The 57,671-nt window shown below is 57.0% G+C and carries 36 protein-coding genes (1 of these 36 running past the window's edge); 16 read left to right on the top strand and 20 right to left on the bottom strand.

All coding sequences use genetic code 11. The features are described from left to right. From atpH to E1J53_RS20175, 7 genes are all read right to left on the bottom strand, one after another. Nucleotides 1-71, bottom strand: partial view of an ATP synthase F1 subunit delta gene (atpH, locus tag E1J53_RS20205; protein ID WP_134274303.1) — the start only. 511 nt of this gene lie to the left of the window's left edge; only the first 71 of its 582 coding nucleotides appear in the window; it begins with the start codon at nucleotides 69-71; its stop codon lies beyond the left edge, outside the window. 8 nt (nucleotides 72-79) lie between these two features. Beyond that, on the bottom strand, nucleotides 80-589 hold the full coding sequence (gene atpF, locus E1J53_RS20200; RefSeq protein ID WP_134274304.1) for a F0F1 ATP synthase subunit B: 510 nt from the start codon (nucleotides 587-589) through the stop codon (nucleotides 80-82). 90 nt (nucleotides 590-679) lie between these two features. Further along, nucleotides 680-886 (bottom strand): ATP synthase F0 subunit C, encoded by a 207-nt coding sequence (atpE, locus tag E1J53_RS20195; RefSeq protein ID WP_134274305.1) that lies wholly within the window; start codon nucleotides 884-886, stop codon nucleotides 680-682. Nucleotides 887-978: 92 nt separating this feature from the next. Continuing rightward, entirely contained in the window at nucleotides 979-2,361 is a 1,383-nt protein-coding gene (gene atpB, locus E1J53_RS20190; RefSeq protein ID WP_134274306.1) for a F0F1 ATP synthase subunit A, read from the bottom strand. A gap of 332 nt (nucleotides 2,362-2,693) precedes the next feature. Then, nucleotides 2,694-3,731: a glycoside hydrolase family 43 protein gene (locus E1J53_RS20185; RefSeq protein WP_134274307.1), complete on the bottom strand. Its 1,038-nt coding sequence runs from the start codon at nucleotides 3,729-3,731 to the stop codon at nucleotides 2,694-2,696. A gap of 320 nt (nucleotides 3,732-4,051) precedes the next feature. Beyond that, nucleotides 4,052-5,257 (bottom strand): saccharopine dehydrogenase family protein, encoded by a 1,206-nt coding sequence (locus tag E1J53_RS20180; protein ID WP_134274308.1) that lies wholly within the window; start codon nucleotides 5,255-5,257, stop codon nucleotides 4,052-4,054. Between the two features lie 24 nt (nucleotides 5,258-5,281). Then, nucleotides 5,282-5,776: a hypothetical protein gene (locus E1J53_RS20175; protein ID WP_134274309.1), complete on the bottom strand. Its 495-nt coding sequence runs from the start codon at nucleotides 5,774-5,776 to the stop codon at nucleotides 5,282-5,284. Between the two features lie 219 nt (nucleotides 5,777-5,995). On the opposite strand from E1J53_RS20175, the gene E1J53_RS20170 reads away from it, so the two are divergent. From E1J53_RS20170 to E1J53_RS20160, 3 genes are all read left to right on the top strand, one after another. After that, nucleotides 5,996-6,442 (top strand): DMT family transporter, encoded by a 447-nt coding sequence (locus E1J53_RS20170; protein WP_134274310.1) that lies wholly within the window; start codon nucleotides 5,996-5,998, stop codon nucleotides 6,440-6,442. A gap of 549 nt (nucleotides 6,443-6,991) precedes the next feature. Further along, nucleotides 6,992-7,900 carry a DUF72 domain-containing protein gene (locus tag E1J53_RS20165; RefSeq protein ID WP_134274311.1) on the top strand — a complete coding sequence of 303 codons (909 nt, stop codon included), beginning with the start codon at nucleotides 6,992-6,994 and terminating at the stop codon, nucleotides 7,898-7,900. Between the two features lie 33 nt (nucleotides 7,901-7,933). Beyond that, entirely contained in the window at nucleotides 7,934-9,115 is a 1,182-nt protein-coding gene (locus tag E1J53_RS20160) for an MFS transporter (protein ID WP_134274312.1), read from the top strand. Between the two features lie 135 nt (nucleotides 9,116-9,250). On the opposite strand, the gene E1J53_RS20155 is transcribed toward E1J53_RS20160, so the two are convergent. Further along, nucleotides 9,251-9,469: a hypothetical protein gene (locus E1J53_RS20155; protein WP_134274313.1), complete on the bottom strand. Its 219-nt coding sequence runs from the start codon at nucleotides 9,467-9,469 to the stop codon at nucleotides 9,251-9,253. A gap of 230 nt (nucleotides 9,470-9,699) precedes the next feature. On the opposite strand from E1J53_RS20155, the gene E1J53_RS20150 reads away from it, so the two are divergent. From E1J53_RS20150 to E1J53_RS20135, 4 genes are all read left to right on the top strand, one after another. Further along, on the top strand, nucleotides 9,700-10,059 hold the full coding sequence (locus tag E1J53_RS20150; RefSeq protein WP_134274314.1) for a hypothetical protein: 360 nt from the start codon (nucleotides 9,700-9,702) through the stop codon (nucleotides 10,057-10,059). 106 nt (nucleotides 10,060-10,165) lie between these two features. Then, a complete protein-coding gene (gene nhaA / locus E1J53_RS20145) occupies nucleotides 10,166-11,491 on the top strand; it encodes a Na+/H+ antiporter NhaA (protein ID WP_134274315.1) in 1,326 nt (441 codons plus the stop codon). A 153-nt stretch (nucleotides 11,492-11,644) separates the two neighbouring features. After that, nucleotides 11,645-13,744 (top strand): polyphosphate kinase 1, encoded by a 2,100-nt coding sequence (gene ppk1 / locus E1J53_RS20140; protein WP_134274316.1) that lies wholly within the window; start codon nucleotides 11,645-11,647, stop codon nucleotides 13,742-13,744. 61 nt (nucleotides 13,745-13,805) lie between these two features. Then, a complete protein-coding gene (locus E1J53_RS20135; RefSeq protein ID WP_134274317.1) occupies nucleotides 13,806-14,429 on the top strand; it encodes a hypothetical protein in 624 nt (207 codons plus the stop codon). Between the two features lie 79 nt (nucleotides 14,430-14,508). On the opposite strand, the gene E1J53_RS20130 is transcribed toward E1J53_RS20135, so the two are convergent. The 3 genes from E1J53_RS20130 to E1J53_RS20120 all read right to left on the bottom strand — a co-directional run bounded on the left by E1J53_RS20130 (nucleotide 14,509) and on the right by E1J53_RS20120 (nucleotide 19,204). Beyond that, a complete protein-coding gene (locus E1J53_RS20130; protein WP_134274318.1) occupies nucleotides 14,509-15,900 on the bottom strand; it encodes a TolC family protein in 1,392 nt (463 codons plus the stop codon). Beyond that, nucleotides 15,897-17,273, bottom strand: a complete 1,377-nt coding sequence (locus tag E1J53_RS20125) for an HlyD family secretion protein (RefSeq protein ID WP_253932133.1) — start codon at nucleotides 17,271-17,273, stop codon at nucleotides 15,897-15,899. Before E1J53_RS20125 ends, E1J53_RS20130 begins: the two co-directional genes overlap by 4 nt. 197 nt (nucleotides 17,274-17,470) lie before the next feature. Next, the gene (locus E1J53_RS20120) at nucleotides 17,471-19,204 is read right to left on the bottom strand and encodes a peptidase domain-containing ABC transporter (RefSeq protein WP_134274319.1); all 1,734 of its coding nucleotides are present in this window, start codon (nucleotides 19,202-19,204) and stop codon (nucleotides 17,471-17,473) included. A gap of 73 nt (nucleotides 19,205-19,277) precedes the next feature. Between E1J53_RS20120 and E1J53_RS20115 the strand changes: the two genes are divergently transcribed. Together E1J53_RS20115 and E1J53_RS20110 are read left to right on the top strand one after the other, a co-directional pair. Beyond that, the gene (locus tag E1J53_RS20115; protein ID WP_134274320.1) at nucleotides 19,278-20,015 is read left to right on the top strand and encodes a TetR/AcrR family transcriptional regulator; all 738 of its coding nucleotides are present in this window, start codon (nucleotides 19,278-19,280) and stop codon (nucleotides 20,013-20,015) included. Beyond that, nucleotides 20,012-20,389, top strand: coding sequence for a RidA family protein (locus E1J53_RS20110; RefSeq protein WP_134274321.1), 378 nt, complete (start codon nucleotides 20,012-20,014; stop codon nucleotides 20,387-20,389). Before E1J53_RS20115 ends, E1J53_RS20110 begins: the two co-directional genes overlap by 4 nt. A 16-nt stretch (nucleotides 20,390-20,405) precedes the next feature. Here E1J53_RS20110 and E1J53_RS20105 read toward each other — a convergent pair whose 3' ends face one another. Both E1J53_RS20105 and E1J53_RS20100 read right to left on the bottom strand, forming a co-directional pair. After that, nucleotides 20,406-21,878 carry an alpha/beta hydrolase gene (locus E1J53_RS20105; protein ID WP_134274322.1) on the bottom strand — a complete coding sequence of 491 codons (1,473 nt, stop codon included), beginning with the start codon at nucleotides 21,876-21,878 and terminating at the stop codon, nucleotides 20,406-20,408. A gap of 73 nt (nucleotides 21,879-21,951) precedes the next feature. Continuing rightward, nucleotides 21,952-23,082 (bottom strand): helix-turn-helix domain-containing protein, encoded by a 1,131-nt coding sequence (locus tag E1J53_RS20100; protein WP_134274323.1) that lies wholly within the window; start codon nucleotides 23,080-23,082, stop codon nucleotides 21,952-21,954. A 148-nt stretch (nucleotides 23,083-23,230) separates the two neighbouring features. On the opposite strand from E1J53_RS20100, the gene E1J53_RS20095 reads away from it, so the two are divergent. After that, on the top strand, nucleotides 23,231-24,583 hold the full coding sequence (locus E1J53_RS20095; protein ID WP_134274324.1) for a DEAD/DEAH box helicase: 1,353 nt from the start codon (nucleotides 23,231-23,233) through the stop codon (nucleotides 24,581-24,583). Nucleotides 24,584-24,598: 15 nt separating this feature from the next. On the opposite strand, the gene E1J53_RS20090 is transcribed toward E1J53_RS20095, so the two are convergent. Together E1J53_RS20090 and pgi are read right to left on the bottom strand one after the other, a co-directional pair. Continuing rightward, the gene (locus E1J53_RS20090) at nucleotides 24,599-26,836 is read right to left on the bottom strand and encodes a T9SS type A sorting domain-containing protein (RefSeq protein ID WP_134274325.1); all 2,238 of its coding nucleotides are present in this window, start codon (nucleotides 26,834-26,836) and stop codon (nucleotides 24,599-24,601) included. 112 nt (nucleotides 26,837-26,948) lie between these two features. Beyond that, nucleotides 26,949-28,598 (bottom strand): glucose-6-phosphate isomerase, encoded by a 1,650-nt coding sequence (gene pgi, locus E1J53_RS20085; RefSeq protein WP_134274326.1) that lies wholly within the window; start codon nucleotides 28,596-28,598, stop codon nucleotides 26,949-26,951. A 210-nt stretch (nucleotides 28,599-28,808) separates the two neighbouring features. Here pgi and E1J53_RS20080 point away from each other — a divergent pair, with 210 nt between their 5' ends. From E1J53_RS20080 to E1J53_RS20060, 5 genes are all read left to right on the top strand, one after another. Further along, the gene (locus E1J53_RS20080) at nucleotides 28,809-29,864 is read left to right on the top strand and encodes a fasciclin domain-containing protein (protein WP_145913065.1); all 1,056 of its coding nucleotides are present in this window, start codon (nucleotides 28,809-28,811) and stop codon (nucleotides 29,862-29,864) included. 1,033 nt (nucleotides 29,865-30,897) lie between these two features. Next, complete coding sequence (gene gldA, locus E1J53_RS20075; RefSeq protein WP_134274327.1) at nucleotides 30,898-31,806, top strand: gliding motility-associated ABC transporter ATP-binding subunit GldA; 909 nt, start codon at nucleotides 30,898-30,900, stop codon at nucleotides 31,804-31,806. A gap of 1 nt (nucleotide 31,807) precedes the next feature. Beyond that, complete coding sequence (locus E1J53_RS20070) at nucleotides 31,808-32,488, top strand: hypothetical protein (RefSeq protein WP_134274328.1); 681 nt, start codon at nucleotides 31,808-31,810, stop codon at nucleotides 32,486-32,488. Nucleotides 32,489-32,492: 4 nt separating this feature from the next. Beyond that, nucleotides 32,493-33,224, top strand: coding sequence for a gliding motility-associated ABC transporter permease subunit GldF (gene gldF / locus E1J53_RS20065; protein WP_134274329.1), 732 nt, complete (start codon nucleotides 32,493-32,495; stop codon nucleotides 33,222-33,224). A 90-nt stretch (nucleotides 33,225-33,314) separates the two neighbouring features. After that, the gene (locus E1J53_RS20060) at nucleotides 33,315-34,481 is read left to right on the top strand and encodes a glycosidase (protein ID WP_134274330.1); all 1,167 of its coding nucleotides are present in this window, start codon (nucleotides 33,315-33,317) and stop codon (nucleotides 34,479-34,481) included. Nucleotides 34,482-34,490: 9 nt separating this feature from the next. Here the strand turns inward: E1J53_RS20060 and E1J53_RS20055 are convergent, their stop codons facing one another. The 3 genes from E1J53_RS20055 to E1J53_RS20045 form a co-directional block, all read right to left on the bottom strand. Further along, the gene (locus tag E1J53_RS20055) at nucleotides 34,491-36,452 is read right to left on the bottom strand and encodes a glycosyltransferase family 2 protein (RefSeq protein ID WP_134274331.1); all 1,962 of its coding nucleotides are present in this window, start codon (nucleotides 36,450-36,452) and stop codon (nucleotides 34,491-34,493) included. Nucleotides 36,453-36,575: 123 nt separating this feature from the next. Further along, complete coding sequence (locus E1J53_RS20050; RefSeq protein ID WP_134274332.1) at nucleotides 36,576-45,062, bottom strand: gliding motility-associated C-terminal domain-containing protein; 8,487 nt, start codon at nucleotides 45,060-45,062, stop codon at nucleotides 36,576-36,578. Nucleotides 45,063-45,333: 271 nt separating this feature from the next. Then, nucleotides 45,334-53,829: a PKD domain-containing protein gene (locus tag E1J53_RS20045; RefSeq protein WP_134274333.1), complete on the bottom strand. Its 8,496-nt coding sequence runs from the start codon at nucleotides 53,827-53,829 to the stop codon at nucleotides 45,334-45,336. Nucleotides 53,830-54,073: 244 nt separating this feature from the next. Between E1J53_RS20045 and E1J53_RS20040 the strand changes: the two genes are divergently transcribed. Continuing rightward, nucleotides 54,074-55,003: a CPBP family intramembrane glutamic endopeptidase gene (locus E1J53_RS20040; protein ID WP_134274334.1), complete on the top strand. Its 930-nt coding sequence runs from the start codon at nucleotides 54,074-54,076 to the stop codon at nucleotides 55,001-55,003. Between the two features lie 28 nt (nucleotides 55,004-55,031). Here E1J53_RS20040 and E1J53_RS20035 read toward each other — a convergent pair whose 3' ends face one another. Beyond that, complete coding sequence (locus E1J53_RS20035) at nucleotides 55,032-56,231, bottom strand: GlmU family protein (RefSeq protein WP_134274335.1); 1,200 nt, start codon at nucleotides 56,229-56,231, stop codon at nucleotides 55,032-55,034. A gap of 141 nt (nucleotides 56,232-56,372) precedes the next feature. After that, nucleotides 56,373-56,657: a type B 50S ribosomal protein L31 gene (locus E1J53_RS20030; RefSeq protein WP_134274336.1), complete on the bottom strand. Its 285-nt coding sequence runs from the start codon at nucleotides 56,655-56,657 to the stop codon at nucleotides 56,373-56,375. Nucleotides 56,658-57,671: the final 1,014 nt, after the last annotated feature.

Here is a 57,671-nt window from a genome sequence, read left to right as displayed (position 1 = left end):
AGCTGCTTGCGCTCCTGGGCCAGTTCGATGAGTGACTTTGCGTACCGTGCGGCTACTCTGTGATTAGTCATGGGTGTGCTTAGTTAAGGTTGTTCACCAGTTCCTTGACGTAGGCGGTCTGGTTGGCGTCGCTTTTGAGTTCCTTCTGCAGGACCTTCTCGGCGATCTCAATGGCCATCGTACCAACTTCCTTCTTCAGGTCTACCATGGCGGACTTACGCATGTTCTCGATGTCACGCTTGGCGTCGGCGGCAACTTTCTGAGCGGCAGCTTTGGCTTCGTTTTTGGCCTCTTCCACCATTTGCTTGGCCTGCTTTTCGGCCTCACTCACAATGCGGGTACGCTCTTCGCGGGCTTCGGCCAGCAGCTGCTGGTTGTCCGCCTTCAGCTGGGCCATTTCGGCCTGTACGCGCTTGGCTTCGTCAATGGAGTCCTGGATTTCCTCGTTACGCTTACGCAGAGCCGTCTGAATGGGCTTGAACGCAGAGCGGCCAACGAAGAAGTAGACCAACAGAAAGATGATCGTGGTCCAGACCAACAAACCCGGATCGGGCTTGATTACGTCAAAAGCAAGGGGGAGTAAATACATGAGGTATAAATTCTTGTCGCTTAAAATTGGCACCGGTGCCGCCGCCAATCGCGGTTCGGCCACCGGTGCCGTTCGGTTTGGTTTGCTGGCTTAAAGACCGGCGTTCGTAGCGATCAGACCGACAACGATGGCGAAGAGGGCAGCACCCTCTACCAGTGCGGCAGTAATGATCATGGCGGTACGAATGTCACCGGCGGCTTCCGGCTGGCGGGCGATACCTTCGGTAGACTTAGCACCGATCATACCTACACCAATACCGGCACCAAGTGCCGCAATACCTGCTCCAATAGCTCCCATAATTATGGAAATTTAAGCGATGAAAAATTCAAGTTAGTGGGCGAACGGGCCGTCCGGAAAATCGGGCCGACCGTTCAATATCTTTAAGTTGACTACCCGTTGGTAGCAACGCTGGGTTGATCAATGGGCTGATGCTGAACGGCAGCAGCGTAGCCGTGCGTCTCCTCGGCGTGATGATCGTCGTGGCCGTGGTCGTGTTCTTCCACCGCCGCGCCAATGTAGCTGGCTGCCAGGATGGAGAAGATGAAGGCCTGCAGGAAGGCCACCAGCAACTCGATGAGGTTCATGAAGGCGGTAAACAGTCCGCCAACCAGTACCCCAACGGCCGCGCCGCCAACGTTCTGACCACTTTCGCCGAAGACGAAGATCAGTCCGATCAGACTCAGAATGATGATGTGCCCGGCCGAGATGTTCGCAAAAAGACGAATCATCAGGGAGAAGGGCTTGATGAACAGACCGAGGATTTCTACCGGGGTAAGGATGATGAGAACAAACTTGGGTACGCCGGGCATCGCGAAGATGTGGCCCCAGTAGTGGCGGTTGCCGTTCAGGTTCGTAACGATGAACACGATCACCGCCAGCACGAGCGTCACGGCAATGTTCCCCGTTACGTTGGCGCTACCGGGGAAGAAGGGAATCAGGCCCAGCAGGTTACAGAACAGAATGAAGAAGAACAGACACATAATGAAGGGCTGGAAGCGCGCGTAGTGCTTCTCACCGATCATCGGCTTGGATACTTCTTCCTGGACGAAAACGAAGAGCGGCTCCATCAGCGACTGCAGGCCGGAGGGAGCCTTGCCTTCGTTCTTCTGGTAGCGGTTCTTGACGCTCGTCCAGACGACGATCAGCAGGATCATGGCCAGGATCATGGTGGCCACGTTCTTCGTGATGCTGAAATCGTAGAAGCTGGTAATGCCACCGCCAACGAGTCCCCCGTCGAGGGTAGAGGGCGGGTCCAGCAGGTATTCTTTTCCTTCGTAGGTGATGTAGGCGACTTCTTTTTCTTTGCCGTCAACCTCCATCATCTTGTGGTGCACCAGGTGGTGCGCGTCGTGGGCGGCTTCTTCTTCGTGACCAGCTTCTTCGGCGTGCTCATCGCCAGCGTGATCGTCTCCATGATCGTCGTGGCCGCCGTGGTCACCACCGGCCAGGGCCACGTGGCCCATGGGGAAGGAGGCGTCAGCGATGCGGTTTACGCGGCCGTGATTGAGCACGTAACCGTCAACGGCCTCGGTGCCGTGGTGGAACATATTGCTCATGCCAAACGTCCAGCCGTGACCGGGTGCGTAGAGGATAACGGGCAGGGGAATAGAAAAATCCCCCACAATATGAAATTCGTTGGCGTCGGCAATGTGGTGCATGGCGGTACCGACGAGGTCGTATTCCTCGCCTTCCTCACCGCCACCAGCTGCTGACAACTGGCCTAGAAACAGCCCAAAAACCAGCAAAAACAGGATCCGCAGAGACAATTTCATAAAGTCTGAATTTTGGGCCGTACCCAATTGAGCCGCAAAGGTACATAGGATTACCTTATTATACTAGTCCGCAAAAGCCTTTTTTCTCCACAAGTTTCGGGTGCCGAAATTGCCAAAAATCAGGGCACGGCGTGCGGGTGCCGGGTCCACTCCAGGGGGCCAGACATCGTGGCATCTCCATTTACCTATACCGGGACCTACGAGCAGAAATCCGGGCCACCGGCCCAGAAAATACCGCTCGGAGAACCGGCTTTACTACCCTCCCTAAAGCGCTCCTCGGAGTTGTCGAGTGTAACGAGCTGCTCCCAGGGGTCGCGAATAGAAGGTGCGACCTACTTCCCAATCGGCCTCGCCTCCACCCCGCTATTGGTCATTTTTACCGGATTGATCAACCCCTCCTCGGTGAAGGTCAGTCGGTCCAGGCACACGACCCGGTGATCCCGGTCTTCGTTGGGAATGGGTCGGCGGTGGTACACGATGATCCACTCGTCGGTTTCGGGGACGTTGATCACGGAATGATGGCCGGCGCCGGTGGCGATGGCCTCATCGGATTCCAGGATGGTGCCAATCCGGGTGTAGGGGCCGGTAACGGCGGGGGCCGTGGCGTAGGCGACCTTGTAGGTACCGTTCGTCCATCCCCCTTCAGACCACATAAAATAGTAGGTGCCCTGCCGCTTGAACATAAAGGGACCTTCCACGTAGCCCTCCTGGGTGATTTCGTGGAAGAGTTCGCCGTCCTCCCAGGGAAGGAAACCGGTAAAATCTTCGTTGAGCCGTCCCAGGTTGCACCGCCCCCAACCGCCGTAAAAGAAGTACACGGTACCGTCGTCATCGCGGAAGACGAACTGGTCGATGGGTTGCGCCATGTTGTAAAATTCACTCAGCAGGGGCTTCCCGAGCAGATCACGGTAGGGGCCGCCCGGCGCATCGGCCACGGCTACGCCGATGCCACCCTCCCGGTATTTATCGTATTCCGGGCGGTAACCCGGGCGGTCGGGGTTCTGGATGTCGTTCCCAGCGAAAAACAGGTAATACCGGCCCCGATGCTCGAGCACGGAGGGCGCCCACATGGCCTGCTTGACCCAGGGCACGATGCTGGTGTCCAGTACGCTTTCGTGCTTGGTCCAGTGCACCAGATCCGGGGAGGAAAAGGCGTCAAGGTGAAGCTGCCGGTCAAAATCGTCGGAATAGGTGGGAAATATCCAGTATTCGTCTCCGAAGACAATCCCTTCGGGATCGGCGTACCAACCGTCAATGATGGGGTTACCGGAGGTTTCGGGTCGCGGTGAGGAGGCGTTGTCCGGGTTTGATCGCCCGCAACACGTCAGGCAAACCACCACAAGAAGTAAGGAAAAGGTACGTAGAAGCATACAGTAGGCGGTATTGCGCGTCCATGATTGACGCTCGGGTCCAGAAGTTTTTCCGGTAAAGGGATCGGCTTGCTTGGACAATGCCGGCATAAGGTACCCCGCTTGCGGTGATGCCGCAGCCCGGGGCAGGAGTGGCAAGGTAGTCAGGAGCGGAGAAATCCCTAGTATTCCCACCGCACGGCCCTACCCTTCTCCCTGGCACCCGTGCTCCGCACCCAAAATCGGCGGCGGTATTTCCGGCATCAACCACGACTTCAGTAAATCAGCAATGGCCACGGGTTTCCCCATAGCCATTATGCTTATCCGGTAGTATTTCAGGATTAAAGTCCGAGGTCGCCACCGATTTCTTCGTGCCATTCCAGTCCGTGGGCACCAAGTACCTTCAGGAAGGGGTCGGGGTTGAATTGCTCCACGTTGAAAACGCCGGCACCGCCCCACTTGCCCTGCAGGAGCATCATGGCTCCCGTCATGGCGGGTACCCCGGTGGTGTAGCTCACTCCCTGGGCGCGGGTTTCGCGGAAGGCTTTCTCGTGCTGGCAGTTGTTCCAGATGTAGTACGTCTGGGGTTTGCCGTTCTTGATGCCGCTGATCCGGCAGCCGATGCTCGTCTGGCCGGTGTAGTTCTCGCCGAGTTCACCGGGATCGGGCAGTACCGTCTTGAGGAATTCCAGGGGAATGATCTCCATTCCCTGATGATTTACCGGCTCGATGCCCGCCATGCCGATGTTCTGAATCACGCGCAGGTGGGTCAGGTATTCATCGCCGAAGGTCATCCAGAAGCGCGCACGCTTGATGGTGGGGAAATGCTTGACGAGGCTTTCAAGTTCCTCGTGGTAGATCAGGTAGCTGGGCTTGGGACCGATTTCGGGGTAGACCAGATCCTTGCGGATGCTGTGCGCCGGCACTTCTACCCATTCCCCGTTTTCGTAGTAACGGCCGGGCTGGGTGATTTCCCGGATGTTGATTTCCGGATTGAAGTTGGTCGCGAAGGCCTTACCGTGGTCACCGGCGTTGGCGTCAACGATATCCAGGTAGTGGATTTCGTCAAAGATGTGCTTGGCCGCCCGGGCGGTGAAGATGCTGGTTACGCCGGGATCAAAGCCACAGCCCAGAATGGCCGTCAGGCCGGCTTCCTCGAAGCGTTCCTGGTAGGCCCACTGATGGCTGTATTCGAACTTGGCTTCGTCCTTGGGCTCGTAGTTGGCTGTGTCCAGGTAGTGGACCCCCGCGTTCAGGCAGGCCTCCATGATGGTCAGGTCCTGGTAGGGCAAGGCCACGTGGATTACCAATTCGGGTTGGTAGTTCTTCAGCAGGGTCGTCAGGGCGGGAATGTCTTCCGCATCGACGGCAGCCGTAGAAATGTTCTCGTAGCCCAGATCCGCTTTGATGTCGGCGGCAATTTCCCGGCACTTGCTAACCGTGCGGCTGGCGATCATAAACTCGCTGAACACCTCCGGGTGTTCGGCGCACTTGTAGGCAACTACCCTGGCGACGCCTCCGGCGCCGATAATCATAATTCTGCTCATGGTCGACTGGCTTGGCGTAGGTGATTAAAGCAGGTTGGGGAAATCCCGTTCGTCGGGCTTCTCCACGGGGTGAACCATCGGCAGGTTAACCACCTCCGCTTCTTCGGGACTAACCGTCATGAAACGCATGAACCCTCCGCTACTCTTGGCGATGTGGTTGGCGAAGCTGCGGAAGCTGCTGTAGTAGAGGTAATTCAGCGGTTGGCGCAACTTAGGCAGGATGACGTTGAGTCCGGACAAACGTTCGGAAATGACCCGCTGGCGCTCGGCCACCTCATTCGGCAGTTCCTGAGAAAGGGCTACGATACGCCCGGCCAGGGGCTCTTCCAGTAGTTCGTAGTAATCGTGCAGCTGACCGCTGGTATCAAAGCTACGGATGTCGACAAGCCGTTCGGCTTCGGAAAGTTCTACCTCGTCCATTTCACCATCGGCGCCCGCCACCAGAATGGTCACCAGGGGAATGGCATCCATCATCAGGGCAGTTTCTTCGGGCGTTAGGTCCTTAAATTCTTTCAGCATATGGTAATCGATTTGGCCGCAAAAGTAATCATGATTCGGCGCTTTAGGTACAGTTGTACCCTAAACTTATGAATAAGACACCCACCGATGATAAAGTGTTTTTATCGGGACGGAAGGTAATTTTATCGGGTAGCGGTATATTATCGGTACCGCAAGCAAACCACAAGGTTGTTCCTTGCGATTTAAAGTGATAGCCCCAAGATTCCCGACCTTTATCCCATGCAGCAATCCCTCTTCATTTTACTGGCGGTCGTGGCCGGCGTAGTTTTACCCATTCAGGCCGGATTCAACACCGAATTGGGCAAGGCGGTCAAGAGTCCGATCTACGCTACCCTACTGTCCTTCGTCGTAGGCATGGTAGGACTGTTTCTCTATTGCCTGGTGGCCAAAGTGCCGCTGGGGACCGTTAAGCAGGGCCTCCAAATGCCCTGGTATTACTGGACGGGAGGCCTCCTGGGGGCCTTTTACGTCTTTTCCATCATCCTGCTCACGCCCCGTCTTGGGGTCACCCTGGCCTTCGGCCTCACCATTGCCGGCCAAATGGTCTTCAGCCTCATCATGGACCACTATGGGTGGCTGGGCGTTCCGGAAGCCCCGATTAACTGGGCCCGGAGTCTGGGGGTGGCACTCATCATTGCGGGGGTAGTGCTGATCCGGGCCAATTGACCTTCCCTAACTGATGGTGGCCGTGTGTCGCGGCACCGAAATACATTTACATTTTACATATTTATTTATTACTTAACTGTGCCCGGGTTACGGAACGGTACCAAAAAATCTTTTGGTGGTTCGCTGCTTAGTAGTGCGCCCATATATCTTTGCCCCTGCGCTACTCTCTAAACTTTTACTAGGGAGCTTCCGGAACATCCCGGCCCACGGGAAGAAGCACGTCAGGCGCGGCGGCTTTTTCAGTACCAGTGGGATCTACTTACCACAGTCAAGTAAACCGTTGCACTGCGGGCGGCTCACCATCGAGTCGCCTGTCGTCTCCGGTTTTTGAGCTTGTTTGGCCTTTGAGTCCCGACCTCCATACCAGACAGAAAAAAAATGAACAAGCTTCTGGTCGTGCCGCTCCAATCCTGCGTCGCGAATACTAAGCCGGTATCGTAAGGCTGGCCTGCGGTCGCCAGCTTGATTTTCCCCTTCCCGCCAAACATTTGCGATTTCTGACTGTCTTGGGGATAAGGCCTTCCTGCACCCTCCACATCCATTCATTACATGAAATTTGGAAAAGTAGCCGATCCTTCCCGGGTTGAATTTCATCTGCCCGTTGAGCCCCTGGCCAACGCCCGGCGGCTGGAACGCTATGAGATTGACCCCTCGGAGGGATTGCCCCGCATCTACGTGGGCGCCACCGGCTGGAGTATGAAGGAATGGGTGGGTAAGTGGTACCCGGAAAAAACCAAAGCCTCCGATTATCTTCGGCATTACGGCAAGCAGTTCAATACCATTGAACTAAATACGACCCACTACCGCATTCCGGACCTGGACCTCGTGGACCGATGGTGTGCGGCCGTTCCTGACGACTTTCGCTTCTGTCCGAAGGTCCCGCAGTCCATCAGTCACCGCAATGACCTGGGGCAACACCAGGACGCACTGCCCCGCTTCGTCCGCTCGCTGGATCGGTTTGGGGAAAAGCTTGGCTGTGCCTTCGTCCAACTGCCCCCCTACTTCGACGCGGCTCGCCTGGAAGTACTGGAAGCCTTTCTTGATCGGTGGCCAGGACTACTTCCCCTGGCGGTGGAGGTCCGTCACCCCTCCTGGTTTCAGGATCCCTTCACTACCGAACGCCTCATGGATCTCCTGGCGGCCAACGGCGTGGCGGCGGTCATTACCGACGTGGCGGGTCGCCGGGATGTCCTTCATGGCTACGTTACCGCTCCCCGTAGCATGGTCCGCTTCGTCGGCAATGGTTTGATTAACTCCGACTACCGGCGCCTGGAAGACTGGGCCCATAAACTCAGCGAGTGGAATCTGCCCGAAAATTACTTCTTCCCCCATCAGCCCGATAATATCCTCGCGCCGGAGGCCGCCGCCTGGTTTGTAGACCACCTGCACGCCCAGGGCCAGTCGGAGACGCGCGGACCACAACCTGACGCCGGCCCGCCACAGATGAGTTTGTTCTAGGGCAATTTTCCGGAAGCGCCCTACCTTTTGGCCATGCGCAGCCCCTCCACCGCCCGTCGGATCCTCCCCATCATCATCTTCTCCCAGTTCTGCTGTACCTCGCTGTGGTTTGCGGGCAACGGCGTCATGGAGGCGCTCGTGACGACCTTCCAGCTCCCCGCGGCCAGTACCGGCCACCTGACGGCAGCCGTACAGTTCGGCTTTATTCTGGGTACCTTGTTCTACGCCCTCCTGTCGATTGCGGACCGCTTCTCTCCCTCCCGGGTGTTTTTTGTCAGCGCCGTCCTGGCCGCCGGCTTTAATGGCCTGACCGTGTGGGATAACCATAGCCTGTTCAGCCTGCTCCTGCTGCGGTTCGGCACGGGCTTTTTCCTGGCGGGTATCTATCCCGTGGGTATGAAGATCGCGGCGGACTATTATGACCGGGGACTGGGAAAATCTCTGGGATACCTCGTCGGTGCTCTCGTATTGGGCACCGCCTTCCCGCATTTACTGCGGGGAGCCGGAGAATCGCTCCCCTGGAAGAGTGTACTGCTGGTCACTTCCGGACTGGCCATCCTTGGGGGCCTGCTGCTGCAATTACTGGTGCCCGACGGCCCCTTCCGAAAAGCGGCGCAAAAAATTGATCTGACCAACGTAGTCACGGTATTCCGCGACCGCAAGTTTCGGGGCGCCGCCTTCGGTTACTTCGGTCACATGTGGGAGCTTTACACCTTCTGGGCCTTCATTCCCCTCGTGCTCCTCGAATATTTTGGTCAGCGGGGCCTGGAGGTTAACATCTCGCTCTGGAGCTTTGCCATCATTGCGGTGGGAGGACCGGCCTGCGTGATCGGCGGATACTGGTCGCTACGGGCTGGCCCCGCCCGGGTAGCGGGCCTGGCCTTATCCGCCTCCATGCTCTGCTGCCTCCTCTCTCCCCTCTTTCTCTGGTTGGCACCGCCGATGCTTCTCCTGCTTTTCCTCCTGTTCTGGGGTATGGTGGTCGTGGCGGACTCCCCCCTATTCTCCACCCTCGTGGCGCGGCATGCACCCACGGAAATTCGGGGAACGGCCCTGACGGTGGTGAACTGCATCGGCTTTGGCATCACCATTTTCAGTATCCAGCTCCTGAATTACCTGAGCGTCTCCTCTCCCTACCATTATCTTCTCCCCCTACTCGCCCTCGGACCGGTACTGGGACTGGCGGCCTTGAGGAAGTTATTGAGATCAGCCTGACGAGGAGAGGCCTATTCGTTGTTGGATGAATTATTTTTTGTGCGGAGCACAGGTGCCAAACAAGTTGGTGGTACCGCCTTGTTTCGCTGTCTTGAAGACAGAGGAGTTCTGTCCGCTGGCCCCTGAAATTCACCTTTATTCTATGGCCTCAAGAATTTCCTTCATCTGCTTATGAGCTTCTTTAAATGTGTCTGCGCATACGGTAATCGTGGTGTTGGTGCCGTTAACCACGGTGGAGACCGTTATGCAGGAAGAACCCATTTGTGCCTGAAGCGTAGCTCCGGCAGTATTGATGGTGGAGCTGGTGAACACTCCACAGAATAGAAACGCAAGGGTAAGTAGGGTTGCCTTCATGGATATACTAATTAATAAATTAATAAACATAAATATACATTATTCCCCCATTTAATTGGTAATGGCATTATTCTCCTTGTTCATTAGTTCGGTCGCGTGTTTTCGTCTCCATAAATATTTACCAGCACCAATTTTTTCAATCATGGTGACGAATGTTATTTTCAGCAAGCGTATTCCTGTCGCACTACGAAAAAGTTTGGTCCTTCCTACATCATTTCCATCGTTACCCTATGTCGAACGACCGTAAAAAGCGCTTTGCCCGCCTTGCCTTTGGCCTGAACGGTGCACTGTTCCTACTCGCCAGCTTTAGCGCCCTGCAGGACGACAAGCCGCTCCTCTTCGCCGTTCAGCTTATCGCCGGAGTCGTCAACCTCCTCGTGCTGGCCTTCAGTCGAAAACCCGGCGCCGTTCGCCGACTCAACTACCTCACCTTTATCATGAACTTCGTCGTGGCCCTGGCCGTGGCCCAGGACTACCGAAGCGGCGGAACGGACTACCTGCATTATGTTTGGTACCTGGTGGCCCTGTTCTCGATCGTGGCCCTCGTCGTCGTTCTTCGCAAGGAACGGAAAACCGCTGCCCAAAACTGAGGGGATTCCCCAAAAAATGCCTCCGTTTTTGGTACATAAACACAACGACACCAAACAAAAGAGGTAATACCATCATTACTCGATCGTATTCCAGCCCTGCACACCTATGGTAAAAAAGTTACTCACCCACGGCATTCAGAAATTCATCCAGGTTGAAAGCTTTAGTGGTCTCCTCCTGTTTGGGGCCACCATACTGGCCATCGTCTGGGCCAACTCCCCCTGGGGCTACCTGTACGAATCGCTGTGGGGCTATGAGCTGGGCGTACAGGTCACCAAATTTGAGCTCATCAAACCACTCATCCTGTGGGTGAACGATGGCCTGATGGCCATTTTCTTTTTCCTCATCGGGCTGGAAATCAAACGGGAACTCATGGTGGGAGAACTCAATTCCGCCAAGAAGGCCGTGTTCCCCGTGCTGGCCGCCATCGGCGGCATCGCCCTCCCCGGACTGATCTTCGTGTTCCTGAACGGCAATCCCGAAACCCTGAAGGGCTGGGCCATTCCGATGGCTACCGACATCGCTTTTTCCCTGGCCATCATTAAATTACTGGGAGACCGCGTTCCCCTTAACGCCAAAATCTTCCTGACGGCCCTGGCCATTGTGGATGACCTGGGTGCCGTGATGATCATCGCCATCTTCTACAGTACGGGGATCAAGTGGACCCTCATCCTCATCGCGATGGGTTTACTGGCCGTGCTGTACGTATTGAGTTATCGGGACCTGTTCTCCAAACACCTGCTGCTCCTGGTGGGCATTGCCGTCTGGACGCTTTTCCTCAAGGCCGGCATCCACCCCACCATCGCCGGGGTACTGCTGGCTTTTGCCGTTCCCATCCGGCAAAAAATGCGTTTCTCGGACTTCGCCGCTTCCCTGGATGACATCACTAATCGACTACGGCTAACCAATGACCCGGATTCCTCAGTCCTCACGGACCAGCAAATCGGCTACATCGATGAATTGGACGAATGGACCAACGAGGTGCAGTCTCCCCTACAGTATCTGGAACACAAGTTACACGATTGGGTAGCCTACCTCATCATGCCCATTTTTGCCCTGGCCAACGCTGGCGTCACCCTCTCCGCCGGAAGCAGCCTCAACCTCAACCTGGTCCTGACCATCGCCGCTGCGCTCGTCATTGGTAAGTCCCTGGGTATTTTCGGCATGTCAAAGGTCGCGCTGGCCACCGGCGTGTCCACGCTCCCGGAAGGCGTTTCTCAACGTCAGATTTGGGGGGTTTCTCTGCTGGCGGGCGTTGGGTTCACCATGGCCATCTTCATCGCCAACCTCGCCTTCCGCGATAATCCCACCATGCTCGACTCGGCTAAAATTGGCATCCTCATCGGATCTCTCCTCGCCGGATTCCTGGGCTACCTCATTCTACGTGCCAGTGCCCACCGGGGTAATCCGGATGAGTCATCCGTCACCTCCTAGGATCAGCCAGCGTTAGTTGGTCGTAAAAAAGTTATGCTGTATTTAGCATTGCCCCCCTGGCTTCCTACCTTGCACCTGCCTCTGGCAAAAATTCGGATGCTAACCGCTGTTCGTATCCGTCGTCCTTAAACTGACCACCAAAAGCAGTGCGAAATGAAAGAATACCCGCTTATTCCGCGTGACATCAGCTGGCTGTCCTTCAACCACCGCGTGCTCCAGGAGGCCAAGGACGAAAGCCTCCCCCTGTTTGAACGGATTAAATTCCTGGCCATCTACAGCTCTAACCTGGATGAATTTTTCCGGGTCCGGATGGCCAACCACCGCAACCTGCTCAGGGTAGGCAAAAAGACCAAAAAGGAACTGGACATCAGCCCCAAGCAGACCGTCCGGACCATCCAACGCATCGTCAACCGCCAGCAGGAAGAATTCAGCCGGATTTTCGAGAAGAAAATCATCCCCGAGTTGGCCCGCCACGGAATCTTTCTCAAGCGTCGACTCGACCTGAATGAGGAAGAACTTGAATTTGCGGAAAGTTATTTTCGGGAGAATATGTTGCCCTACGTGCAACCCGTACTCCTCATCAAGGACATGGTTCGTCCTTTCTTGAATAACGCCCAGATTTACCTGTCCATCCTCATGAAGGAAAAGGATAGTGGGAAATCTGCCACGGCCATCGTCAAAATCCCCAGTGATTACCTTCCCCGGTTCATTGAGCTTCCCAGTCGGGACGGCACGCGCAACCTGATCATGTTGGACGACATGGTCCGCCACTCCGTCTCCTGGATGTTCCCGGGCTACGAAATTGAAGATACTTACAGCATCAAACTCACCCGGGACGCCGAACTGTACATCGACGACGAATTCAGTGGCGACCTGCTGTCCAAAATTAAGGCCAGCCTCAACCGCAGAAGTATCGGGCCCGCCAGCCGCTTCGTCTACGACCGGACCATGCCCGAAAACCTCCTGGAATACCTGCAGGAAACCTTCGAGTTGGAGCGGCTGGACATCCTGGCGGAAGGACGCTACCACAACAATTTTGATTTCTTCAAATTCCCGGATTTCGGGAGAACCAAGCTACAGAATCCTCCCCAGCCCCCCCTGGTCTACCCCGCCCTGGAAGAAACGGAAGATTTCTGGGGGGCGATCCGGGAACGCGATCACCTGATCCACTTCCCCTACCATAGTTACGAATCGGTCGTCCGCTTCTTTGAGGAAGCCTCCGTCGACCCCTCCGTGACCCACATCAAGATCGTACAGTACCGGGTGGCCAAAAAGTCCCGGATCATGCAGGCCCTCATGCGGGCCGTGGAAGCGGGCAAACAGGTAAGCGTATTCATCGAGGTCAAAGCACGCTTTGACGAAGAAGCGAACCTCAAGTGGGGCGAACGCCTCGAACAGGCGGGCGTCCACGTACACTACAGCTTCCCCGGCGTCAAGGTCCACTCCAAGCTCGCCCTGGTCCGCCGCATCGAAGACGGGAAGGAAGCCATTTACAATTACCTCAGCACGGGTAATTTCCACGAGGATACCGCAAAAATCTATTCCGATTTCGGCGTCTTCACGGCAGATGAACGGTTAACGAGCGAGGTGTCCCGCGTTTTCAGCTTTCTGGAAAACGTGAAGGTTCCCGAAGCTCCCTTCGAGCACCTTTTGGTGGGCCAGTTCAACCTGCGGGAGGGGCTGGTCCGACTCATCGACTTTGAAATTGCCGAGGCCAAAGCCGGTCGAACCGCCCAGATGACCCTGAAGATGAACAGTCTGCAGGATCCGGAAATGATCAACAAGTTATACGAAGCTTCCCGGGCCGGTGTTAGAATCAATCTGATCGTGCGCGGCATTTGCTGCCTGGTCCCGGGCCAGAAAGGCGTCAGTGAAAACATCCACGGTATCAGCATCGTCGATCGTTACCTGGAACACGCCCGGGTATTCCATTTCCATCACGCCGGAGACGACCTGGTCTACTTCAGTTCCGCCGACTTTATGACCAGAAACCTCAGTCACCGGATTGAAACGACCTTCCCCATCTACGATCCGGACCTGAAGCAGAAGGTCATTACCTTCATGGATATCCAGCTCAGCGACAACACCAAGGCGCGCCTGCTGAGTGATCAGCAGGGAAATTCCTATTTCCGGGGAGGAAGTGACCTTTCCATTCGCAGCCAGGAAGAGACCTACCACCTCATCAAACGCGAACTCGTCCAGGAAAAGCTGGAAGCCGAGGAAGCAGCCGACAGCCCGGAAAACCAGGGGTAGGTATCCCCGTTTGTGCTGGACAATCCCATTCCCCATGGCCACCTCTCCAAAAAGACCGGTAATGCAATGGCTAAAGGAAGCCCTTTCCCCCCAGCTCGAGGAAAGAGCATTCGCCTGGCTGCCGGACTGGAAACAATTTCGACGCTCCCACGAGCGGGGGTTTAGCTGCATCATCCTTTCGGTAAGTGACTACCCCGACCTGAGTCTCGCGGAGGTCCACCTGGGCGTAAGAATTACCGACTGCGAACAGCTGGTTTTCCCCTACCTCAACGGAGCCCCCGGCTTCCGCAATGAAAGCATGAGCATGGTGACTCCGCTGGGAAAACTGGCCAACATTCATCCCCTGCGGCTAAGCATTACCGACCAAAAATCCGCCCACGCCGCCGCCAAAGAATTTTACACCCAACTTCAGTTAAGGGGTTTTGATCACCTGGAAGTTTTTCAATCCGTCCGGGCCCTCCACCGATTGTACAACACCCATCCGGAAGAACCTCTACCACTGGTGAACAATCAAATCCATCGGTGCTTCCGGGGTGCAGCCCTCGCCTACCTCCGCCAAAGCCCCGATTTCGCCGAACTCTGTAATCAGTACCGTCGGGTGCTCCGCGAACTGTTCGCACCAGAAGATACCCGCCTTCGTTTCGAACGCATGGTAGAAAACCTCAACAGTGCATCCCTAAACTAACCAACCAACAGACCAACAGACCAAAAGACTAACAGACTAACAGACTAACAGACTAAATTACCAACAGACCAATCCCCCCCTACTCCCACTGCGCGGTCACGTACCGATAGGTAAGTACGGCTTTGATCTGAGAGAAGGCCAATTTAGCGACGGTCAACCTCGCCTTCTGGAGGGACTGTTCCCGACTATTGAGCAGAAACTGGGTGCTCTCCCCGAGGGAAAAAAGTCTGCGCTCGGCCTGCAACAATGCCTCCGCCTGCCGGCCCAAATCCTGTCCCGCCGCCAGCTGGCTATCGTACTGCCGGACGGCGTCCCGGTAAGCGTCGGCCTTGGTAATCAAAGCCTGTTGCTTGGCGTCGATTTTGGCCGTGCTTTCCGTTATTTTGAGTTGGCCGAGTTGGACGTCTCCCCGCGCTTTGCGGTTAAAGATTGGATAGCTGAACTTGGCGTCAAGTTTGTAGGCGCGGGTGAAAAACCCGCCGTTTTCTCCGCCAACCGGAACCGGGGAAATGTCAAAACCATCACCAAGCAGATAGTAGCCTACGTCCAGTTTTGGTTTGAGCTTTTCCCGTTTCAGCCTTTGTTCCAACTGGGTCTGGGCCAGCGCAATTTGCTTTTCCAGCAGGTCCGGGTGCTGCATAAGCCAGCCGCCGGCTTCGGGGATGCTCGTCCAACGATCGTCCAGGGTGAGGGGCCGGGTATTTTCGTCCATGGGCCAGTACAACTCATTGAAGGCCTGCCGCGCCAGGCGGGCGTCCACTTCGGCCTGCTGGACGGTCAACCGCTGGGTACCCAGTGACACGTAGACCTCCAGGGTATCCACTGCCGGTTTGTCTCCCTGTTCAAAAAGCCCCTGGGTGTCGCGAAACCGCTGTTCGATCAACCGCAACGTCTCCCGGTTGATTTCCAGGATGCGTTCCGTGTAGGCCCAGTCGGCAAACCGCAGCGCCAGGTCGTAGCGGAGTTCGTTTCGGATGATGTTGGCGTCCGCGCGGTTGCGGTCCACTTCCAGGTCACCCTGCCGCAAATCCGTTCGGGTTTCGTCCACCAGCAAGCCCTGCAGCAGGGGCAGCTTGACGGCCAGGTAGGCCTGGCCGGCGCTGGGCACCACCAACTCGTCGTTCAGGTAGGTTCCGTCGGCGAACTGGTAGCCAGCACTGAATTTCAGGGCCGCCGGACTCTGCCATTCAACGCCCGCTTCGCCGTAGTCAAAGTATTCCGTTCCCTGGAATTGCTTTCGGTCATAGGTGGAAAACAGCTTGGGGTCCAGGTTTCCCCGGGAACGCATCAGGGCTGCCGGACCGCGCTCTTCCACGGCATTGGCCATGATCCCGAGCGGGTGGTTCTCCAGGGCCCAGTTGACGGCCTGGTCCAGGCTCAACTGTAGCGGAGCACTCTGGGCCACCATTGGTGCCTTCGGCGCAAACAGGATTACGACCGAAAACAATAAGCATTTCCAGACTCTCATCATTTTACCACACGCGTTTTTGGTGCCTTGGTTTTTACCTCCTCACTTTCTCCGGCATCCTGGTAGTAATCCGGCGGGAAGGCATTCAGTTGCCGCCAGAGTTCGTACCATACCGGTACGGTTTCGAGGAGAGCAACGCCCTCTGCTCCGGAGCCCGGCCGCAATGCGGCGGGCCAGTCTCTTCCGTCGTCGGAAGGCCCCACCAATACCCGATAGCGTCCTTTGCTATCAATAATGTTGTCTACCGCAACTACCTCCCCAACGAAAGTACCGTAACTAAGGCCGGGCCAGCCACTGAAAAAGACGGCCGGCCAGCCATCGAACAGGAAACGGACTTGCTGCCCCTGTCGTACCAGGGGCAGGTTAAAGGGCTCCACGAAAATTTCTACCGCCGCCGTAAACTGTGACGGTAAAATACTTACCACGGCGTCTCCTTCCTTGACCGTCTCCCCAATCCCGGGGGTGAGTACCTTGGCGACGATTCCGTCCTGGGGCGCCAGGATGTAGTTATATCCTTGCCGGATGCTGTAATTGGATTCCTGAATCTGAAGTTTAGCCACGTCCCCAACACTATTGTAATAAGAGGTCAAAGCACTGGCCCGATCACTCATCGCCTTGGCAATTTTCCCCTGGTAGGTGGGCCCAACGTTGTTAATTTCAATTTGGGCCTGTTCTACGTCGGTTCTGGCCTGGTCCAGCTCGTTGGCAATTTTTACGTACTTGGCGTTAGCTTCCTGCTCCTTGAGCCGCTTGGCTTCCAGGTCGGTGAGTGGCTTAAGGCCCTCAGTGACCAGCGTGTCTGACCGCCTCCGCTGATACTCCGCAATACTCACCTGCACCTCCTGTTGGGCCAGATCGGCCTGCAGGGTATTGACCTTCAGTTTACTCTGCGCAAGTTTATTTCTCGCCAGTTCGAGTTTGTTCTGTTGTTCCCGACGGAAGTTTCTGATCTGTTCATCTAGCGCGGCCACCTTTTCCAGGTACCCTCCGGCACTGTTGGATTTTGCCTGCCGCATCTCAGCGGTACGGGGGACGATCTCCGGGTCCAGGTATTCCGGTTTGATTTCACTCAGGCGGGCAATGGTGTCACCGAAGCTGACCGTATCCCCCTCAAAAACGCGCCACTCCTCGATCCTGCCGGGAATCGTGGCGTGCACCGTCTGGGGACGGAAGGCCGGATCGAGTGCCGTCACGGTACCCTTAGCCCGGAAGTTCTGCACCCAGGGGAGGAACATCATGATGATCCCGATGATCGCGAGGGCAACGATCCAGCGGCGGAAGAGCTTTTGCCCGTCGGGCAGGTCGACCCGTTCCAGTGCCGTGAGCCCCATGCCCTTGACGTTATTTAATACCCGTTGATTCGATAAATTCAACATAGTCAATTACCTGTTTCGTGAGCAATCGATAGGATTAGTTCATTTATTCTGGCCTGCGGCAGGTGCCGTGCTGGTTCCTCAAAAGCCAGCTGCCGGGAAGGATGCTGTTCAACATTGCTCCCTGCTGATGGCCCCGGCACCCGCGTAGCCAAAAAGAAAATCGCAACGTTTTCCAATTTCCTCCTGGCCCCGGGAATTTAGATCGCCTCCGCATCCCAGATGGGTTTAAAGGCCGGCTCGGCCAGTACGGCCTCCGGCTTATCGTGGGCCAACAAACGACCACGGCGCAAGACCGCCACCCGATTACACTTGCGCACCACGTAAGGATCATTGCTGACGATGACCAGCGTCCAGTTTTGTCGCGGATCGGTCAGGTCATCAATGATGCTGTTCCGGATGCCCGGCTCGATGCGCTCCAGAACGTTCCCCAGCACCAACAGCCGCGGCTTGCGGACAATGGCCCGGGCTACCAGCAGGCGGGTGCGCACCGACCGGGGAACGTTGAGTCCCTCGGCCACCAGTTCGGTTTCGTAACCATCGGGTTGCTCGGAAACCCACTCCGACAGGCGAGATATTTGCAAGGCCCACTGGATGTCGCTGAAATCGACGTCCGGATGCCCCAGACAAATATTATCAATCAGGCTCCCGGGGATAATGTCTTCCTGCGGGCTGTAATCACCGATGGCCCGCCGCAATTCATCCAGATTCAGGTTGCCGAAGGGGATATTATTGAAGGTAAGCCGCCCCTCAAAGTCAAATCGCAATCCCGCCAGGATTTGTACCAACGTACTGCGTCCGGAGCGATTGAATCCGGCAATGCAGACATTCTCGTTGGCCTCGACGTCAAGGGAGATGTTGTTCAGTGCCTTGTCGCCACTTTGTCCGTACTCAAAGGTGAGGTTGCTCACGGTGACGGCCATGCCCTTACCCGTATCGACGGTACTGAAGAGAAGCTCTCCAGAATCTTCCAGGGGAAGATCCGTCACCACACTGATTTTCTCGACGCCCGTAAGGGTGTCATAAATCACGTCCAGGGTAAAGATCAGTTTCTCGGCGTTGCTCACGATGGCCAGGATGACGATCTCCGCCGCCACGAACTGACCGATATTGATTTGGTTGTCAATCACCAGGATTCCTCCCAGTAGCAAAAAGCTCGCCGTAACCAGGGCCTGAAAGACCACCAGTCCACCGTAGTGGAAGAGTAGCACCCGGAAGTGCGCCCCACGGGCGTCCAGGTAACCCCCCAGCAGGTCATTGGTGCGGCGCATCGTCAAACGCTCCCCTCCCGCCAGCTTGAAGGTGTTGTTCGCCCGGGCAATATCTTCCAGCCAGCTGGCCACCTTATACTTGAATTTGCTCTCCTTCAGGCTGGTCTGCAGCCCCGTGGGAGCCACGGCCCGCATCAGAAAGAAAAGTAACAGGGCCAGGGCCAGGCCAAAGGCCGCGAAGAAGGGATGATACAGGGATACCAGCACCAAACCAAAAATGATCTGCATTACGGCACCGCTGAAATCCATGAGGATTTTGGGTAACCCCTTTTGAATGGTCAGGGTATCAAAGAAGCGGTTGACCAGTTCCGGGGGGTAGTGGTTGGCCAATTCCTGCAACTTGATGCGCGGCAACCGGTAGGCAAACTCAAAGGAGGCCCGGGAAAATAAGCGGCGTTGCAAAGTCTCCGCAACCACGTACTGCATAACCTTGAGTACCCCCACAAAAACGGTACCCAGGGTTACGACCAATACCAGAATTACCAAAGATGCGTTAAATTCACCCCCGGCGATGAGGTTGATAATGGCCTGAACCCCCAGGGGGCCCACCAGCGCAATCAAACCCACCAGGATCGCATACAGGTAGATATAGGATATCTCTTTACGATCCTGACTGAACAGCCGAATGAGTCGGCGCAGCGGAGTAAGTGGTGTGGTGGTCATGAATTATTCAATTAAAAAGAACATCGATAGTAATGCTATCAAACAAAAATAGTTTTACTTCGTTGAAGAAATTATGGCAATCGAAGTACGCATACTTCCTTCTGAGGAACTGTCTTTACGTGATCCCCAACAAACGGACCTGGGGAAGAGGATCATCTGTCAATCCATTGAGCTGCTTGATGAGATTGGATTAGAGGCCTTCACCTTTCGTAAACTAGCCGAACGGCTGGGTAGTGCGGAAGCCAGTATTTACCGCTATTTCAGCAGTAAACATCAGCTCTTGCTTTACCTGGTGAACTGGTACTGGGACTGGGTCCATTACCTCGTTAACCAGGCCGTGGCCCAGGAGCATTCTCCCTACGCCAAAGTGCGGGCGGCCATCGGTGCACTGACCAAGCCCTTTGTCTCCAACCCCGCCGTAGATTACATTGACGAGCACTTATTGCACCGGGTTGTCATCAACGAGGGGTCAAAAGCTTATCACACCAAGTCAGTAGATAAGGAAAACAGCAAAGGATTGTTCTTGGGATACAAAACTTTATCCGAAGACATTGCGGATATTTTCCTGGAAATCAACCCGGATTTCCCCTATCCCCGCACCCTGGCCACCTCCCTTTTTGAGATGGCCCACAACAATCCCTACTTCGCCGAGCATCTCCCCCGCCTCACCGACCTGAAGGCCGACGATAACCTGAGTGAGAAGATGGAAGCCATGCTTTTCTTCTGGGTAGAACGGCTGGTGGGTGCAGAAAAAGAAGTTGCTGCGCCCTCCGAAAACGCCGTCACCCCCAAAGTCTCCACTTCCTTATGAAGATTATCCAGCACCCGGACATTCCGAAGCCGGCCGGCCACTACAGTCCCGTGATCGAGCACCAGGGCGTGCTTTACGTATCCGGACAACTGCCCCGCCACCCCGACGGCAGCATGCCGGAAGACATCGAAGCCCAGACCCGGCTGGCGATGGACAAAATCCGCAGCCTACTGCGGGCCGCCAACAGTGATCTGGACCACTTACTGCAGGTGAGAATCTATATCCCCGACGTATCGCTGTGGGGCGACGTGAATACCGTATACGCCGACATCATGGGAGGTCATCGCCCCGCTCGCTGCGTTGTCCCCAGCCGGGAGCTGCACCACGGTTGCCTGATCGAAATTGAAGCGGTAGCGGCCGTCCGTCCCGCTTAATCAAGGGCCTTTCCCTTTACTCAAACGCCACCGGTTGGGGTAAGTCTGCATAGCAGGGCAGGTCAGGTTTTTTAGTCGGCGCGTTAAAGAAGGCATTGGCCGCTTCCATGGCGCAGGGATTAGACCAGTTGGTAATGGGGCCGTGGGTCCAACCCGGAAAGTTAAGTTGATGGCTATTGGGTAGGGTTTTGCTCATTTCCTCGGCCCACTTCGGGGGGGTAATCGCGTCGTAGGTCCCGGTGATGAACAGTACCGGTACGTCGCTCTTCACCGGCACGTTTTCCCGGGCCGCGGCGGCATCTACGCCCCAACTGCGGCATACTTCATAGGAAAAGACCAGGGGGGAGCGGTCACGGAGTAAATCATGCTTGTTGCGTTCTTCCTTCACGGCGGCGGGAGTGGTAAAGGCCGTTTCCTCCGCGCACCATACCGAAAGGCGCATCCCCATCCCTTCACCCGTCGAACCGCCGCCGGCCAGTTGTCGGGCCTGGTCTTCCAACAAGGATATATCGCCGGCCATCAGGGCCGCCATTTGTCGCGGAATGCCGGGCACTTCCCCCGTCGAGATCCCACTCAGCAACTCAATGACCTCAACGGCCGAAAAGGTGAATGTTTTCTGAGGTTCCCGGTCCCCTACCCGGACCACCACGGGACGTTCGTTCAGGGTCTTCAGGTAATCCGTAAACCGTTCCTCCAGATCGGGATAGGCGGCCGCGCAGTCGGGGTTATCGGCGCAATCACGAAAGATTTGCCCCAGCAATTCCATGAGGTTAGTGGAGCTTGAAGCGCCCCAACTGGCCGCCAACGGCAGCGCGGAATCCATCACCACGCTACGGAGTCCATCGGGGAACTCACGCATCATCACCTGGGCGATCTTGGTGCTGTAAGAAGTTGTCAGGAGGTTAATTTTTTCCAGCTTCAGGGCTTTCCTGAGGTCTTCAATGTCCTGCGCGATGGCCAACGTCCGGTAGGCGTTGAGGTCAACCCCGGTCTTTTCGAGGCGGTCCCGGCACGCGGTGGCCGCCGCGACGTAGGCGGCATTCCATTCCTCCGCACTGGCCTGGGTGCCCGCAAGCTGATCACTCACTTGTCCCCATTCCGGGCAGGCCAGGTGCGGCCTGGCGTAGCGGGTACCCCGCTGCTCGAAGAGGATGAGGTCCCGGTCGTCCAGATATCGATAATACTTCATGTAAGCCGCCGCCGAAAGGGAACTACTCCCGGGACCACCAAACGTGAGCACCACCGGATCGGGAGCTGGGTTTGCGGAGCGGCTTTGGAAGCGGTAGACGGGTAGCTTCAATTGCCGGCCATTTGCCCGATCCCGGCTTTCCGGAACCGTCAGGTACCCGAAAGTATAGGGCGTTTCCTTGTTGGGCATGACGGGGGGTTTGCGGGCAATTTCAAAGCGGGGAACGGCCCCTTGCTCGGTAACCGGGCGGGTACAAGCACCAAAAACAGACAGGATAAAAAGACAAAGGAGTAAGCGCATGAAGCAGTTGGTTTTGGCCAAACCTAGCGGGATTCTGGTCGGATAAAACCTCAATTGGCTAATTGAGACCAATTCAGTCGCGCAAATTTTCCAAAAGTTGCTGCTTCACCTTGCCCGGCGTCGTTCCGGTGAATTTCTGCACCGCCCGGTGAAAACTGGCTTTGGAGTTAAAGCCCGCCGAATAGGCCAGACTCACCATGGTATAGCGCTCCAGGTTATCCGGGGTAAGGGCTTGTTTCCAGGCCCGTAGTCGCCACTGGTTAATGTAATCATTGAAGCGGTTGCCCACCACCTCATTGAGGCATTTACTCACCAGATAGGGCTTAACCTCCAACCGTTCGGCCAGCGCCGCAAGGGTAAGCTCCGGGTCCCGAAACGGCTCCTCCTCCCGCATAAGTTGGTCGAGCCGACCGGCCAGGGCCAGTACCGTATCGTCCGCTGCCCCGGGTACCCGCTCCCGGCCCGGTCGAGCGGCGATTCGCCCCAGGGCCTCAATCCCCAACCAGTAAGTCAGCACCGCAATGCCCACCAGAAAGGGATAATAGTAGTACTTGGTAAAAAAGTAGTAGAAGGTCTCAAAACTGCTGTCAAAATCCACCAGAAAATCTCCGAGCATCACCACCAGGACCACCGTAAAGTACCACCGGAAGATCCGGACTACCCGCCAGATCCAGGCCACCTCCGGCTCCGCCCGCCGTGCCGTCAGGAGCTTTTCCGACCGTAGGCAATAGTAGATAATCAAACCACTCGCGATCAGGTACTTCGTGGGATAGTTCATCCAGATGACGTAACCCCAGAACCCCGCCCAGGAAAGGCTTTCGCGGGTACCGTCCCAGTAAAAGTTTTGGGTGCGCACAAAATTACTGATGACAAACTCCACGGCAACGGGCAACAGCACCGGCCAATGCCTCCACGAAAGCCGAAAATCCGGCTTCATCCATCCGCTGACGAACAGGAATAGCAGGGGGCCATAAATCCAGTTGCAGTCGTTGAGGACATGATACCAAAAGTCATACCGCCCCAGTCCGAACAGTTGGAGAATCTCAACGCCCAACCGGTAAGACAGCATCAACAACAGGGCAACCAGGAACAGGGGAGCCTGATCTCCGGCTTTGCGCCGCCAGAAGATCAGGGCTGCGTAGACGATGCCCTGGATGGCTCCCAGGGAAAGGACAACTAACAGTATTATGGTTGAAGGGGCCACAAACGAATATTCCTCCACAAGGTACCGAATCCCCCTTTTCTTTTTGAGATCAGGGCGTGGCCGCAGGTGCCATAAATTTTGGTGGTGCCATCACCTTTGGTGCGCGACGGCTTTCTCCTTCCCGTGCTCCCCACCCTATCTTTGCCGCATGAAATTTTCGGACCTCAACCTGAACTCCTCCCTCCTCAACGCCCTGGACGACCTGGGGCTGGAGCACCCGACGGCCATCCAGGCCAAAGTGTTCTCCCCCATCATGGCGGGAAAGGACGTGGTGGGCATTGCCCAAACCGGAACGGGCAAAACCTTCGCCTACCTGCTCCCCAGTTTACGGTTGTGGAAGTTCACCAAGTCCCCTCACCCCCAGATTCTCATTGTCGTCCCTACCCGCGAGCTGGTGATGCAGGTAGTGGAGGAAGTGAAAAAGCTGACCACCTACATGAGCGTTGAGGTGGTGGGCGTTTACGGCGGAGCCAACATCAAGACCCAGAAGGCGGAGGTCGAAGTTGGTGTGGACGTCATCGTAGGCACCCCGGGGAGGCTGGGCGACCTCCTCAAAGACGGCGTGCTGAAGCTCAAACAAATCAAACGCGTCATCCTCGACGAAGTAGACGAAATGCTCGACCGGGGCTTCCGGGCTCAACTCAACGACATCATCGACTTCCTGCCCCCGAAGCGCCAGCACCTCATGTTTTCGGCCACCATGACGGAAGAGGTCATGGGTATCATTGAACAGTTCACGGATTATTACGACGAAATTGAAACGGCGCCCTCCGGCGCGCCCCTCGAAAACATCGAGCAGTACTACTTCGAAGTCCCAAATTTCAACTCCAAAGCCAACCTCCTGGAGCATTTACTCCGGAACCACCCCGAGATGAAAAAGAACCTCGTCTTCGCGGGCACCAAACGCATGGCCGACGCGCTCTACGAACGCCTCTACCCCGTGTTTGAAGAGCGCCTCGGGGTCATCCACGCCGATAAGTCTCAGAATTACCGCTTCAATACTGTCGGGGCTTTTGATGAGGGGACCATCCAGACCCTCATCGCCACCGACCTGGTGGCCCGCGGACTCGACGTATCCTCCGTCACCCACGTGGTCAATTTTGACGTATCCGAATCGCCGGAGAAACACGTTCACCGCATCGGGCGTACGGGCCGCGCCGCGGAGCGCGGCGTAGCCATCAGCTTCGTCTCCGGAGAGGAGCAGGCGGCCTTCGCCGCCATCGAGGAACTGATGGGCCAAAGTATTCCGCAGCACTCCCTCCCCGAAGGCGTCGTCATCACGGATGAACTGATCGACCTGGAACGGGATCCCTTCTTCGTCCCCGACGACGGTCCCGCCCTCGAAGTCGACCCGGAACGCGCGGCCTTTCACGAGAAGAAGGAGAAAAACCAGAAGGTCAATAACAAGCTGCGCCGGCGGGATAAAATGGCCCTGAAATACAAGAAACCCCAAACCCGCGGGCAAAAGCCCCGGGGTAAGAAAAAGAAGCGGAGGAAGTAGGCTTTTGAATCAGGCCTACCGCTTCACAAACCTCCTGGCCACCACTTCGCCATTCTCTTCCCAACGCAGTAGGTAGATCCCCGCCGGGAGTTCCGCAACGGAAACCCGCTGAACATCATCGTTAAGCACCACCCGCTTTACCAACCTTCCCCGCGCGTCCAGCACCTGTACTTGATCGGTAAGTTGATCGGCCGGGGGTAATCCGGAGATGATCAGTTCCTCCGCTACCGGATTGGGAAAAAGCCGAACCTCATCGGGTTGGTCAATTCCGGCCGTAGCCAGAGGGGAATACGTGAAGGTACCGTCGAAATCCGTCTGCCGGACCCGATAGACGTTGAGGGTGCTTCCGGGTGCGGTATCCGTAAACCGGTAGGTTTGATTCCCCTCTGCGGTGCCGGCACCGGCCAGAGTGCCTAATGCCCGGAACGACTGTCCCCCGTCCGTGGAACGCTCCACGGTATACCGATCGTTATCCACCTCCGAGCTGACGGCCCACTGCAGATCAATCACTTTATCCCGGGGCGTAGCGGTCAGGTGAAGCCATTCTACGGGAAGGGTGAACCCGGGCAGCGTGTATCCGCGCTGGGTAAGGATGGTGTGGACCTTCATGCGGTCCTCGTTGGAGTACCCCAGGTTTCCGGCGGCTTCGTAAACCGCCACGGCGGCGTCATTCTGGTTGGCTCCACCGTTGGTCATCGCAATGCCCTCCCAGAAAATGAGGTCGGTTTTTTCCTTTCCCAGGGCATCCCAGACCAGCATCATGGAGGTAGCCCACAGCTGGCCACTGGCGTGAATGGACCCCGACAGCCCCGCAGGATAGGTATTGCTGATGTTGGTCACCCGCCCGTTCCAGAATTGATTATGCCCGTCCCAGTTGAAGACCCAGTTGTACTGGGGGTCTCCGGGAGACCAAAGCCCCAGCGACCGGTTGTAGGATACCGCCCAGTAGTCTCCGCTGCCTTCGCTGAGACCCTGGTTGTTCGACAGGCCACCACCGGTGATCCAGTCGTGCAGTCCGTGGCCGAGTTCGTGGTGGATGACGTCCGAATCTTCCGCGTCGTCCACTCCCCCATCTCCGAAGGCCAAGCGCTGGTTGCCCGGAGAGTAATAGGAGTTATCCGCATTGTTCAGTCCCGAAGGGTCCACCCGCACGCCAGTGGAATAGGCCGTAGGCCGGACGTTGATGCCCAGGACGTCATTTAAGTACCGCATCGAAGCATCAATGTGGTAGTAGACGTTCACGGCTTCAAAGGAATTATCGTCCCGGTCGCCCGTCCAGTCGGGGGAAGACTGAGAGAAAGTGCCCCGAAATGGGCTCTCAAAATCTACAATTTCGCACCAGGGGCCCTTCAGCTGATACTGTCCTCCGGACTGGGTAATGTCCAGCAATACCACTTGTCGTTGCTCGGCAATGAGAGCTGCGTTCGCGTTGTCGTTATTGTCCGAGTAATTCCCACCGTAAGACACCCCCGCCGTTGAAAGGGGGTCGGGGTCAAAAACCTTACCCGTACCGGAGACGCGGAGGCTCATCGGCGGGTGCCAGTCGTCTTCGTGATCGTGGCTACCCGCATAGAGGGCCGTGTCTTCGGCCTTCAGAATTTCTCCGGTCTGGGCGTCTACGAATACTTCCCAGTGTCCCTGGGGGCGCTCCGTGGTGATCACGGTCCGCCACACCAGCCGAATGCCCGCCCGGGTTTCCGCCACCCGCAGTTCCCGGTCTTCGTAGCTGATGTTGCCGTCTACGTTCAGGTAGTCGATGGCCGCCTGGCGGGCGGCCGCTCCGGTGAGCTGGGGCTGCACACTCGCGAGGTTAATGTCGTACAGGAAAGTATTCATCACAAACCCCACCTGTCCGTTCGGGCGCAGGGATACCGTCAGTTCCCCGCCGTGAACCGGCACGCCCCGATATTCCTGTCGCAGACGCACGGTGGTCGCCGCCCGTCCTTCGCGCACCAGGTGGAGGCGTAAGTCGGCCAGGTCGGCCTCCCGGAAGCCAAAAGTTGCTCGTGCCTGCCGGAGATAATTTCTCGCTTTAGCCTCTGCGTCCTGCCCCACCGTGGGCGTTCCGACGGCATACAGGGCCACGGGCCGTTGATTGTCCATCCGAACGCGCCGGTCATCCAGGCGTTGGGTGGCCGGTTCCGGCACTTTCCCGAATTCCAGGGCGGAAGTGGGCACGGGCTTTTGTGCGAACAGAAAGGTTGGCAGGGCCAATAACAGCCCCACGCCCAGCAAGCGGTACGAAGTGGTCATCTTAATTAGTGTCTTCTTCAAAAATCGTCCCAATATGGATATTCCTGTTCCATTTGGGGGCAAATTCGCCTGGAATTGACTGCTTTGCGACGCACAATGTCCCGTTATGGGATCATCTCCAGGCCTTGTAGGCGTTGATCAGGCCATTGGTACTCGAGTCATGACTTTGCACCTGCGCGCCGTCGCCCAACTCCGGCAGAATGGCTTTGGCCAGCTGCTTGCCGAGTTCGACGCCCCACTGGTCAAAACTGTAGATGTTCCAGATCACCCCCTGGACGAAAATTTTGTGCTCGTACAGGGCAATGAGTTGCCCCAGGACGTAGGGTGTGATTTGGCGCACCAGAATGGAATTGGTGGGCCGGTTGCCGTCAAAGACTTTGAAGGGCACCAACTGGGCAATTTCTGAATCTGACTTTCCGGCACTTCGCAGTTCGCTGGCGACCTGACTGGCCGTTTTACCGTTCATGAGCGCCTCGGTTTGGGCAAAAAAGTTGGAGAGCAGAATGGCGTGATGGTCGCCAATTGGATTATGCGATACCGCAGGTGCAATGAAGTCGCAGGGAATGAGCCGCGTTCCCTGGTGGATGAGCTGATAAAATGCGTGCTGGCCGTTGGTCCCCGGCTCTCCCCAGATGATGGGGCCCGTTTCGTAGTCGACCGGTTGGCCGTCGCGGTCCACACTCTTTCCGTTGCTTTCCATGTTCCCCTGCTGGAAGTAAGCGGGAAAGCGGTGCAGGTACTGGTCGTAGGGAAGAATGGCTTCCGTTTCGGCCCCAAAGAAGTTGGTGTACCAGATGCCGATGAGGGCCAGCTTCAGCGGCAGGTTCTCTTCCGGAGCGGCGTGGCGGAAATGCTCGTCCATGCTGTGCAGGCCGTCCAAGAGTCCGCTGAAGTGATCAAACCCAACGGTGAGGGCGATGCTCATTCCGATCGAAGAAGACAGGGAATAGCGGCCACCGACCCAGTCCCAGAAGCCAAACATATTCTCCGCAGCAATCCCGAATTCCTTAACGCCTTCGGCATTGGTGGACAGGGCCGCGAAGTGCTTGGCCACGTCGGCCTCACGCCCGCCCCGCTCAAAGAACCACTGCCGGGCGGACCGGGCGTTGGTCATCGTTTCCTGGGTGGTGAAGGTTTTGCTGGCAATCAGGAAAAGGGTGGTTTCGGGATCAACCCGCTTCAGCACTTCCGCCAGGTGGGTGCCGTCGATGTTGCTGACGAAGTAAACCTCACGACCCTCGATCCAGTAGGGCTTGAGGGCCTCCGTTACCATGACCGGCCCCAAATCCGAGCCGCCAATACCGATGTTGACGACCTGCGTCAGGGGCTTGCCGGTATAGCCCGTATGCTCCCCCCGGTGGATGCGGCCACAAAAGGCCTCCATCTGCTTGAGGGTATCCCGGACCGCCGGCATGACGTCCTCACCGTCCACCATGACGGCATGGGTTCCACGATTTCTCAAGGCCGTATGCAGCACGGCTCTGCCTTCGGTACCGTTGATGATTTCTCCGGTGAACATCTTTTCGGTGGCCTCCCGGACCCCACACTCTTCGGCCAGGCGAAAGAGCAGGTCCAGGGTTTCCTGGGTGATGATGTTTTTTGAGTAGTCGATCAGGATGTCCTCAAAGGTTTGGCTGAGGTTGGCGAATCGGTCGGGATTTTGGGCAAAGAGGTCCTTCATGTGTCGCGACTCCATGTCCCGGGCGTGTACTTCGAGTTCTTTCCAGGCAAGGGTTTGGGAGGGGTCGGTACTGGGCAACATATTGATGGATTGAGGTAGTGCTAAGGACGCCAAAGGTAAGGGTATCGCGGGGGGAATGACCGCTCTGCTCTCCCAATTTCTTAACTAATTTTTAAGCCTTTCTTAGGGTGATGTTTCAACAATTGTGGTCAGGTCCCGTTAGGCCCCCGAACAAACGGACGCTATTTTCCGCTACGTTCATGAATGCATTAGTAAACAAAATTTAACCCAATGAAAGGCTTGTTCTTTTCTATGCTCGCGCTGTTGAGCATGGCCCTCGTGCCCACTTCTTCTTACGCTCAGGACATGAGCGACAAAACCGTTGTCGAAATCGCCGCTGGCAACGAAAATTTTTCTACGCTGGTCACTGCCGTTAAGGCCGCCGGCCTTGCCGGAACCCTCAGTGGTGAAGGCCCCTTCACCGTCTTCGCCCCCACCGACGAGGCCTTCGCGGCCCTGCCCGACGGACTGGTAGCGGCCCTGGTAAAGCCCGAAAACAAGGCCGTACTCCAGAAAATTCTTACCTACCACGTAGTACCCGCCAAGGTGATGGCCTCCGACGTGGTGGCCGGCATCGAGAAAGGTAACGGCAGCCTTACGGCCACGACCGCCGAGGGTGGTGACTTTACCGCCATGCTCGCCGGTGGAGGCGTCCAGATCAAGGACGCACAGGGCAACAAGGCCAAAGTGACCGCTACGGATATTGCGGGTTCCAACGGTGTAATCCACGTAATCGACCGCGTTATTCTTCCCGCTGGCGTCAATCCCGCCGCGCTGTTGCCCAAGAAGGCGATGATGCGCAAGAAGGAAATGAAGGCCGGCATGATGATGGGTGCCCCCGAACCTAACATCGCCTCCATCGCCGTTGGAAACGAAAACTTCGAAACCCTCGTGGCCGCACTCGGTGCTGCGGGCTACGTGGACATGTTCAAGTCCGCCGGAGAATACACCGTGTTTGCCCCCACCGACGATGCCTTTGACGCCCTGCCCGAAGGAACCGTTGCCAATCTGGTCAAGCCCGAACAGAAAAGTGCCCTTCAGGGAATCCTGGCCTATCACGTTGTACCCGCTAAAATTACGGCGGAGAAGCTGGTGGGTGCCATCACCAAAGCCGGTGGGTACTACACCCTCCCAACGCTGGGCAACCAAACGCTGGTGGCCAGCATTGACAATGGCTCCGTAATCCTTACCGACGGAAACGGTAACCGTTCCAAGGTGGTAATGACGGACGTAGAAGCCAGTAACGGCGTGATTCACGCCATTGATACCGTATTACTGCCCAAGTAATTGAACGGGTAACCTAAATGGCGTAACGCCACAGAAGTTACTACTTAGAAGGAGTGAATCCGTTTAGTCGGGTTCACTCCTTTTAATGTTAAAGTCCGACGCGATTCCACGTCAACCCCTTATATTGTGTATTGATCACCAAAAACTAATAACCAACAACCATTTTCTCCTTTCGGGACCCCAGTTTCTTCCTCTTTAAACCCAAAAACTAATCCTTTGTCCCGTCTCATGTTACTTCGACCGAACGGCCGCCCCACGGCCCAATATCTTCCGTTGCCTGGTTCTGGGAATCAGGTATTTCCAATACGCTCATGCAAAAAATTAGTGCTTGCACGCTTAGTCGTGTAGCGAAAAATTAGTTATGTGCTGTCCTTTTTAGTTCCCAGCGATTGCGGGGGTGTCGCGCGACCGGCACCCCCTTTTTCGTCACAACACTGAACAATTCCCTATTTTGCCTATTCCATTATTTTCGGAAAGAGTTGTTGCCGAATCTTATTGGTGCGTTAGTTTTTGTTAGTCCTTACCATTCTTAGTTTTCGATCATGCCACGCCAAATTTTCACACCACTTCTCCGGGCGGTGATGTTCCTTTTGGGATGTGTACTACTGTCCGGCTGCGCGCCCAGATTAGGCCTCGACAACCTGGCTTCCTCCAACACCGTCGCGGTGGACAACGGGAATTACGGTCCGCTTTACGGACCGGCGTACAAGAACAGTCCCGCCAGTGCTCGTGCGCCAAGTTCCCGCCCGCGTAATCTTGCCTCTTCCGCTACCGAACGCCGGCGGCGGAACGCCAAGCACCGGAGACCAAACGGCTTCCGGAGGCGGGCCAGCTCCGCCAGCGGGCGTATGCATTGGTCTCGGGTCAGTCCGAAAAAGCAATTACGGGGACCGAAATACAAAAACCGCACGGCTAAGTCACATTAATCCCGGTCCATAGACGTTTACTACGCGTGGGGTAGTTCATGATGGCACAGTAGCTACATTCTGTTGTCCGTAACCTACCTTTGCACCCTCCCCCAAAAGATGTCTTTATGTCCATCAGTGTCTCTGAGCTTACCAAGGTCTACGGTGATCAAAAAGCGCTCGACGGCATCAGCTTCGAAGCTCCTTCCGGTCAGGTTCTTGGCTTCCTGGGCCCGAATGGTGCCGGCAAGACGACGACCATGAAAATCCTCACCTGCTACTTGAGCCAGACCAGTGGTTCGGCCAGTGTCTGTGGTCATGATGTTTCCACGGATAGTCTGGAGGTGAGAAAGTTGGTAGGGTACCTGCCCGAACACAATCCGCTGTACAAGGACATGTACGTGCGGGAATACCTTTCCTTCGTGGGGCGGGCCAATAAGATCGAGCGGGTTAGCCAGCGGACCGAAACCCTGATCGAACAAACCGGGCTCGGCCGGGAAGCACATAAACCGATTGGTGCCCTGTCCAAGGGGTATCGTCAACGGGTTGGACTCGCCCAGGCCCTGATGCACGACCCTCAAGTACTCATCCTCGACGAGCCAACTAGCGGACTGGATCCCAACCAGTTAGCGGAAATCAGGAAACTGATCAGTGAACTCGGAAAGGAGAAGACCGTTATCTTCAGCACCCACATCATGCAGGAAGTACAGGCCCTTTGCGACCGGGTGATCATCATCAATCAGGGGCGCCTGGTGGCCGACGACCCCATCGGTAGGTTGCAACAACGGCTAAGCGGCGGACAGGTGCTTACCGTCGAGTTCGACCGCAGCGTGGCCAAGCAGCAATTGCTGAAAATTCAGGGTGTCGACCGGGTAGAAACCAACCCTGGCAGTACGACTTTTCGTCTTTACGTGGACAGTGCCGACGACGTTCGGCCCGCCGTATTTCGCTATGCCGTTGACCAGGGTCTGGTCCTGCTGGGCCTACAACGGGAAGACCTCAGCGTAGAAGAAGTGTTCCGGGCCCTAACCAATTAATATGAGGAAGATTCACCCCCTACTTTTCGTGCTCTTTTGCCTGACCGCATGCCCGCTTTCGGCCCAATCCGACAGCCTGCTCTTCGATGCAGACTTCCGGTTTGGTGAGGGCGTCTACTTCTCTCACGCGGCCCTGCTCTCCAATCAGCCCGACCTTCCCTGGGAAGCCATCGACGGGGAAATGGTGCAACTTCCAGAAGACTACCGGGTGCAGATCGACGGTTATGCCTACAAAGACGAACGGATCAATCCGGAATTGATTCCCTACGCCATTAGCCTGGACGGACTCCCCTACCTCTACGTTCGCTACGACAAAGAGCGTGACTTCCATGAGTTTGCCGGGTTACGGGTTCGGGGGGCGCTGAGTACCGTCCGCTATGACACCACGGTCACGAAGCGGCAACTGATGAAGGCCTACAACCCGCTCAATGGTCGTCCCTTCCGGCAGGCCTACGTGGAACGGGAAAAGACATTGACGCTGGTAAAAGTATTGCACCTGCGCTCCGGCGCCCTGAAAAATCTAGACCGGACCAATTTGCTCCCCCTGCTCAGTGATGATCCGGATTTATCGAAAGCCCTGCGCGAAGCAAAGGAGGTTACCGAAGATTTACTGCTGCGGGCCATCCGTTTATATGACGATCGCCATCCCCTATCTTTGCCGGCTCAAAAAATGAATCCGTAACTCCATGGGTGCCATCTTCCGTAAGGAAATTAATGCTTTTTTCAGTTCGCTGATCGGATACATCGTGATCGCGGTCTTTCTCGTGGTGATGGGGCTGTTCCTCTTCGTTTTCCCCGAAACCAGTCTACTGGACTACGGATACGCTTCGCTGGGGCCGTTCTTCACGCTGGTCCCCAACGTATTTGTATTCATCATCCCCGCCATCTGCATGCGGGCATTCGCCGAAGAAAGGCAAACTGGGGCCATTGAACTTCTGGTTACCCGCCCCCTAAAGGACGTTGAAATTGTGCTGGGCAAGTTTTTTGCCTGCCTGCTGCTCGTGCTGATTGCCCTGGCGCCTACCCTGCTGTATTACTACACCATTTATCAACTCGGTGCTCCGGTCGGCAACATTGACGCCGGAGGCACCATTGGTTCCTACCTTGGTCTTTGTTTTCTCGCCATGGCCTTCGTGGCCATCGGACTCTTTGCCAGCAGCCTGACCAGTAACCAGATCGTGAGCTTTTTGCTGGCGCTGGCCATCTCCTTCTGGTGCTATTTTGGCTTTGACTATTTGTCCAGTCTTTCCATTTTCTACCTCAACGGGGAAACTTTCGTCCAGTCGCTGGGCATGCAGGATCACTTTCGCTCACTGGGCCGCGGACTCATCGACAGCCGTGACGTGATTTACTTCCTCTCCCTTACCGGTTTCTTTTTGCTCCTCACGGTCCTTAGTCTGGAGCGTCGGAAGTGGTAATCTTGCGGCGGGAGTAAGGGCACCATGGCCGGAACTCCGTGTATATTTTACTTTCGTGCCCGTCGGCACCCTACCCGTTAAATACTCCACATGGACTTCACCGCCCGCCTGGCTGCTCTGGAGGCAGAGCACCGGGCATTGATTACCCGAAAGAACGAAAAGGTGCTCCCCGGAAATGGCATTTACACCCGTTACCAGCACCCGGTCATCACCGCCGCTCACACGCCCCTGTTCTGGCGTTACGACCTGAACGAAGCCCGCAACCCATTCCTGATGGAACGGCAGGGGGTCAACGCCACCTTCAATGCCGGCGCACTCCACTGGAAGGGTAAGTACCTGCTCGCCCTCCGGGTGGAGGGTAATGACCGCAAGAGCTTTTTCGCCATCGCGGAGAGCGAAAACGGCGTGGACAATTTCAGGTTTTGGGACTACCCCATCACCATGCCTGAATACGGCAGACCAACCACCAACGTTTACGACATCCGGCTCACGGCCCACGAGGACGGCTACATCTACGGCTTGTTTTGTGCCGAGCGTAAGGACCCGAATTTCCCTAACGATCTGAGTGCCGCAGAGGCCCAGTGCGGTATCGCCCGGACGAGGGACCTCGTCACCTGGGAACGTCTCCCCGACCTGATCACCTACAGCGGACAGCAGCGCAACGTAGTGCTCCACCCAGAATTCGTGGAGGGGCAGTATGCACTCTATACCCGTCCTCAGGACGGATTCATTTCCGTGGGCTCCGGCGGTGGCATCGGTTGGGGCCTGAGCCCCACGATGGAGGGGGCCGAGATTAAAGAGGAGGTCATCATCGACAACAAGGCCTACCACACCATCAAGGAGGTCAAAAACGGTCAGGGCCCACCTCCCCTGAAAACGGACGAAGGATGGCTTCATCTGGCGCACGGTGTCCGGAATACCGCCGCGGGATTACGGTACGTACTCTACTTTTTCGTCACGGAATTGCGGCGCCCCTGGGTCATCAAGTACCAGCCGGCCGGCCATCTGCTGGCCCCGGAGGGACCGGAGCGCGTCGGCGACGTATCCAACGTTCTCTTCACGAACGGCTGGATCCGCAACGAACGGGACGAAGTGTTCATCTACTACGCGAGTTCCGATACGCGGATGCACGTGGCCACGACCAGCGTGGCGCAGCTTCTCGATTACGCTAAAAACACCCCCGAGGATGGCCTGACGAGTTTCGCCAGCGTGGCGGCCCGCAACGCCCTGATCAGGCGTAACCTGGAAGAGCGGTAGCTTTCGGGGCTACCTCCGATCCCCCAGGGCGGAGAGGGCTCTCAGGATTATCCGCCAGTCTTCACTCACCCGGTAATCCCGGGCGTACAACAAGTTCAGCTGGTGGAGCGTATCCGGGTCCGTTACCCCCCGGTTCGTGGCTGGATGTACTATCCCGGGGCGCAGCCCCGGTAACAGCGAGACCCGAGGGTCTTCGGGGGCGTATCCAACCCAATGCCGCTGGCCGGTGAGGACGCGCCAGGCATTCAGCAGCAGCCCCGGTTTCCGGTCTACCCACCAGATCAACACCGGCCACGTCAACAACACCAGCAGGGCCGCGAGCTTATCGAACAGCCACTTACCCCGCCGCTGGGTGGGATGGTTAATGCGTAAATTGACGTCGATGGTGTACAACGTTCCGCGTTGATCGGGTCGGTGACTACCAATGATGCTGCTGCTCGCTTCGGGCAGGATGCGGTACTGAAGTTTGGGGCCCAGATCCGTCATCCATCGCTGGATGGCCTCGTTACTGAGGTCCGCCGAACAGAAGATGATTTCTTCGGCCCGGTACAACTGGACCAGCTCCGGTAAGCGCTGGGCGGTACCGAGTATTTCGGTCCCCCGTGATTCTCCGGGGGAAAGCCGTCCGATATAGTTCCGGCTCGCCCCCGCCCGCTGGAGCAGGCTCAACGCCCGCTCGGCTTCTTCCGCGCCCCCCACGATCACCAGGCGCTGGTTTTGGGTTTCCCCACTCAGTAGGGGCCCCAGGGAACCGTACTTTAGCAGGTGGCTCGCAACTCGCACCAACACCACCCAACTGCCCGCCCAGGCGGCTCCCAGCAGCAGCAGTGCCCGGCTGGGACGAAGGCTTTCCGGAAGCAGTCCGTAGACGGCAAACAACAGCAAGGTCCCCAGGCCGAGACTCCGCAGGGTACGCCCCAGGTCAAAAGGACGATCATAGCCACCGCCCAGGAAGATACTCCCCAACCAAAGGACCGTGTAGGCGGGGAAGTGCCAGTAGTTGATGTAATCCGGAAAGTAGTTGACGTCACCGAAGTGATACGATGACCAGAGGGATTTCAGGATACGCAAACCAAGGTAGATGCCCGCTGCGTCCAGCAGCGGGTACCGGAAGGTCCGCCATACGTTGGCCACTACCGTCAGGAAAGCCCGTAGATAAATGGCCAGCTGCATGAGCCAGACCAGCAATCGGGCCTGAGAGCCGGCGAAGTGCTTCCGCGCGAAGATGATCATGGCCTGGTAGAAAACCCGCACGTAGTTCAGGCTCCCGCGTTTGGTGCTTTCCCCCTTGTAGTGAATGATGCTGGTTTCCGGGTAGTAGTAGTTTTTGTAGCCCCCCTTTAGCAGTCGGTAGGACAGGTCAATGTCCTCCCCGTACATGAAAAAGTTTTCGTCGAGCAGGCCCACCTCATCGAGGGCCCTGCGCCGCATAAGCATAAAGGCTCCGGCTAAAATTTCCACCTCGTGGGTTTCGTTTTCGGCCAGGTACCCCAGGTGGTAATGGTTGAATTTTCGGGAGGCAGGAAAGAGCCGGGCCAGCCCGAAGGCCTTGGTGAAGGCCACCCAGGGGGTGGGCAGGCCGCGCTTACTCTCGGGCAGGAAGCGGCCGCTGCCGTCGATCATCCTGACGCCCAGGCCACCCCCGTCGGGGTGGCGGTCCATGAAGTCCACGCAGCGGCGGAAGGTGTCTTCTTCCACGACCGTATCGGGGTTGAGGAGCAACACGTACCGGCCGGAAGACTCACGGATGGCCTGGTTGTTGGCTACGGAAAAGCCCGGATTGTCGTCGTTGGCGATCAATTTCACCCAGGGAAACCGTTCCCGGACCATCGTCACCGAATCATCCACGGAATCATTATCCACCACCCATACCTCAGCCTCCAGCCCCGCGATGGCCCGCTCGACGCTCAACAGTGCCTGCTCCAGGAAGTGGCGCACGTTGTAGTTGACAATGATGACGGATAAATCCATTGACCGCAAAGGTAAACAGACGGGGGTTATGGGGCCGGCGCTGGAGCGGGTCCTTACCCCACCCCGGCGCCGGTCTCATTAACCGGGCGTACGCCCACCGGCATCCAACGGGAGCCTCAGCTTCTATCGCATCAGGACGAAGTCGCCCTTGAAGACCTGCTCCGTTCCGTCGGCAAAAACGACGACTGCCGTATAGACAAACACCTGGGGGTTCATCGGCTCCCCGTTCAGGGTGCCGTCCCAACCGAAGTTGGGGTCATTCGGCGGGAAGCCCCGGGCGCCCGCAATGCCGCCGTCACCATTACCCGTTCCGGCCGTAAAGACGGCTTCTCCCCATCGGTCAAAGATGAAGAAATCACGAATCTCCACCACCTGATCCCGGTTGGCGCCAATAAAGAATATATCGTTATTGTTGTCTCCGTTGGGGCTGAAGGCCGTCGGGAAGTAGACCGGGCGGTTCTGGCGCACCAGCAGCATCTGCCGGTCGGTGGCCGTACAGCCCAGCTCATCCACCACGGTAACGCTGATCATCCGGGTTTCCGTAGCCACGAATTCGATGCCCGATAGACCATCACGGTTCTTGATGCTGTCGGGCTGCCAGATGAGGGTATCGATGGCATTTCCACCGACCACTGACGCGCTGATGAAGACTTCCTCGCCCTCATCCACGATACTGCTATCGCCCGGGAAGATCAGGCGAATACTCAACTCATCCGGCTGGGTCAGGTCGATCAGTACGTCGCTGAAGCAACCGTTGGCGTCGGTTACCCGCACTTCGTACTGGTCCGGCTGTAGTCCTGCCATGAGCGTATTTCTGCCCCGGTCCTCTCCGTTGAGGCTGAAGGTATAGGGGGCCCTACCGCCGGTGACGTTGGTCACGTTAATGGCACCATCATCGGCCTGGAAACAGGTGATCTGACTGAGTTCCAGCTCCAGCACGGGGGCCTCCCGTTCGGCGGTAACGACGACTTCGTCGGTGGCCGAACAGCCGATGGCGTTGGTCACCTCCAGCTGATAGGTAGCGGGTTGCCCCACGTCAATCATGAGTTGATCCGCATCCATGATGTTGACGCTCGCATCGTCGGCCGTCCAGCGGAAGGTGTAGCCCGCGCCCGTTTCGGATCCGCTGCCGTTCAGACTGACCATCCCCATATTACAGGTAAGGATCTGGTCCTCTCCGGCATCTGCCCGGGGAGCGGCCAGTAGTTCAACGGCCACTTCCGTACTGGCGGGGGCACAGTTTGTACCGTCCACGGTATAGGCGAAGCGGTAATTTCCGGCTCCCAGATTGCTTAAATCCAGCATTCCACTGGTGGCGTTCAGGCTTCCGTTGGGCACACTGCCCGCCACGACCGACCAGTTTCCGCCGGGATCCTGATTGACCAGTTGAGCGGATAAATCCAGCGGAGTTGTTTCACTGACGCAAAACTGCAGGTCATCGGCCACGGAGTTTCCGGAGTTGGGCGAAGCTTCCACGGTGACGGTCATGGAATCCACGGCCGAACACCCAAGGCGATCTACCGTCAGGCGGATGGTGTAGGTGCCCGCTACCGGCCAGGCGAGTAAGTAGGACTCCTCCCCGAGGTCCGTGGATTGGGCGCCGTCAAAGTCCCAGGTGTAGTTCGCCTGAGCGTCGACTGCTCCCTCCAATTGTACCGTAAGATCGGTGTTCACGCACAGGGCCGCACCGTTGGTCGTAAAGCTCGCTACGGGTACGGCGTTGACGGTCATCACCAGGGAATCCCGGTACGTGCAGAGAACTTCCTGAACGTAGTCCACGTAAAGGGCATGGGTTCCGATTCCCGCGGCCGCAGGGTCAAAGCTGAAGCTCCCGTCTCCGTTCGGTACCACACCGGCGCCGGTCCAACTGAGGGTGCCACTGCCATCGTCACCGGAAAGGTTTGCTTCCAGCAGGACGGCAGTTTGTTCATTAGCGCAGAAGGTAGTTTGCGGGGCCGCAGGTGCCAAACTGATGGGTGGGCACTCGCGTGCCGCACAGCTAACCGGAGTACTGGCCATGCTTTCATCACAGGGCGTTCCCGTACGGACGGCAAGGACGGATATCGAAACCGATTCCCCGAAGTCCAGGCCACTGATCAGCGTATCCGTACTGGTGGTGATGGGGCCAAATGGTCCGTCATTTATACTGATCCGGTAACCTTCCGTGGCCCCGGGAATCGCCGACCAGGAAAAGAGTACGCCATCCAGGTCCTGGCGGGTGCAATTGGGTTCCGGAGTGGCCAGGGGCGCCAGGACCTCCACCACTACGCTACCCGCCGCCGGACAATTATCCGTAACCAGCAGGTTGATCGTCTTCATGCCCGGTGTATCCCAGGACACCAGGTAACTTTCCTGGCCGATGGAGGTGATATCCGCTCCGTCAAAATCCCAGACAAATTCAGCGCCCGGCTCCGCCGAACCGTTGAAGAGTACGTTGAAGGACTCGCCAACGCAAACCGTCGCGGGGGTCGTATTGAAGCCAACTACCGGAAGGTCAAAGAGATTGGTGCGTACCGTATCGGTAGAAGTACAGTTCCCCCGCCCCAGATAGCTGACGACGGACAGGTATTCTCCCGCCGAGAGGCCCACCGGATTAAAGCTGAAGGTGCCGTCTCCGTTGTCAACGACCCCGGTCCCGGACCACGTAAATGGCCCCGTAGGCATCCCCTCCGTGAGGTTAGCCTCCAGCAAGAACGCCACTTCCGTTCCGTCCAGGCAGATATCGGTATCGGCCGTAACGGCCTGCGCTCTTCCTCCGGGACACGGAGCGGTTTCACAGGTAAAGGGAGTCGGTTCACTATCGCCACAGGGACCATCGCCAAGTGCCCGGACGGTTACGGAAAAGGTGGTTTCCGGCGTGCGGTTGTTAACGACGAAGAAAGTGTCCGTCGTCACGACCGTGGGGTCCCCGTTGGCGGGAACCACCTCGTAACCCGTCGATCCGGGAACGGGGTCCCAGATAAAGGTGATCGTTTCCAGTTCAATTGGCCCACACCCCATGACGGGTGCGCGGAGTGGTTCGCTCACCTCCACGATCATGAAGGCCGTATCACTCATACAGCCGCTGATGTTACTAAGTACCGTTGCCAGGATGGTTTTCGTTCCCGGGGTATCGTAGTAAAGCAGGTATTCATTATCGTCCGCATCGCCATCGTCGACGAGGATACCGCCGTCCCAGTCAACGTTAATGTCGTCGTTCGCCACGAAATTGGTGCTACCAATCAGCACCCGCAGGGTGTCCCCGACGCATTGCGGTCCGGGATCGGTGATGAATACCGAAGGCCGGTCAAATACCGTAACTTCAAAGATGGTATCTAAAGTGCAGGGGCCCTCTTCCGCATACTGGATATTGATCTGGTTCACTTCCCCGGCCTCGCTGGCCATGGCCAGCGCCGCAAAGAAGGTATCCTGCCGGACTCCGGGTCCGGAGAAGGTGTAGCTCCCGTTAATGCCACTTCCCCCGCTAACCACAAAATCACTCAGCAGGATAAATTCGTCGCCATTTTCCAGGCAGAGCTGATCCGGCAGGGCAGAAAAATCGGGTACAAGGTCCGGACAGGGGGCAGCAAAACATTCTAAAGGAGCACTTGCGGGGCCGTCACCACAAACGGTGCCCCCCAGCGCACGCACGGTGAGGGTCGCCCCTTCACCCGGGAGTAGGCCCGTAACCACATAGTCAAGGTTAGTGGTGGTATCCACCACACCACCAACGGTAACCTCATAGCTCGTCGCTCCGGGTATGGCGGTCCAGGTGAACTGGGTGCTGTTCAGCGTGCTGGTCCCGCAGGATACCAGCGGTGCCCCCAGCGGATCCACTACCGTCACCTCGAAGCTGACTTCTTCGCTGCTACATCCCTGACGATCAACGGACAGGGAGATAGAGTAGGTCCCGGCCGAAGCAAAACTTAGCTCGTAAGTTTCAAAGGCGCCCAGCGGCGTACTGGACGCTACGTCAAAGTCCCAGTTGAAGGTCGCACTTTCTCCGTCCAGAACGTTACCTGCGTAGGCTACCTCAAATACGGAGCCGGCACAGACCGTCAGGTCCTGAGCCATCCCGTTCATCGTAAAGTCTGCCGTAGGGGGATCAAAAACCCGGTAGGTAAAGAAGGCCGTATCGGAGCAAATGCTTTCCGTATACACTACCCTGATCTGGTGGCTACCCAGCCCAGCCGTATCGGCGTGGAACCGCCAATCTCCGTTGTCCAGGAAAACACCCGGCCCCGAGAAGGTAAAGACACCCCCTCCGGAGCCGCCGGTTTGCGTGGCCGTCAACACCGTCTCATTGCCGGCCGTATTCGCACAAAAATCTTCGTCCGTCGGCGGTGTAACGGTAATGGCCGGACAGGGGTCCGACGAACACGTGGCCATCCCCGGCTCACTGTTCCCACAGGGTCCGCTGCCCAAAGCAATTACTTCAATCTCTACGTCAACACCATCGCCCAAACCGCTGATGGTCAGCGTGGTACTATCCTGGAAAAAAGGGGGCTGGCCATCCACGACAATTTGAAAGCTGTCCACTCCGGGTTCCGTCTCCCAGGTAAACTCAACACTGGTTAGTGAGGTGATACCACATTCCACCATGGGTCTTTGCAGGCGAGCCACCACGTCAATACTGTCGGTTACCTCCAGACTCTGACATCCATTATCGTCGGTTACCGTCAACAGCACGTACCGCCGCCCTGCGGTGGGCCAGCTGAACTCCTGACTGGCGGCATCAGGTGCCGCGCCCAGCGTAGCGCCGGGAGAAAGGAAATTGTAACTAAAACCCGGTTGGGGCGCACCGGCATCAACCGTAATTACGTCATCAACGCAAATCGGACCGGCGGGTAGATTAAGGCTGGGAACGGGCAGGGCATTGACCGTTACCATTATGGTATCTCGGAAGGTACACCCTTCCTCCTGGAAAACGCCAATAATTTCGTGGATGCCTACTCCGGCAGTATCCACAAAAAATGCGTCACCGACGACTCCAGGTCCCTGCCAACTTAAAATTCCAGAACCGTTGCTGCCCGTTACCGTAGCCGTGAGGGGAACGTTTTCGTCGATTCCACTCGCGCAGAAAGGCCCCTGCGGGTCTACGATCAGGGAAATTGCGGGGCAGGTCTGCGCCGTACAGGTGAGCGTCACCGGTTCGGAATCGCCACAAATGTTGGTGGCCAGTGCCCGAACGGTTATCGTCACCGATTCCCCTTCGGCCAGCCCCGTTGCCAGCAAACTGTTTCCGTTCTGGGTAATGACTGCGCCCGGGGGCTGAGCGTCAATGCTGACGTCAAACATGGTGGCCGTCGGATGGGACCACACGAAGCCAACCTGATCAAAGTTGAGGTTATCACATTCTACCGTAGGCAATCCCAGTGGAGCCACTACGGTAATGTTGGTGGTAGCAGATTGATCCGTACAAAATCGATTTCCTACGACCAGCGTAACCGCAAAGTCACCGGCAGCATCAAATCGAACGTCAAGCGGCCCGGGCCCCGTAACGTCGCCACTAATGATCGTCGTCCCCGCTGGGAGTTGCCAGTCAAAGGTGAATTCTCCGGGAGCATAGCTCTCCGGACTCCGCAACATTATCGTATCCCCCACGCAAATGGAATCCCGATCCGCCAGGAGCGACACGGCAGGAGGAGAAATTACCACCAGCTCCAGCGTATCCGTGTAATCACATACGTCTTCCGTATAGGTCGCCACAATATCGTGTACTCCCTCTCCGGCCACTACCGGATCAAAATTGGTCCCGCTCACGCCGGGACCGGACCAGGTAACGGTACCGGTATTTGGGGCAGTAACCGTCAGAGCCACCGGTGAAGTGGTACCGTCTAAACAGAAAGTATCCACCGGCGTCGTGATCATTGGAGTGACGGGCGGACAGGCCGAAGCGGTACAGGTAGTTTCCGCCGAGGTGGCCGAGGCGCACCCCGCCGTGACGGCAGTCACCGAGATGGTCACCATATCCTCCGTATTGAGGTTCCGCACGATGAACCCGGTGGGCGTCCTTTCGGTGGTGGCTCCGGTGGGAAGGTCAATCTCGTTCACGGTGTAGCTGTCCGCTCCCACGTCGTTCCAAACGAACACCACGGAATCCAGCCCCGTAGACGCACAGGAGACAGTAGGCGCTATGGGTGGTGCCTGCAGGGTAAAGGGAACCGTGAAGGTATCCCGACAGGCGGTATTACTCATACTTTCCGTGATCAGGCGAACCTGGTGGGTCCTGAACTCCGTAAACTCAATTTCCCATTCTCCGTTCGTGGGTTCCTCCCGAATAATCGTGGTACCCGAAGGATTCTCTACGTCGATGAGGTACACCGTGTTGGTGTCATAAGCCTCCACCAAGGAGAAAATTACCGTGGTGTCCGTATTACACAAGCTTAGATCCGCTCCGGTAAAGGCGGGGTTCGCCGGACGCACTACGGGAAGGGTAATCAAAGAGTCAACCGTACAGCTTCCGTCCTGGGAGGTATAAGAAAGGTTCAACTGATGCACCAGGGCCGTCGTATCCCCCATCAGGGGAGGAATGGGGATGGAGGTTGCCCCCGCAGTATTGATGGGCGCCCCGGATAGCCCCAGTGAGGTACTGTTCATGACGATGGTGCCAGCATCCGTGGTACTGATGTCCAGATCATAGGACAGCCCACCAGTGGCCAGGCAGATCGTATCGATGGCGCCAATCATCCACCCCGGGTCGGGGCAGGCCGGCGTTCTACAAGTCAGGGTCGCTTCTTCCCCAATACAGGTTTCGCCATTTTCGAAGATGACCGGAATCATGCGGATGGTGACCGACACGCCCTGTCCCAGGCCCGTCTCTGTGTACGAGAGGTTCCGGTAGCGATTATCCACTAGTTGCTCTACTCCGGCCCCCACCCGAACGTAAAGTTCAAAATAGTCCTGGCCCACATCATTCCAGTCAAAGGTGATCTCATCCAGCGACTCCGTACAGCTGATGTCGGGAGCCACCAAATCGGGCAGGATCAGTAAACTGACGAAGCTGGAAAAGCCCCGACAACCGTTGGCGTCCGTCACGTCACCGTAGAGGTTCGACGTCGTCGGTGAATTTCTGTCGATGGTGACCACGGGTCCCGGAGCATTGTCGGGACCTAATTGGTAGCTGTAAGGCGGACGTCCGCCGGAAGCAACGATGGTCAGGTCAACACTGCCGTCAAAGCAGATGGTCGGGTCACTTGGATCGATGGTTACCATGGGCAAATCCCACACCTCAAAACTATTGGTGAAGGTATTGGTACAGCCGTTGGGCAGGGCCACCTCCACGGTCATCGTTTGCACCCCGGACCCCGCGGCGGTAATCATGTGAAAGGAGCCATCCGCCACACCGTTCCAGGTGTAGGTCGTCCCGGCCGGGAAGGGGTTCCCCACATCGTCGGTAATCACGAAGGAGAGCGTGCTCCCGAAGCAGGCCGGACCGGTATTGGTGATGGAAGCCAGGATTTCCGGCGCCACGGTGATGTCCGTGGTCAGGGTTTCGGAACAGGCATTCCCCGTCCCATAAAACACTTCTACCGTATAGGTCCCGGCTACCGCCGGGGTACCGATGAAGGAATAGGTGGGACCATTACTGACGACCGTTCCCAACGGGTTTCTCCACTGATAGGCATTTCCTCCGCTGGCACTGAGGGTGACCGTCTCGCCAAAACAGAAAGAATCGCCCGGATCGGGACTAATGGAAGGATTGATCGTAGGATACTGGGTTGTAACCATGGCCATCACCTCACGACAACCAAAATCGTTGGAGATAAACAGCGTATAGGTATCCTCAACGTTGGTCATAAATACCGGATCCGTCGAGACCGTTGTGCCCGAAGAGTTCACCCAGCGAAGAGAGGGGTTACACAGGTTATTGGCAAAACTCCCCTGAAGAACAAAATTTTCTCCCGGACAGGGATTATTTAACTGCTCGGCCCGTGGATCTTCTACCTCGGGGAAACACAGGGTGGGGTCATCCTGACAGGGAGAAGTACACTCGTTTGGATCAGAAATTCCGTTGTAGCTTCCCGTTTCCCCGTCGGGGTTGATCTCAATATCGATTCGGTAAGCGGCACCGGGGCATTGTCCGGTTGCATCTACCGTCGTGAGATCAAAACAGAAGGTCAGACCAGCTGCGTTACAGGGAGGAGTTGCGTTACCATCCCCCCAGTTATTACCCGGGTCTCCGTCCAGTACGGCCGGAGAATTACAGTTGGTAAAGTCCATGGTACCCGAAGGGCTGTCGAAGGCAAATCCCCCCGGCAATCCCCGGCCGGGCCAAACGGTTTGGCAACTTGGTGCGCAACGGGTCCAGGAAGGATACCAGGCCCAGTTCCCTCCGTTTCCGCAGGCCTCCGGCGGCGGCGGCCCCGGAGTGATGGTAGAAAAATCAAAGCCCGGACCGGCACCCAGTGGAATGATGGAGTGTAGGTACTCGGCGTCATCCGGAGTATAGGTGTCCGTCGTCAGGCAGACGGTAACCACCGTTCCCGCCGGGTACAGGGAATTGCCAAAATCTGGTGAATACGTCAGTGTCCCCCAATCGGCGGTAGAACACTGGCCAGACAGCCCATTAACACTCATCATCAGCAGGGCAAAAATCCCCGCACGGAACCAAAAATGCTGGTTATTCATAAAAGCAGATGCCACTACGCAGCGTACCACTTGGGTAGTCGATTACCCTCAAAGCAGGTCAAATGGGCGTTGATTTAGGTGTGGAAGTTGCGGAGTAGTCTGGTTAATCTAAAAAGGAAGGACCTGAGAGTTTTCGGAATTGGAAAGCATTACGCTACTAAATCAAAAAAGCAGGCTTCCGGTCAGGGAAGCATTAAAATCAGTCGCAAAATACATCAATCCTTTACATTCAGCTAACCCAAAAGGGGTTTAATCCCCAATTGGTCCCGTCTTAACGCATCAGCACGAAATCCCCCTTGAAGGTAAGGACCTGCCCGTCTTCAAAAACCACCGTAGCGGTATACACAAACACCTGCGGGTTCATGGGCTGACCGTTCAGCGTCCCGTCCCACCCGAAATTCGGATCATTGGGGGGGAAGCCCCGGCTGCTGCTCAGCGAACCCTGCCCTTCACCAATTCCCGCAGTAAATACCGCTTCTCCCCACCGATCAAAGATGAAGAAGTCCCGGATCTCCACCACCTGGTCGTCATTAGCCCCGATGAAGTAGATATCATTGACGTCGTCTCCGTTCGGACTGAAGGCCGTCGGGAAGTACACGGGCCGGTCCTGACGGACCAGCAGCATCTGATTATCGGAGGCCCGGCACCCGAGTTCATCCACTACGGTGACCGAGATCATTTGCGTCTCCCGGGCGATGAACTGAATGCCCGACTGCCCGTCCATATTGCTAATGCTGTCCGGTTGCCAGATCAGGGTATCAATCGCATTACCTCCACTAATGGCCGCGGAAATGAAAATTTCCTCTCCTTCATTAACGATGCTCGTATCTCCCGGAAACTGGAGCTGAACGGACAACTGATCGGGCTCAGTCAGGTCCAGCAAAATGGTACTGAAGCACCCGTTTACGTCGGTTACCGTCAGGTCATACTGGTCCGGCTGCAGTCCCGCCATCAGGGTAGAGGAACCCCGATCTTCTCCGTTCAACGAATAGGTATAGGGAGCCCGTCCCCCGTTAACGCCCGTAATCCGGATGGCTCCGTCATCGGCCTGGAAGCAGGTGATCTGACTGAGTTCCACCTCCAGTACCGGAGCCTCCAGCTCCGCATCCACGAGCACCTCATCCGTAGAAGAGCACCCGAACGCATTGGTCACTTCCAGGGTGTAGGTAGCCGGCTGGCCGACGTCAATCATTAACTGATCAGCGTCCATGATCATCACACTGGCATCGTCGGCCGACCAGGAATAGGTATAGCCACTACCCTGCTCGGAGTTGGAGCCGTTGAGGCTCACCATTCCCATATTACAGGTAATCGTCTGATCGTCGCCGGCATTGGCCACGGGGGCCGCCAGCATCTCCACCAATACGTCCACCTCATCCTGAGGACAGACCGTCCCGTTCACCGTGTAGGTGAAGGAGTAGGCCCCCGGTGCGAGGTTTTGTGGGTTCAGGTTACCGGAATTACCGTTCAGTGCCCCACCGGGTACGCTACCCGACGCAACGGTCCAGACGCCGCCAGCGTCGCCGCCGGCCAGTTGGGCCGCAAGCGATACGGGAGTAGCCGTGCCCACACAGAACTGTAGGTCATCGGCCACTACGTTACCGGCTACCGGCGGCGCTTCGACCATTACGGGTAACTCGAAGGACGCTACGCAGCCACGCCGCTCCACCACCAGGCTCACCGTGTGTGCCCCGGCGGTCGACCAGCTGACGCGGTAGGATTCGTTCCCCATTGCCGTAGCCTGACCCTCCCCGAAATCCCAGCTAAAGTTGGTTTCGGCGTCAAACCCGGCCAGGTAGCTGACCGTCGTTTCTGACCCGCTACACACCAGATCATCGGCCAGAGAGAAGGCGGGATCGGGCACGGCATTCACCTGCATGATCAACACATCCTGGTAAACACACAGCCCTTCCTGCACGTACGTCACGGTGAGCTGATGATCTCCCAGTCCGGCCGCTACGGGATCAAAACCCCAGCTTCCGTCGGGATTTTGTCCTACACCAGCGCCCGCCCAGCTAAGATCTCCGGTACCGTCGTCGCCCGCAAGATTCGCCCGCAGCGCCACGGCTTCGGTTTCATCATCACAAAAAGTAGTTTGCGTGGCCGCAGGTGCAAAGGTCACGGTGGGGCAAAGTCTCGCCGCACAACTCACCGAGGCGCTGGCCTCACTGTCGTTGCAGGGGGTTCCGCTACGAACGGCCATCACTCGAATACTCACCGACTCTCCAAAGTCTAGATCGGAGACGTAGTATTCCGCCTCCTGCTGGAGGGGACCAAATTCTCCCCCGTTGATGCTTACCCGGTAGCCTTCCGTAGCTTCGGGAATTACCGGCCAACTGAACAGGACGCCGTCCAGGTCCTGACGGACACAACTGGGCTGCGGCACCGCCAGGAAGGGTTCGACCACCAGGGAGAAGGAAGCCTCATTCACGCAGTTATCCGTCACGCGCAATCTAACGGTGCGATCCCCTGGCGTATCCCAGGACAGGGAGTATGATTCTCCTCCCAGATCCGTTACGTTGGCGTCACCAAAGTCCCATGCATAGGTCGCTCCGGGTTCCGCCGTGCCGGTAAACGATACGGTCAGGGTCTCTCCGGGACAAAGCTGCGAGGGAGTCGCGGAGAAACTGACTACCGGTAGGTCAAACAGCCGAACCGTAACCTCGTCGCGGGAAGTACAGTCGGCCTCCCCGAGGTAATCAACGGTCAGTACGTAGGCTCCCGCCGCAAGTCCGGCGGGGTCAAAACTGTAGGTTCCGTCGCCGTTATCGACTACCCCCGTTCCGCTCCATACGAAGGGGCCCGTCGGGCTACCAACGTCAAGACTCGCTGCCAGTAAGAACGCCGCTTCGGTTCCGTCCAGACAGATGTCCGTATCCGGCGTATCTGACTGCACCACCCCACCCGGACAGGGCAAAGTCGTACAGGTGACCGGAATGGCCTCACTGTTCCCGCAAGGGGGCGGGCCGAGGGCCCGCACACTGATGGTGTAGGACTCATCCGGGCGCAGTCCGGTTACGACGTAAAAGTTATCCGTAATGGTTTCCGTGGGACTGCCATTCGCGTGAGTAATCTCGTAAGCCGTTGCTCCGACGACGGTATCCCAGCGGAAGGTCAGCGTTTCCAGGCCCTCGTCACTACAGAAGGGCACAGGATCCAGCAAAGGAGCGATGACGTTAACGGTTAGGAATAGAGGTTCACTGGCACAACCCGTCACGGGACTGATCAGCGTCGCCCGGATGGTCCTGGTACCCGGTGTAGAGTAACTCAGGGTGAAGTTGAGGTCATCGGGGTTGCCATCATCCATCACTTGCCCTCCGTCCCAGTCGATGGTCAGGTCACCGGCCGTTACGTCCTCGGAGGCCGTGAAGGAGAAATCCACCAGATTATCGACACAGATATCTCCCGGATCGGTAAGGCTGATTTCGGGCCGTGAGATTACGCGGATACTGAAGGGAACCTGCAGTCCGCAGGGCCCTTCCTCAACGTAATCCAGAACGATCTGGTGGTCAATACCCGCCAGGGATCCCCCGGCCACCGCCGCGAAGAAGGTATCCTGGGATACTCCCGGCCCGGTGAAGGTGTAGGTAGCGCCTACGCCGCTACCGCCGGTAACGATCAGGTCGCTGAGCAGGATGAACTCATCCCCCGTTTCGAGACAAATTTCCTGCACCAGGGCCGTGAAGTCCGGACTTAGTGGCGGGCAGGGATCGGCGCTACAGGTAATCGGTGTACTGGCCGTTCCGTCCCCGCAAACTCCGGCCCCGAGGGCCCGGACCTCCAGGGTCACCGATGCTCCCGGCAGCAGATTGCTGACCGTGTAGGATGGAGAAAGCACGGTGTCTAAAGTCCCCGCAACGTTGACTTCGTAACCAACGGCGCCAGTAATGGTATTCCAGGTGACCAGTACACTGTTGAGATCGGCATCCGTACAATCCAGTTCGGGAGTCCCCAGTGGGGCTTCTACGGTAACGGTATGACTCGTCACCTCACTGCTACAGCCGTCCCGCACGATGGATAGGCTAAGGGTATACACCCCGGGAGCGTCAAAGCTCAGATCATAAGTTTCGAAACCTGCCGTCGGACTAGTGTTGGCCCCATCAAATTCCCAGCTGAAGGTGGCGTTGTCACCGTCGGCAACGTTGCCAACGTAAGCGACGGGGAATACCTCCCCGACGCAGACCGTGATGTCTTCCTCAACGCCGCCCTGGGTGAAGGGCGAAGTCGGAGGTGTAAACACCCGGAAGGTAAACTGTGCGGAATCCGAACAGATACTCTCCCGGTAAACCGCCGTAAGGGTATGCGTTCCTACACCGGCAGAGTCGGCGTGGAACCGCCAGGTTCCGTTGTCCAGGTAAACGCCCGGACCGGAGAAGGTGAAGTTGCCATTGCCTACTCCCCCACTCTGGGAAGCCGCAAGGACGGTTTCGTTGCCCGGGGTAGCCAGGCAAAAATCAGCGTCATCCGGCGGAGTGACCACAATGGTCGGGCAAGGATCACTGCTACAGTCTTCCTCCCCGGGTTCACTGTTCCCGCAGGTACTGCTTCCGAAGGCAATCACTTCAATGTTTACGGTGACGCCATCAGATAATCCACTGACGACCAATCTTGTACTATCCTGGAAGAACGGCATTCCTCCATCCACCCTCACCTGGAAGCTGTCCACCCCAACCTGGTCGTCCCAGATGAACTCCACGCTGGTCAGGGAAGTTTGGCCGCAGCTAATCTGGGGCATCGTCAGGGGAGCTTCCACGACCACATTAAGGATCGTCGTATCGCTTACGCAGCCGTCTCTTTCCACGAAGAGGCTTAGCGGATACGTCCCGGGGGCGTCAAAGGAGAGCGTATATTGTTCGAGACCCGCTAATGGCGTAACGGCAGCACCACCAAAGTCGACGGTAAACACCGCGCCCTGCCCCGCTACTACGTCTCCGACGTAGCTGAAATTGAACTCCTGGTCAACGCAAACGGTCAGATCCTGCGGCATTCCGTCCAGGGTAAAATCACTGGTCGGGGTTTCGAAAACGGTATAGGTGAAGCTGTCAATATTTGTGCACGTTCCCTGGAGGTAGGTGACCCGGATCAGGTGACTCCCCGGGCCTGCGGCCGTGGCGTCAAACTGATACATTGTTCCGTTGGCCGTAACGCCATCTCCAGCGAAGGAGAGCATTCCCGTTCCGTTGCCGCCGGTCACCACGGCCGTTAGCGGTACGATGGTGCCCGGGCGGTCCAGGCAGAAGGACAGGTCTTCGGGACGCTCCAGCATGATGGCCGGACACGGGCTCGTCCGACAGGTATCCCGGCCGGGGGTGAGGTCCGGACAGGGCGTTTCCCCGTAGGCAACAACGGCAATCGCTACGGCCTGATCGACACCCAGTCCGTCCACGAGAATGTAGGTACTGTCCTGGAAAAAGGCCGTACCGCCATCGATGGAAACGGAGAAACTGTCCACTCCGGCAATCGGTGCCCATTCAAAGGTTACGCTGGTTTCGGTGATGTCGCGGCAGGAAACTACCGGAATTCCCAGCGGGAGAACGACCGCTACGCTGTCGCGGTAAACCGCACTGACGCACCCAAATTCATTGGTAACCGTAAGTTCGATAATTTTCGTGCCGGGGGTACTCCAGCTTAAGGTGCGGGAGGCGGCGTTTGATCCCGGAGCGATCGTCCCGTCGGCGTCCACCAACGTAAAATCATAGCTCCATCCGGTCTGCACGGCACCTGCGTCCGCGCCCAGGGTCTGATCCACGCACACTACGGTATCCGTCAGGCTGAAGGAGGCCGTCGGCACGGGATTGATGGTGAGGGTGAAGTTGGCGGCAAACTCACAGTCCTCAAAAAAGTTAGCGCGAAGATTATAAGTTCCCGGACTCAGCGAGGACGGGTTGAGGGAATTGCCGATGGGTTGTCCGTCCAGCTGCCAGTCCAGGGTCCCGGAACCATCACTGCCGGTGATGGTAATCGACAGGGGTACTTCCTGGTCGTCGTTAGCGCAGAAGGGACCGATGGGATCCACGGACATCACGATGGGCGGGCAGGACTCCGCCCGACATAAAATGGTATCGGAAGTAGCGCTGGGGCAGCCCGCAGAAAGCCCCGTAACGCTGATCTGAATTTCATCGTCCACCATGAGGTTACGGACGAAGAATTGATTGCCGATCTGTTCCGTAACGGCGTAAGCGGGGATGTCGACTTCATTGACGACGTAACTGTCCGCTCCGGTATCCGTCCACACGAAAACGACCGAATCCAGTCCCCGGTCGCCACACTGGAGGGCGGGGGCTGGCGGGGGATCCCTAAGCACAATGGTCTGAATCAGGGTATCGGTGCAGTTGGGATCGGTTACGTTGGCCGCAATCATTCTCACCTCGTAGCTACCGGCTACGTCCAGATCAATTTGCCAGGTAGAATCCGTCAGGGGCAGCACGGTGCCCGCCCCGCTTACGGAGAGGTTGTAGACCCCCTCCGCATTCCAGGGAGTGGTCAAATTGGCCAGGTAAGTGCCGGCCTGATCACAGATGTCCAGCACGTCCAGCGCAAAATCCGGAGCAGCCGGGGCGAGGGCCGTAAACTGAATCATGGTATCGGCGGGGCAACGGCCACCGGGGCCGGCGTAGGCAAGGCTCAGATCATGCACCTCGGCGAGTTGACCGGGCGTTAGTCCGGGGATGGTCAGGGTGGTCACGCTGTCCACCTCCGCCGGAAAATCGGTGAGGCCCAGGGTCGGGCTGTTCAGGAGGATGGTCCCGGCATCGCGGGTGTACAGTTCGATGTCCATGCTGGTCCCCGCAGTGCCGGCGCATACCGTTGTGGGGAAATTAATCGTCCAGCCCGGATCGGTGAACAAGGGGGTGAAGCAACGTTCGGTGGCCTCGGGGCCCTCGCAGGCGTCGGTGATCGTACCGGAGAAGGGCACGATTCTGAAGTCCACCTGATCTCCGGCACTGAGCCCGGAGACGAGGTAGCTTAATCCGGTGTAGTTATCGTCGATGAGGTTCTCGGGACCGCCATTGATGCTCAGGTACAATTCAAAGAAGTCAGCGTCCGCCTGGTTCCAGGAGAAGCTTACCTCACTGACACAAATGGGGTCACAGTCCAGCAGGGGGGTGAAGGGCGTGGGATTGATGTCAATCGTGACAAAATCTGATCCTCCGACGCAACCATTGGCGTCGGTCACCAGCAGGTAGAGACCATTGGTGAAACCGTAGGGTTCACTGACGGTGTAATTGGGGGTGGTCACGGTTTCTTCCGGGCCCCATAAATAGGTATAGGGCGTAGCTCCTCCGGTGACGCTGCTGCGAATGACCGTCGTCTCGCCGTCGCATATCTCCAGATCGTCCGGCGTAATGGTAACCTCCGGATTGGGGTGGACCGTGAAAAACTCCTGAAACCGGAAGGCACAGTTGTCCTCGTCGATGACGTCCAGGGTTACCTCCCGCACGCCGGGAAAGTCCCGGCTGGTGGTGTAGGTATCTCCGGGGACGGTGACGTCCCACAGGACAATATGACTACTGGGGAAAGGGTTGCCCGTAGTGGCGTCGGTGGCCGTGAAGGTGATTTCTTCGTTGATACAGACCTCGGCGTTCTGGGGGGTGATTTCCGCGAGGACTTCGTCACCGACCAGGTAATTCCGGAAAATGGTCGTGTCACATCCGTCTCCGAAATTCACCACGACGGAATACTGTCCGGCGTCCGCCGGCGTAAGGTTGGATTGGTTTAAGACCGTTCCGTTGGCGATCGTCGAACCGTTCAGCGACCAGGTGGCCGAGTTGATGGCCGCCCCGGTCACGGAGACACTGGCGGTAAAGTTTTCTCCGAAGCAGAAAAAGCTCCCGTCGGAGAGGCCATTAAAATCGAAGGTAACGTCCGTGAGGTTCAGCTCGATGTCCACGTCCTTTTCGTTACATCCGGGACGACCAACCACAAAGGTGTAATTGCCGGCCGGCAGACTGGCGTTATAGCCAACCGCCACTACGTTACCGGCATCATCTTCCCAACGGCCCTGAACGCCGGAAAAGATACCGCCTTCCGTAACGGCCTCCAGCTGAAAGAGCTCTCCCGGACAGGGCTGGTTGAGTACGTTAATGGAGGGATCGCCCACTTCGGGAAAGCAAATGAAGGGGTCACTGTCGCAGGGAGATCCACAGAACCCGCCTACGCCACCGGTGTATCCGCCGGATACGCCGTCGGCCAGAACCCGGATTCTAATTTCGTAGGCATCCGCCGCGGCCACGCCGGGACCGGGGTCCACGGTCTCGAGGGTCCAGCAAAAAACCAGGCCACAGTTGCCGGCGCCGTCGCCGTAGTTATTTCCGGGGTCACCGTCAAGTACCGCGGGGTCCCCGCAGGAATCGTTGGTCCCCTCTGAGGAGTCAAAAGCATAGCCGTTAAAGAAGGTGTCTTCCCCTCCCGGGCAGGGCATACAGCGGGACCAGGTGGGATACCACCCCCAGACACCAGCAGCCCGACAGGATGCGGGGGGCGTACCCGATGGGGCCAGCGTAGAAAAATCGAAGCCCGAACCGGCGGACGCCAGCAGCACGGCATGAATCCATTCCACGTCGGGCGTATTGAAATCCCCGAGTACGGAATAACAAATCTCTACCGTGGTTCCCGGAGCGTAGTACCCACCGGGGACATCAGCAAAAAAGGGAGTAAAGGATATATCTCCGGAATCTTCGTCGGTACACTGCCCCTGGGCGTTAAGTGAACTACCCACCACCGAAAGAAGAACCGTCAGGAAAAGAACTCTAATCGAGTTGTTCATCAATTAACCATATACGTAGCCATACCACCATCGGGACAAAATCAGGGGTCGGGTTTAGTGTTGGTGTTGTGTGGGTTTAAATAAAGGTGCAAATTTGGGCGCTAGGTGTAACCTGAAGTAAAGCGTCTGAATTTCTGCGATAAGCCACTAGTTCAAAAAATAAAAGTTGGGGCGAACCAACCCTGTCCGCCATATTGCCCGCAAAATACATATTTCGTTACCAATACTATAAGTCAAATCAGCGATGAAGCAAATTTCCGACAAGTTCCCTTCCCCCCTGAAGCTTTTTGCCCTGACGGTGGGCATCCTTCTGGGCATGCTCATCGTGGGCTCCGTGGTAGCCGGAGGCATCCTCTTAGCGGGCGGTATTGATCCGTTAGGATTCGGAGCCGGAGACCTCCCCGCCGATGCCCGACAGGGACTTCGACTGGGCCTTTTGCTCAACAATTTGCTCACCTTTGGCGGCACGGCGTTCATCGTTTTTCTGGTGGCCTATCGTCGCTTCTGGAGGCCAGCCGCGGGGCTCAACGCCCCTGCTAATCGGAAAGCCCTCCCCTACGTCATTGCGACCTTCGTCCTTGCCTTCCCCTTTATTGCTTACGCTGCCTGGCTGAATTTACAGTTGCCCCTTCCGGACTGGATGCTCCAGAATGAAGCCCAAACCAATACCCTGCTGAAAAGTGTACTGACGATGAACTCGGTACCGGAACTGCTGATGGCCCTGCTCACCGTGGCCGTAACGCCCGCCATCGGCGAAGAGCTTCTCCTCCGTGGGCTGGTCCAACGACGCATCCTACACCCCGTGTTTAAGAGCCATCATTTTGCCATCTGGATCGCCGCCATTGTCTTCAGTGCCATGCACATGGAATTTGCCGGATTCGTCCCCCGAATGCTGCTCGGTATACTTTTGGGATATGCCTACTATTGGACAAATTCACTCTGGGTCCCCGTCATTCTACACTTTTTCTTCAACGGGATGCAGGTAATGGTCACCTACTTCAACGGGCAGTACATTCCCGACACCGAGATCACCGACGTTCCGCCCTGGTATCTGGCCGTCGCAAGCCTGCTGGTGATAGTAGCCCTTGGGGTATACATCACCCGGACCTTCAATCCCGAAGCGCATCCGGACCCGCTGCTACGGGAGCAATCGGCCGAGGACTTGTCCGCTTAAAAATGAGGGTGATGCCATCGGGGAAAGACTAGCGCTTCCGGTACTGGCTGCTTTCCTCAAAAATGGCCGTAAACATCTTCTGGTGCGCCTCCGTCAGGGGTTGCTCCCGCCGGGACATCACCCGCTCCGCGGTGGCCATGGCCTTATCCTGCCGGTAAGTTTGGAAACCCGAGGCACCACCCCAGCTGAAGCTGGGGATGAAGGTGCGGGGAAATCCTTCTCCGAAAAGGTTGGCCGAAAATCCGATGATGGTGCCGGTATTAATCATCGTATTGATACCGGCCTTGGCGTGATCGGCCATAATCAGGCCGTGAAACTGAAGTCCGGTCTTAACGAAACGTCCCTCCGGATAGGACCAGACCCGAACTTCCCCGTAATCATTACGCAGGTTGGAGGCATTCGTGTCCGCACCGATGTTGCACCACTCACCGATGACCGAATTGCCCAGGTAGCCATCGTGTCCCTTATTACTGTTGGCCTGGAACACCACGTTGTTGACCTCGCCCCCCACCTTACAATTGGGGCCCAGGGTCGTGGCGCCATAAATCTTGGCGCCCATTTTCAACACACTACCCTCTCCCATCGCCAGTGGTCCACGGACCAGGCTACCTTCCAGTAAGGTCGTTCCCTTTCCGAGATAAATCGGCCCCGTCTTCACGTTGAGGGTACAGGCTTCAATGTCTACGCCTTCCTCCAGAAAGAGATTCTCCAGCGGACCAATAACGGTATTGGAGGCCGGCAGCGGAGCGGATGTCCTGCCGGCGGTCAGGAGCATGAAGTCTTCCCGGAGTGCGGTGTCGTTCAACCTGAAAATATCGGCGGGCCTATTGAGGCTAAGCAGCGGCTGATCCCCCAGGTCAAAGGCCTGAATCTCTCCGAAATCCTGGTCTTCCTCCAGCGACAACACGGCCGCCCGGTCCAGGCAGGCAGCAATCAATTCGCCCTCCTTCACGTAAGCTTCTCCCGGAGCGAGGTCCAGAATAAGCGCAACGATTTCTGCCGTCGGGAGCACGCTGCCGTTGATGAGCAGGTTATGGTCCTGCACCTGCAGGGGGAAAAGATCCGCAAGGTAGTCCTGGGTCAGAAAAGAAACCGGCATTCTGAGGTGACGCTCCCACTTTTCGGCAATCGTCAGGATGCCTACCCGCAGATCACCTACTGGTCGACTATAGGTTAGCGGAAGCAGATGATTACGAACGTCAGCGTCAAAAAGAATAATCTGGGACATAGGAAGGGAGGGTAGGTATCGAAAAAAATGGAAGGAGTGGCGCCCGTCTGGTGGAAAAATAACGCCGAAAGCCCGAAGCAAACTGTTCGTCCGCTTCGGGCTTTCCCGGCAATTGCACTCCCGAAGGAGAGAAAGAAGAACTTAGGCTTCCTCCTGTTCTTCGATCTTCTTGGCGAAGCGGCTCTTGCCGAATTTCTTGTTGAACTTGTCGATACGACCGGCCGTATCTACGAATTGCATTTTACCCGTGAAGAAGGGGTGAGAAACGTTAGAAATCTCCAGTTTGATCAGGGGATACTCGTTACCATCTTCCCACGTATCCGTGTCACGCGTGTTCGCACAGCTACGTCCCAACCAGGACTCATTGGCGTTGATGTCGCGGAAGATTACCGTACGGTAAGATTCGGGGTGCAGATCTTTTTTCATTGCCTTATTATTTTCGGAGCGCAAAGATAAGGCTTTTTATTTGTTCCCCAAACAAATTGTCGCTTTCTCCAAATTAATGGTTTTTCACGGGGCGCCGGAGCGCAGGTGCCCACCGATTTGGTAGGGCCATGATTGCGTGCATGCTCCCACCCTGCCGCTCGTTTGGCGGGGTGCAAGCTTTATCCTGAGGTTTTATCTAGCACTAGCCTTTTCCCTTTCGCCGGATAAATCCGGCACTACTGGATCGGTAAGGTATTTAGGGAACGGTCTACCCTACCCACGGTCGGCCGACCAGTCAGCCCTCGGCTTTGCCGGGACGCCTGGGCGGACGACCGGACACTGTGCTTCCGTCTTCATTCTTCATTCTCCTTAGCCTTGAGGACCCGGGGACAACCGGCCTGCGCCTGCCCGACCAATCTCCCATTGGACGGGGAGCAACCCTTTTCCGGAACGATGTTCTGCTTCGGGAATGGCTCGGCGTAGAACGCCTCGACCGGTTTGGGGTACGCTCACCCGGGACCACGAAGTGTGCCACAAGCGCAGCGCGGGGCTCCTTTGTGCGTCCCCACCGGTTTTATTTTCCTTTCACCAGACGACCGGCCTGCGCCTGCTCAACCAATCCTCTCACTGGGCGGGGAGCAGACCTACTCCGGAGAATTGTTTCGAGCCTTAGCCTTAGCTCCTACGACCGGTCTGCGGAGCAGACCTTTTCCAGTCACCTCTCCTTAGCCTTCTTTCCCAGTCCTAGCCTACTTCGGCGCCGGGATTGGATCGACGTGAAACGTCTCCACCAGTTTTGGTGTCTCCCTCTGGACCACGAAGTGTGCCACAAGCGCAGCGCGGGGCTCCTTTGTGCGTCCCCACCGGTTTTGTTTTCCTTTTACCAGACGACCGGTCTGCGGAGCAGACCTTTTCCAGTCACCTCTCCTTAGCCTTCTTTCCCAGTCCTAGCCTACTTCGGCGCCGGGATTGGATCGACGTGAAACGTCTCCACCAGTTTTGGTGTCTCCCTCT

The organism is Lewinella sp. W8 (genome assembly GCF_004375085.3).
In the GTDB taxonomy this organism is placed as follows: domain Bacteria; phylum Bacteroidota; class Bacteroidia; order Chitinophagales; family Saprospiraceae; genus Neolewinella.
Note: the sequence above shows the minus strand (reverse complement) of the source record. Positions and strands in the feature narration are given on the sequence as shown.

What these genes read in the sequence shown, in the direction of transcription:
- atpF (WP_134274304.1), bottom strand. Translation starts at nt 589, where the DNA reads ATGTATTTACTCCCCCTTGCTTTTGACGTAATCAAGCCCGATCCGGGT.
- atpE (WP_134274305.1), bottom strand. Translation starts at nt 886, where the DNA reads ATGGGAGCTATTGGAGCAGGTATTGCGGCACTTGGTGCCGGTATTGGT.
- atpB (WP_134274306.1), bottom strand. Translation starts at nt 2,361, where the DNA reads ATGAAATTGTCTCTGCGGATCCTGTTTTTGCTGGTTTTTGGGCTGTTT.
- E1J53_RS20185 (WP_134274307.1), bottom strand. Translation starts at nt 3,731, where the DNA reads ATGCTTCTACGTACCTTTTCCTTACTTCTTGTGGTGGTTTGCCTGACG.
- E1J53_RS20180 (WP_134274308.1), bottom strand. Translation starts at nt 5,257, where the DNA reads ATGAGCAGAATTATGATTATCGGCGCCGGAGGCGTCGCCAGGGTAGTT.
- E1J53_RS20175 (WP_134274309.1), bottom strand. Translation starts at nt 5,776, where the DNA reads ATGCTGAAAGAATTTAAGGACCTAACGCCCGAAGAAACTGCCCTGATG.
- E1J53_RS20170 (WP_134274310.1), top strand. Translation starts at nt 5,996, where the DNA reads ATGCAGCAATCCCTCTTCATTTTACTGGCGGTCGTGGCCGGCGTAGTT.
- E1J53_RS20165 (WP_134274311.1), top strand. Translation starts at nt 6,992, where the DNA reads ATGAAATTTGGAAAAGTAGCCGATCCTTCCCGGGTTGAATTTCATCTG.
- E1J53_RS20160 (WP_134274312.1), top strand. Translation starts at nt 7,934, where the DNA reads ATGCGCAGCCCCTCCACCGCCCGTCGGATCCTCCCCATCATCATCTTC.
- E1J53_RS20155 (WP_134274313.1), bottom strand. Translation starts at nt 9,469, where the DNA reads ATGAAGGCAACCCTACTTACCCTTGCGTTTCTATTCTGTGGAGTGTTC.
- E1J53_RS20150 (WP_134274314.1), top strand. Translation starts at nt 9,700, where the DNA reads ATGTCGAACGACCGTAAAAAGCGCTTTGCCCGCCTTGCCTTTGGCCTG.
- nhaA (WP_134274315.1), top strand. Translation starts at nt 10,166, where the DNA reads ATGGTAAAAAAGTTACTCACCCACGGCATTCAGAAATTCATCCAGGTT.
- ppk1 (WP_134274316.1), top strand. Translation starts at nt 11,645, where the DNA reads ATGAAAGAATACCCGCTTATTCCGCGTGACATCAGCTGGCTGTCCTTC.
- E1J53_RS20135 (WP_134274317.1), top strand. Translation starts at nt 13,806, where the DNA reads ATGCAATGGCTAAAGGAAGCCCTTTCCCCCCAGCTCGAGGAAAGAGCA.
- E1J53_RS20130 (WP_134274318.1), bottom strand. Translation starts at nt 15,900, where the DNA reads ATGATGAGAGTCTGGAAATGCTTATTGTTTTCGGTCGTAATCCTGTTT.
- E1J53_RS20125 (WP_253932133.1), bottom strand. Translation starts at nt 17,273, where the DNA reads ATGTTGAATTTATCGAATCAACGGGTATTAAATAACGTCAAGGGCATG.
- E1J53_RS20120 (WP_134274319.1), bottom strand. Translation starts at nt 19,204, where the DNA reads ATGACCACCACACCACTTACTCCGCTGCGCCGACTCATTCGGCTGTTC.
- E1J53_RS20115 (WP_134274320.1), top strand. Translation starts at nt 19,278, where the DNA reads ATGGCAATCGAAGTACGCATACTTCCTTCTGAGGAACTGTCTTTACGT.
- E1J53_RS20110 (WP_134274321.1), top strand. Translation starts at nt 20,012, where the DNA reads ATGAAGATTATCCAGCACCCGGACATTCCGAAGCCGGCCGGCCACTAC.
- E1J53_RS20105 (WP_134274322.1), bottom strand. Translation starts at nt 21,878, where the DNA reads ATGCGCTTACTCCTTTGTCTTTTTATCCTGTCTGTTTTTGGTGCTTGT.
- E1J53_RS20095 (WP_134274324.1), top strand. Translation starts at nt 23,231, where the DNA reads ATGAAATTTTCGGACCTCAACCTGAACTCCTCCCTCCTCAACGCCCTG.
- E1J53_RS20090 (WP_134274325.1), bottom strand. Translation starts at nt 26,836, where the DNA reads ATGACCACTTCGTACCGCTTGCTGGGCGTGGGGCTGTTATTGGCCCTG.
- pgi (WP_134274326.1), bottom strand. Translation starts at nt 28,598, where the DNA reads ATGTTGCCCAGTACCGACCCCTCCCAAACCCTTGCCTGGAAAGAACTC.
- E1J53_RS20080 (WP_145913065.1), top strand. Translation starts at nt 28,809, where the DNA reads ATGAAAGGCTTGTTCTTTTCTATGCTCGCGCTGTTGAGCATGGCCCTC.
- gldA (WP_134274327.1), top strand. Translation starts at nt 30,898, where the DNA reads ATGTCCATCAGTGTCTCTGAGCTTACCAAGGTCTACGGTGATCAAAAA.
- E1J53_RS20070 (WP_134274328.1), top strand. Translation starts at nt 31,808, where the DNA reads ATGAGGAAGATTCACCCCCTACTTTTCGTGCTCTTTTGCCTGACCGCA.
- gldF (WP_134274329.1), top strand. Translation starts at nt 32,493, where the DNA reads ATGGGTGCCATCTTCCGTAAGGAAATTAATGCTTTTTTCAGTTCGCTG.
- E1J53_RS20060 (WP_134274330.1), top strand. Translation starts at nt 33,315, where the DNA reads ATGGACTTCACCGCCCGCCTGGCTGCTCTGGAGGCAGAGCACCGGGCA.
- E1J53_RS20055 (WP_134274331.1), bottom strand. Translation starts at nt 36,452, where the DNA reads ATGGATTTATCCGTCATCATTGTCAACTACAACGTGCGCCACTTCCTG.
- E1J53_RS20050 (WP_134274332.1), bottom strand. Translation starts at nt 45,062, where the DNA reads ATGAATAACCAGCATTTTTGGTTCCGTGCGGGGATTTTTGCCCTGCTG.
- E1J53_RS20045 (WP_134274333.1), bottom strand. Translation starts at nt 53,829, where the DNA reads ATGAACAACTCGATTAGAGTTCTTTTCCTGACGGTTCTTCTTTCGGTG.
- E1J53_RS20040 (WP_134274334.1), top strand. Translation starts at nt 54,074, where the DNA reads ATGAAGCAAATTTCCGACAAGTTCCCTTCCCCCCTGAAGCTTTTTGCC.
- E1J53_RS20035 (WP_134274335.1), bottom strand. Translation starts at nt 56,231, where the DNA reads ATGTCCCAGATTATTCTTTTTGACGCTGACGTTCGTAATCATCTGCTT.
- E1J53_RS20030 (WP_134274336.1), bottom strand. Translation starts at nt 56,657, where the DNA reads ATGAAAAAAGATCTGCACCCCGAATCTTACCGTACGGTAATCTTCCGC.